Consider the following 57,671-nt stretch of genomic DNA (forward strand, 5'->3'; position numbering starts at 1 on the left):
CACCGGGGCCTCCCGGCTGCTCGACATGGTGGCGGGACGTTCCAAGAAGGTGTTCAAGACCTGGCTGGCCGGCCGCGACCAGGCCTGGCGCGACCGCATCCAGATCGTGGCGATGGACGGGTTCACCGGCTTCAAGACCGCAGCCGCCGAAGAACTCCCGGCCGCGGTCGAGGTCGTGGATCCGTTTCACGTCGTGCAGCTCGCCGGCGACCAGCTCGATGTCACCCGCCAACGCGTCCAGCAGGACACCACGGGCCATCGGGGCCGGGCGGGCGACCCCCTGTTCGGGGTCAGGCTGACCCTGCACACGGGCCGGGACCTGCTCACCGACCGGCAGGCCGCCCGCCTGGAACAGGTGTTCGCCGCCGACGCCCACGCCCCGGTCCAGGTCACCTGGGCGGTCTACCAGGAGATCGTGGCCGCCTACCGCGCCGAGAACCGTGCCGAGGGCAGACGCATCATGGCCCACCTCATCGACGCGATCGCCACCAAAGTCCCGAAGGCCCTGCCCGAAGTCACCACTCTGGGCCACACCCTGAAGAAGCGGGCCGACGACATCCTGGCCTACTTCGACCACCCCGGGACCTCGAACGGGCCCAGTGAAGCCATCAACGGCAGACTCGAACACCTCCGCGGCATCGCCCTGGGATTCCGCAACCTCACCCACTACATCACCAGATCACTCCTGGAGACCGGAGGATTCAGACCCCGACTACACCCTGGATCCTGAAGAGCCAGTTTCGCCCTGGCCTGGGCGGCCTGGTCGGTGTTCTGGCGCCACACGTGTCCGCAGCCGGTGCACCGGTACCGGCGCACCCGGATCTGAAGGATCGTGGGCCGGTGGCCCATCGGGGTATGGGCCAGCCGGCGGATCACCGTGTCACGAGGGACCCCCTGGCATCCGCACCAGTGGCACCAGTCGTCGGGGGCGACGACCCGGCAGGCCAGGACCGTCTCCTCGTCACTGATCAGCTGGCCGGTGACCTCCAGACCGAGTTCGTCGAGACGGGCGAATGTGGTCAGGTCGGGGGTGCTGAAGGTAGCGTGGTTCATGGAGGGCCTTGCGATTCACGAGGACGGGACTTAAGACACTCCGATCCTCGCGCAGGGTCCTCCCCTCACGCACTCCGGGCCGCCATCACAGGAACCCCACAACTACACCCTGGATCCTGAAGAGCCCCTGATCCTGGATCACCTACCCGTCTCGCGGATCGCCGCATCCCTGGGAGTCGACTGGACCACCGCCAACGATGCGGTCCTGGCCGAGGGCACCCGCCTCCTCATATCGGATCCGCACCGCTTCGACGGCGTGAAGATCATCGGCGTCGACGAGCACGTGTGGCGCCACACCAGACGCGGCGACAAGTACGTCACCGTGATCATCGACCTCACACCGGTCCGCCAGGGGACGGGTCCGGCGCGCCTGCTCGACATGGTTCCCGGACGATCCAAGGCAGTGTTCAAGACCTGGCTCCAGTCCCGTCACAAGGTCTGGCGCGACCGCATCGGCATCGTGGCGATGGACGGGTTCACCGGCTTCAGGACCGCGGCCGCCGAGGAACTGCCGACCGCGGTCGAGGTGATGGATCCCTTCCACGTGGTCCAGCTCGCCGGCGATCAGCTCGACTGCACCCGCACTCGGGTCCAGCAGGACACCTGCGGTCACCGAGGCCGGGCGGGTGATCCGCTGTTCGGGGTCAGACTGACCCTGCACACGGGCCGGGACCTGCTCACTGATCGTCAGGCCGCTCGACTGGAGAGCGTGTTCTCCGCCGACGCCCACGCCCCGGTCCAGGTGACCTGGGCGGTCTACCAGGAGGTCGTGGCCGCCTACCGCGCCGAGAACAAGACCGAGGGCCGACGCATCATGACTCATCTGATCGACGCGATCGCCACCAAGGTGCCGAAGGCGCTGCCCGAGGTCGCCACCCTGGGCCACACGGTCAAGAAGCGTGCCGCCGACATCCTGGCCTATTTCGACCACCCCGCCTCCTCCAACGGGCCCACCGAGGCCATCAACGGCAGACTCGAGCACCTTCGCGGCATCGCCCTGGGGTTCCGCAACCAGGCCCACTACCGGCTCCGCAGCCTCCTGGAGACCGGAGGATTCAGACCCCGACTACACCCTGGATCCTGAAGAGCCGGATCACCCTGCATCGACACGGCTCCGACAAGCGGGGATGCATGGTGGTGTGAGCGGCGTCACAGAGCGGGGCTGCGCTCTTTCGCCCTTTCGGGGCCTGCTCGGCAGCCGGTTCCCTCAGGACCATCTGGCCGTGGTCGACGCGAGCCGACTCGCCAGATTCCGTGCGGCCTGCTCCATCGAGGCCAGTTCGTCGCGCAGATCCTCGTCGGGGCGCGGGGCGGGGTCCGCCGTGGCGGCGAATCCCTCGAGCACCGACGACACCACGGCGTCATGACGCGGCACGAACCGCTTGCGGAAGTACGGGTCGACGGCGGCGGTCTCGACCGTGAGTAGCTTGCGGTACTCCGTCGGCGACTTGCCGAAGGTTCGCCGGAACGCCAGGTTGAAGGCCTTGACGTCGGGGAAGCCGTTGGCGACGGCGACGTCGGCCACCCGTCGGCCGGGATCGCCGAGATCGCGGGTGGCCTCGCGCAGTCTCACCCGGGTGAGGTAGGCCGACGGGCTCATGCCGAGACGACTCGAGAAGAGCTGGGACAGGTAGGTCGGGTTGTAGCCTGCCGCCTGTCCGAGCTGTGCCAGGGTGACCCGGTCGCGGAAGTGTCTCTCGACGTGGTCGATGGTGCGTGAGAGGGCCTCGTTCGGGGCGTCACCGAGGGGTGTCTCCCCGGTGCCCTCGGACATCCGGCAGGACGTCGACAGGGTCGCGACGAGGTCGAAGAGGTCGCGCAGGTAGGCCGCTCGGGCCTCGACAGAATCGACCCCGGTGAGCATCATCCGTGCCAGCAGCAGGCGCAGCCGGGCGGTGGTCTCCCGGCTCGCGAGGTCGACGTCCCAGGGTCCGATCCGTCCGGACCCGAGCGCCGCGGAGAGGAAGGACGGTTCGACGTGGAGCAGCACCATGGTGCTGTCGGGCTGGATGGCCAGGGTCGCATGGCCGACATTGCTGTTGACCAGGCACAGGTCGCCGGGCCGCAGGCGTCGGGTCGCCCCGTCGGCGCAGAACTCGACCTCCCCGGTGAGCAGCACCGACACCTCGATCGCCGGGTGCCAATTGTAGTGGTACGTCCCGATCGCGTAGACGTACTGGACCAGCCGTTGCTCGGCGTCGAAGGCACAGTGGTACTCGCTCGGGTGCCCCCCGGCGTCGTGTCGTCGCCCCGCCATGGCGCCACGGTAGTCCACCGCCGCGGCCACCGAGCCGAAGCGGGTCGGACGAGGGTGGATTCTCGACGTGGAAGGCCGTTCTCGGACCGTTTCGCGTCCAGGATGCCCGCCCCACGTTGAAAATCCACCCTCACCCGTCCCACACCACCCCCCGAGGGCGCCGGGAACCATCCGCCGCCCCGGCGCGTCCCACCCGAGATGCCCCGCCCTCACGGGCCCGACACCGGAAGACCCCCATGTGGATCTGGATCCTCACCATCGCCGCCCTCACGGCCCTGCTCGCCGTCGACTTCGTCCTCCACGTCCGCACACCCCATGAGCCGACCCTGCGCGAGTCGGCCCTGTGGTCCGGCGTCTTCGTGGCCCTCGCCGTGCTCTTCGGTGTCGGGGTCTGGTGGTTGAGGGGCGCCGAACTCGGCCAAGAGTACTTCGCCGGATACGTCACCGAGAAGGCCCTCTCGGTCGACAATCTCTTCCTCTTCCTCGTCATCATGACGAGCTTCAAGGTCCCCCGGGAGAACCAGCAGAAGGTCCTCATGGTCGGGGTGGCGTTCTCCCTGCTGGCCCGCGGCGGTCTCATCGCCCTGGGCGCCGGACTCGTCGACTCGTTCTCGTGGACCTTCCATCTCTTCGGGGCCATCCTCCTGGTCACCGCCGTCAACATGGTGCGCGGCTCCGAGGCCCAGGACGGCGAGAACGTCATGGTGAGGCTGGCACGCCGACTCGTGCACACGGCTCCCGACTACGACGGGGACCGGCTCACCACCCGGGTCGACGGCCGTCGGGCGATGACCCCGATGGTCCTCGTCATGGTGGCCATCGCCGGCACCGACGTCCTCTTCGCCGTCGACTCGATCCCGGCCATCTTCGGCCTCACCCAGGACCCGTACATCGTTTTCACCGCCACGGCGTTCTCCCTCATGGGCCTGCGCCAGCTCTACTTCCTCCTCGATGGGCTGCTCGACCGGCTCGTCCACCTGTCCCACGGGCTGGCGGTCATCCTGGGGTTCATCGGGGTCAAGCTCATCCTGCACGCGCTGCACGAGAACTCGTTGCCCTTCATCAATGGGGGCCGTCCGGTCGACGTCCCCGAGATCTCGACCCCGGTCTCGCTCGGCTTCATCGTCGTGGTGCTGGCGGTCACCGTCGTCACCTCGCTCCTGGCCACGCGCCGGGAGGAGAGCCGTTCCGAGGAGCCCCTCACCTCGTCCCCCTGCCCCGACTGAGGACCGCATGAGATTCCCAAGAAGTCGCCGAGTATTGCCGCAGCCCCCGGTGTCGCGCTACCGATCCGGCCGTCCCCGACCTAGCCTGAGACCCGTGACACAGCGCCATCGCCTCTCCGCCCTCGCACTGGGGATCGTCCTCCTCAGCCCACTGACCGCCTGCAGCGGGAGCGGATCCAGCGATGGACAGCCCAGCCGGGGCAGCTCCGTCGCACCGAGCTCGACGGTCGTCAACGCGTCCTTCGTCCAGGGTGTCACGCAGACCTCGTTGCAGGCGGCGACCCCCCGTACGGTGTCGGCCAAGGTGCCGCAGATCGCCACGGCACGCAACCTCAGCCAGGCCATCGAGGTGGTCCGGGAGCGCGCCCTGCGCGGCGCGTCGTGGAGTTCCGCCTCGAAGATCACCATGACCTCGTCCTTCATCGCCGCGTCCGAGGACGTCGTCGGCGTCCAGATCGACACGACGACGACCACGAAGAGCGCCCAATCGGCGCGCACGACCCTGTGGTACGACGCCACCCTCGGCCAGACGTTCTCCTCGAACGTCCTCATCTCCTGGCCCGGCTGGAAGTCGTTCCGAAGCCTCGTCGGCAAGGCTGCCGCCGACGCCGGCCTCGATCGGACGAAGGCCCTGGCATCCCTCCAGCAGGCCCAGGCCCCGTACGGGTCGGGCCCGGCCCTGTCCTTCACGTCGAACGGCGGCATGGCGGTCGTCTTCCCCGCCGGGGCCGTCGGCACCACCCAGGCCTCCGTCACCCTCGACCGCAAGGCGGTCGAGCCGCTGCTGTCCGACTTCGGCGCGAAGGCCCAGGGCGCGTCCCTGCACCCGTCGACGTTCTCGGGTCACCCCTCGACGACTCGCACCTGGTGGACCCCGGCCAAGGACCGCCCGGCCCCGACGTCCTCACCCAACCTCCACCCGCTGCCGGGGGACTCGACGGCGGGCAAGGACGCGCAGACGACGGCGTCGGCCAGCCCCTCGGCGACCGCCTCCGAACCCGGATCGTCCGGCAACGGCGCCAGCTCGACCGCCACGACCCCGTCCACCACCAACACCGCCGTCAAGGCGCCGACCCTCGCCCCCGACGCCCACCCCTCGACGGCCGTCGGAATCGACTGCGTGGCCAACCAGTGCATCGCCCTCACCTACGACGACGGCCCGGGCCAGCGCACCCCCGAACTGCTCAAGACCTTCGAGGCCAGCAAGGCCGCGGCGACGTTCTTCGAGCTGGGCACCTCCATCGACGAGCGCGCCGAGACGACGAAGCTCGTCGCGGCCTCGGGATTCGAGATCGGCAATCACTCCTCGACCCATCCCGACCTGGCCACGGTGAGCACCGCGACCGTCAAGACCGAGGTCGGCGGCAACTCCGCGCGGCTGGCCAAGATCACCGGACGCCGCCCGATGCTCATGAGGCCGCCCTACGGCGATCACAACTCCAGCGTCGACGCCGTCATCGCCGCCAACGGCATGGCGGTCGTCAACTGGATCGTCGACACCCAGGACTGGCAGACGAAGTCGGCGTCGAAGACCCTGTCGAAGATCCTCGTCGACGCCGGCATCTACACCGGTCCGATCATGCTCATGCACGACATCCACGACGCCGCCATCGACGCCTCGGCCAAAGCCGTGCCGCAGCTCACCGCGGAGGGCTACCAGCTCGTCACGGTCTCCGAACTCACCGTCAACACCGGAGGCCTCCAGACGGGTCACGGCTACTGCCGGGGGACGGCGCTGGTGCAGGACGGCTACCTCTGCAAGGGCTGAGGGCCGAGCGCACCGAGCCGCCCGGTCCGCCACGGCCGGAACTCGTTGACCCGCCAACGGCCCGGGCCCTAGCATTATCCCTGCCGCGGGTCCACCCACCTCTGGCCCCGCGAAGGGCCCCTGACGCGTCCCCCGTCGACGCCGGGGGCCGAGAGGCCTCGCCGTGCCCCCCATGGAGCGAGGCCTCTCCCCTTGTCCGGGGCCGGTCCCGGCACCAGTGGCCAGGTCTCCCGGGGGTCGGCCCAGGCCCGCCGACCCACGCCGTCCGGGATGCCGGACATCGCGTCCGACAGGACGGCGTCAGTCCCTCACCGCGCCAGATGCACCCGTCGCAGCACCGGGGCGACGATCTCGTCGACCTCGTCGATGTGCAGCAGCCTGGCGCACCCGACGAAGATCGCGACGTACAGCACCCCGCACACCCCGGTCGTCAGCGCGTGGACGATCCACCGCGAACCGAGCATCGACATGCCCTGGACCGCGAACCAGGTCGGGACGGCGGCAGCGACCGAGGCCGCCAGCAGGCGTCCCCACAGGCCCGCGACCGACCGCATGCCCAGCCCGTCCATCTGCCGTGAGGCGATGCGTGCCCAGACCACCGAGACGACGGTGTTGGCCACGGTCTGGGCCGCCGCGACGACGAGCAGGGCCGAGCTGGGTGGGGCCACGAGTACGAGCAGGACGATCGCCAGCTGGGTGCCCGACAGGACGAGCTGGAGGTTGAAGTTCTGCCGGCCGTCCTCGCGGGCGAAGCAGTAGCGCTGCTGCAGGGTCGAGACGCCGAAGGGCAACAGTCCCAGACCCATGATGGCCACCGCCCACGCCAGGACGTCGACCTGCCCGGACTGGAGTCGGAAGATCGTCTGCACCCCGGGCTTCGCCAGGACGACCATCGCCAGACTGCACGGGATGATGGCGACGGCCGGGGCCGTCATGCCCTTGCGGACGAGGACCCGCAGGGCGCCGGCGTCGGCGTCGGCGTGGGCCCGACTCATCCTCGGGAACAGTGCGGTGAGGATCGACGTCGTGATGAAGCTGTGCGGCAGCATGAAGACGAGGAAGGCGTTGTCGTAGGCGGCCACCGAGCCGGACACCTCGGGATGGGCCAGTCGCACCCAGGAGAGGATCTTCTTGGTGAGGATGCCGGCGATCTGGGACACGACGAGCGCACTGAAGGTCCACACGGTGATGCGGGCCGCCGCCCCCAGCCCGTAACCGCGCACCCCCCACCGCGGTCGCCAGCGGAATCCGCCGCGGCGCAGCGGGATGATGAGGAAGACCCCCTGGAGGACGATGCCGAGGGTCGTCGTGCCGGCCAGCACCCACACCATCTGCGAGGTCCACGTCGCCGGGTCCGGGTGGGCTCCGAACTGGACGAGGAACCACACCAGGCCGGTGATCTGGACGATGTTCGCCAGGACCGGGCTCCACATGAAGGCCGCGAACTGGCCGCGGGCATTGAGCACCTGGCCGAGGATCGCGTAGAGCCCGTAGAAGAAGATCTGCGGCATGCAGATGAAACCGAAGAACACCGTGAGGTGCCGGGTGACCCCCGAGGACGAGAAGTAGGCGTCGAGCAGCCACGGCGAGGTCGCCGTCGCGATGACCGTGACGACGAGCACGGCGGCGAACGACGCCGTGAGGAGGCGGTCGACGAAGTCCTGGCCGCCGTCGGGCCGCTTCATCGCCTTGGTGATCTGCGGGATGAGGATGGCGTTGAGGACGCCGGCCGACAGGAGGATGAAGACGACGTTGGGCAGGGTGTTCGCGGCCTGGAAGGAGTCCAGGGCCAGGGAGGTCCCGCCGGCGATGGCGGTGAGGAGGAAGGTCCGCACGAACCCGAGGACGCGGGACACCATGGTGCCGGCCGCCATGACCATGCTGGCCCGCCGCAGGGAGCTCTCGGGTCGGGCCTGCCCGGGATGTGACGGATCGGGTCGGGCCTGCTCGGGACCGGGCCCACCGGCCGACCCGGACCGGGTCTCGAGGTCCGCCGGGTCCTCGGCCGCCAGGGGGGCCGATGCCTTGCGCCGGGCGACGTGGAGATCGGCCCGGGTGTCGTCGTCCTCGAGCCGGCGGATCTGCGCGACGAGGTCCGACCCGAGCATCGTGGCGTCGACGTCGAGGAAGTCGTAGACGTCCGGCGTGTTGGGCAGGTCGGGGACCCTCAGCAGGTCGTAGACGTCGACGCCGTCCTCCTCGCCCCCGTGGTGGGTCACGTCAGCGGCCCGTCCCGGCGTAGACGATCGCCTCGCCCTCACTGTCCAGGCCGAAGGCGGTGTGGGCGGCACGGACGGCGTCGTCCACCTGGTCGGCCGAGACGACGACCGAGATGCGGATCTCGGAGGTCGAGATCATCTGGAGGTTGATGCCGCGCTCGGCCATGGCCTTGAAGAACGTCGAGGTGACGCCGGGGTGCGATCTCATGCCGACGCCGACGACCGACACCTTGCCGATCTGGTCGTCGTAGAGGAGCTCCTCGAAACCGATCTCGTCCTGGAGCCCGCGGATGGCCTCGATGGCCTTGCGACCCTCACTCATCGGCAGGGTGAACGAGAGGTCGGTCCGCCCGTTCATGACGCGGGAGGCGTTCTGGACGATCATGTCGATGTTGATGTCGGCGCGGGCCACGGCCTCGAAGATCTGGGCGGCGCGGCCGATGGCGTCGGGGATGCCGGCGATGGTGATCTTCGCCTCGGAGCGGTCATGAGCGACCCCGGAGATGATGGCGTCCTCCATGTCTGACATGTGTGTTCCCTTCTCGGTGTCGTCTTTGTCGGTCACCCAGGTGCCGGGCTTGTCGGAGAACGACGACCGCACGTGGACCGGGACGTTCTCGCGGCGGGCGTACTCGACGCACCGCAGGTGGAGGATCTTCGCCCCACACGCGGCCATCTCGAGCATCTCCTCGTAGGAGATCCTCGGGATGCGACGGGCCTCCGGGACGATCCGCGGGTCGGCGGTGAAGACCCCGTCGACGTCGGAGTAGATCTCGCAGTAGTCGGCGTCGAGAGCCGAGGCCAGGGCGACCGCGGTGGTGTCGGAGGCGCCGCGCCCCAGCGTGGTGACGTCCTTGGTGGTCTGCGAGACCCCTTGGAACCCGGCGACGATGACGACGTCGCCGTCGTCGAGGGAGCGCACGATCCGGCCGGGGGTGATGTCGATGATGCGGGCGTTGCCGTGGGCGGCGGTCGTGATGACACCGGCCTGGGAGCCGGTGTAGCTGCGGGCCGGGACCCCGAGGTCGGACAGGGCCATGGCCAGCAGGGCGGCCGACTGACGTTCCCCGGTGGTGAGGAGCATGTCGAGCTCGCGGGGCGCCGGCTGGGGCGAGACCTCGAGGGCCAGGTCCATGAGCTCGTCGGTGGTGTCGCCCATGGCCGAGATGACGACGACGATCTCGTTGCCGGCCTGCTTGGCGGCGGCGATACGACGCGCCACGCGCTTGATCGAGGCGGCGTCGGCCACCGAGGAACCGCCGAATTTCTGGACGACTCGCGTCATCAACCCTCCCGAGGATACGGACACTGAAGTCTAACCAGCCTCCCCGAGGGGTCCGTGGAGGCGTCCCGTGGGCGGGACCGCCACGATTCCCCGCGCAAGTCCCGTGATCCGGCCCTGGACCCCGATGGACGCACTTGCGCGGGGAATCGTGGCGGCCGACCTGCGAACCCGTCCTCGAGGATGCGCGATCTCGTCCGGCGCGCAGCCCCCTGACCTACCCTTGAACCATGACGACCATTGGATGGGGAATCGTCGGCACCGGCCGCATCGCGCGCACCATCCTCGCCGACTTCGCGCATGTCAAGGACGCGCGCCTGGCTGCGGTGGCATCACGGTCACAGCGCAATGCGGACAGTCTCGCCGACCTGGCCGAGGCCACCCTCGGGGGCGCACGGCCCACCGCCCACCCCGACTACGCCTCGATGATGACCGACCCCGACGTCGACGTCGTCTACATCGCCACTCCGCACCCCCAGCACCGCCCGATCGCCCTGGCCGCCCTGGCTGCCGGGAAGGCGATCCTCGTGGAGAAGTCCTTCGCCGCGACCTACGAGGGCGCCCGCGAGATCGTCGACGAGGCGCGGGCTCGCGGGGTCTTCGCCATGGAGGGCATGTGGAGCCGCTTCCTGCCCGTCATCGTCGAGATGGAGCAGGCCGTCGCCGACGGTGTCATCGGCGAGGTGACGAGCGTCCAGGGCGACCTCTTCGCCCTGCGCGACTACGACCCGCACGACCGTCTCTTCGCCCCGGAGCTCGGTGGCGGGGCGATGCTCGACCTCGGGGTCTACGTGCTCGACGTGGCCCTGCGGCAGTTGGGAAGCCCCGAACACATCGTCGCCTTCGGCAACCTCTTCCCCAACGGCGTCGAGTCCGACGTCGCCATGCTGCTGCGGCACTACGGCGGACGCACCTCGACCCTGGCCGTGTCACTGCGCGCCGACGGCCCCGGCCGCATGGTCATCCACGGCACCGAGGGCTGGATCGAGGTGGAGCCGCGGTTCCATCACCCCGGGCGCACGGTCATCCATCGCCACGGCGTCATCCCCAAGGTCCACGACACGCCTGCGCTGGGCCGGGGCTACGCCCATGAGTTCATCGAGGTCGACCGATGCCTGCGCGAGGGCCTCACCGAGAGCCCGATCATGCCGCTCGACGACACGCTGTCCACCTCGCGGACCATCGCCGAGGTACTGAGACAGGTCGGGGTCACCCCGCACGACGCCATCGAGCTGCCCCATGCCTGAGCTCACCTGGGTCCGGTCGCCCAAGGCCATCAACGGAGACCGCACCGGCATCTACCTGCTCCACGTCGACGGGACGGTGGCCGGTCAGGTCGAGTGCGTCCAGCATCATCCGGCGGTCGTCGACCTCCTCCACGCCTACGTCCACCCGAGTCAGGGTGGGGGAGGCGTCGAGGACCTCCTCGTGCGCTCCGTCCTGGGCCGTCTGCAGGAGGACGGGTACCACATCGTCCCCACCTGTCGGGCGGTCGCGGCGTGGATCAGCGACCACCCCGATTACGCCCCGATGATCGCCCGTGGGGGTCGATGAGGCCGAGGACCGGGGGCAGCAGCAGCGTCGGGATGAAGATGAGCCACCACAGGTGCCAACCGGTGGCGAAGAGGAAGATGAGGACCGCCGGCCAGGTCACCGCCGACAGGACGGCCGCGACGTTCGCCGCGGGGCGCGGAGCCACTGGGGCGGCTCCGGGCCGGGCGAGACCCACCGCCTGCGGGATCGCCATCGCCTGACCGTCCTCGGGGAGGTCGACGAAGAGCCGGTCCAGGTCGGCCCGGGTGCGCGCGGCGAGCGCCGCCCCCATGCGCTCGTCGAACTCGTCAGGGTCGAGACGCCCCTGGGCCAGGTGCTCGCGCAGTCGCCTCACGGCGTCGTCACGGTCGGCGTCGCCGACCCGGATGTCCGGTCCCATGGAACGATGCTACCGGGGCGTGGTCCGGGATCGCCGGGCGTCGTCCGCCGGGTCGACGCGCTGGGTCACGTCCGCGTCATGGACGATGAGCGCCACCTGGACCCGATTGGTCGCCCCGAGCTTCTCGAGGATGTGGGTCACCTGCGCCTTGACGGTGGCCACCGACAGGTACTCGCGCCGGGCGATCTCGGCATTGGTGAGCCCCTCCCCCACCGCCAGGGCGACCGCGCGCTCACGGTCGTTGAGCCGTGCCAGGGCCCCGCGCGCCTCCTCCTGCCGGGGGGACGCCGTCGACCTCGTGGCCATGTCGATGACCTGGGAGACGACGCTCGGCGAGAGGATCTGCTCGCCCGCCGCGACCTGGCCGATGGCCTCGATCATCCGCGGCGGTGGGGTGTCCTTGAGCAGGAAGCCGTCGGCCCCGGCCACCAGGGCCCGCAGGACGAGGTCGTCGGAGTCGAAGGTCGTGAGGACGACGATCCGGGGCGGATCGGCCAGGTCCCTCAGCCTCCGGGTGGCCTCCAGCCCGTCCACCCTGGGCATCCGGATGTCCATGAGGACGACGTCGGGCCGGTACCGGGTGACCAGGCCGACCGCCTCGTCCCCGTCGGCTCCCTCCCCGACGACCTCGAGGGTCGGCGCGCCACCGAGGATGAGACGCAGTCCGGCGCGCACGAGGGGGTCGTCGTCGATGAGCAGGACCGTCGTCACCACGGGAACCACACCTCCAGGTCGAAACGTCCATCGTCGGTCGGGCCGCAGCTCACCCGTCCACCGGTCATCCGCGCCCTTTCCCGCAATCCTTCCAGACCGACCCCGGAGCCGGGGACCGGACGGGCCGGGGCCGCCACGGGCAGCGGGTTCGAGACCTTGATGTCCAGACCCTCGCCCGCGCGGCCGGCCAGGAGGACGTCGACGGCACATCCGGGGGCGTGCTTGCGGGCATTGGTGAGCCCCTCCTGGACGACGCGGAAGGCATGTCTGCCGGTGGCGGTCGGCAGCTGGCCGAGGTCCTCCGCCGTGATCTCCAGACGGACCCGCTGTCCCCCGGCCCGGGCCTGCTCGACGAGTGCGGGCAGCTCGGCGACGGTGGGTTGGGGTTTGTCGGGGCGGGCGTCGGTGTCGGTGCTGCGCAGTGACCCGAGGACGGCACGCAGTTCCTCGAGTCCGTCGTGGGCGTTCTCCTGGATGGTCGCGGCGATCTGGCGGGTCTCCTCGGGACGCAGGTCATCGCGCCAGGCCAGGGCCCCGGCGTGCATGGAGATGAGGCTGAGGCGGTGGGCCAGGACGTCGTGCATCTCCCGGGCGATCCGGTTGCGTTCGGTCTGCTGGCCGGCCAGGACACGCAGTTCCTGTTCCCGCTCGGCCGTCTCGGCGCGGTCTCGCAGGCCAGCGATGAGATCGCGCCGGGCGCCGATCGACACGCCGATGGCGGTGAGCAGCCCCACCCACAGGGCCATCGTGAGGACGACGGCCAGCATCTCGGGCCAGGAGGTCACCGTGGCCCGGCCGTTGAAGGTGACGTTGACCCCGCCCGAGGCGTCATTGAGGACGGCGGCGATGGGCATGGCGACGAGCTGGGCGAGGAAGAAGACGAGGATCTGACGCCACCGACGGCGCGTCGCCAGACTGATCGACGCCCAGGCCAGGGCGACGACGAGGGAGGAACAGACGATCGAGGCCAGGAGCACCGACCAGCACACGAGGAGGGGATGACGGCGTCGCCACCTCATGGCGACGATGAGACCCGCCCCGACGACCAGGTCGACCGGGGCCCACCATCCGGGAAGCCCGGTGCGACCATGGCCCGTGGCCTGCGCGATCCACGTGATGGCGGCCAGGATCCATCCCACGACGGCCGCACCGTACCGACCGACGCACCCGAGGGTCGACACCGGTCCCCAGCCGGACGACAGGTCGGCGCCGGCCGGGTCGACTCGGGCCGGTCCGCGACCGGCTGGCTGGGTGGGGGACGACGTCGTGGCGGGCACGATCTCAGGCTACGGTCCGACGCCGTCCGACGGGAGCTCCGGCGCCGTCCAGTCGACCTTCGGACCTGTCGGATCGACCTTGGTCGACAGGGATGACGCCGAAGGAGAGCACCGTCCGAGACCTTCACCACTGGCGCCACCCCGGGTGGCCGGAGTGTCGTGAGGGACATGATCACAGTCACCCACCTCACGAAGACGTACGGACATCTCACCGCCGTCGACGACGTCTCCTTCACCGTCGAGCCCGGGTCGGTCACCGGCTTCCTGGGGCCCAATGGTGCGGGCAAGTCGACGACCTTGCGCTGCATCGTCGGACTGGCACGGCCCACCTCCGGGACGATCACGGTTCTGGGGCAGCCGTTCCGGTCGTTGCCGAACCCGGCCGCCCAGGTCGGCGTCCTCCTCGACGCCTCCGCGATGCACCCGGGGCGCACCGGCCGGGAGACCCTCACCGTCGCGGCGACGACCATCGGCGCACCACGGGCACGGGTCGACGAGGTCCTCGAGCTGGCCGGGCTCACCGCCAAGGAGGGACGCCGCCGGGTCGGCGCGTACTCGCTGGGGATGAGGCAGCGTCTCGGGGTGGCCGCCGCGCTCCTCGGCCGCCCACAGGTCCTCATCCTCGACGAGCCGGTCAACGGCCTGGATCCCCAGGGCATCCGGTGGATGCGCACCCTGCTGCGCGACTTCGCCGACCGGGGCGGGGCCGTGCTGCTGAGCTCGCACCTCTTGCACGAGGTGCAGCTCATCGCTGACCGCATCGTCATGATCGGCTCGGGCCGGATCGTCGCCGACGACACCCTGGCTGCCCTCACCGCCCGTCACGAGGATCTCGAGGACACGTTCTTCGACCTCACGGCCGTCTCCTCCCGCGAACCGCGGGATCTGGACACCACGGAAGGAACCGCAGCATGAGCACCCTGGACAGCATCCCCACCGCCCGGTTCGGCAACCTGGTGGTTGCCGAGACCCGCAAGTTCATCGACACCCGGGCGAGCATGTGGCTGCTCACGGCCATCGGCTCCCTCACCGTGGTCCTCGCCGGCGTCTGGACCGCGCTGGCCGATCGTTCCGCCCGGGACGGGACGGTGGCGTGGTACGGCGGGCTCGGGGTCACCTCGACGGCCGCGGCCATGCTGCTGCCGATCATGGCCATCCTCATGGCGACCTCCGAGTGGAGCCGCCGGACCGCCATGACGACCTTCGTCATGACCCCGCGGCGTCCCCTCGTCACCGTCGCCAAGGGCCTGGTCGTCACTGGCGCAGCGTTCGTCGGAGCCCTCGTACCCACTCTCGTCACCGCCGCAGCGGGGCTGGCGGTACGAGTGGCTCACCCCGACCTCCAGGTGACCTGGTCGATGGGGTGGACGGTCATCCTGGGCAGCGCTCTGGCGGTCGTCCTCCAGGTGCTCATCGGCTTCGCGCTGGGCATGGCGTTCCTCAGCGCCCCGGCCGCGATCGTCACCCTCCTGGCGGTGCCACCGCTCATGCCGCTCATGGCCATGGTCCCGGTCCTCGACCGGATCGAGCCGTGGGTGAACTTCCCGCACGCCCTGGACCCGCTGCTCGGCGGGACGATCTCCGGGATGGGCTGGGCCCATCTGGCCAGCGCACTCGGGTTGTGGATGGTCGCGCCGCTGGTCGTCGGACTGTGGCGTCAGCAGGTGCGCGAGCCCTGAGTGGACGCCAGGACCTGACGCGGGTCGGCCCGCCGCGGTGTCCTCCGCGGCGGGCCGGGTCGCGTTCAGGCCTTGACGACCCGCACCGCCAGGCCGAGGTCCGGCTCGACGGCCCAGTCCTCCCCCCGGGGCTGCCGGGACATCTCGACGGCCAGCACCTCCTCGGCGATCTGGGCCGCGTGAGCGGCGACGGCGTCGGCCAGGTCGCCGTCGGCGTCCCAGGCCAGGGTGATCCGGTCGGAGACGTCGAGCCCGGTCTGCTTGCGGGTGTCCTGGATGAATCGGACGGCCTCGCGGGCCAGGCCGGCGCGGGCCAGCTCAGGGGTGATCTCGAGGTCGAGGGCGACGGTCTCCCCCTGCTCATTGAGGACGCTCCAGCCCTCCCGCGGGCGCTCCGAGACGATGACGTCGTCGGCCTCGATGACCGCCTGGCCGCCCGGCACCTCGGGCACGTCGAGGGTCACCGGGCCGGCGGCAAGGTCGGCGGCGAGCCGTGCGGCGACGGCGGCTGCGATGGCTGCGGCGACCTTTGGCGTGGCCTTGGCGAACTTCTTGCCCAGGGCCCGGAAGTTGCCCTTGGCCGAGTAGTCGACGAGGTCGCCGGCCGTCCCGAAGGACTCCAGGGTGAGGACGTTGAGCTCCGAGGTGATCTCGGCGCGCAGGTCCTCACCGAGCCGACTCAGCGCGGGCCCCGAGATGAGGGCACGGGCCAGCGGCTGACGGGTCTTGACCTTGGCCTCGGCCCGCGCCCCACGGCCCAGCTCGACGATCCGTCGGGTGAGGTCCATGGCATCGTCGAGGGACTCGTCGATGAGGGACTCGTCGGCCACCGGCCAGTGCGACAGGTGCACCGACTCGGGAGCCTGCGGATCGGTCGTCACGACGAGGTCCTGCCACACCCGCTCGGTGATGAACGGCACCATCGGTGCCATGAGCTGGGTGAGGGTGACGAGGGTCTCGTGGAGGGTCCACAGGGCGCTGGGATCGCCGTCCCAGAAACGCCGCCGCGACCGCCGCACGTACCAGTTGGACATCTCGTCGATGAACTCGGCGAGCAGCTGACCGGTGCGCTGGGTGTCGAAGTTCTCCAGGGCGGCGGTGACCTCACGGACCAGGACGTTCGTCGCCGAGACGAGCCACCGGTCGAGGACGTGGCGCGTGTTGACAGCGGGGGGGACGACCCCCCCGGGCCCCCTCGAGTCGACAGCGGGGGGGACGACCCCCACCCCGGACGGCGTCCACCCGTTCGCGCGGGCGTACAGGGCGTGGAACGAGACCGTGTTCCAGTAGGTGAGCAGGACCTTGCGGACCGTCTCCTGGATCGTCTCGTCCCCCACCCGTCGGGCGCTCCACGGCGACCCGTCGGCGGCCATGAACCAGCGGACGGCGTCAGCCCCGTGCTTGTCCATGAGCGGGATGGGCAGGAGGATGTTGCCCAGGTGCTTGGACATCTTGCGGCCGTCGGCGGCGAGGATGTGTCCCAGGCACAGGACGTTGCGGTACGAGGACTGGTCGAAGACGAGCGTGCCCACCGCCATGAGCGTGTAGAACCAGCCGCGGGTCTGGTCGATCGCCTCGCAGATGAAGTCGGCCGGGTAGTGCTCGAGGAACTTCTCCTTCGACCCCGGCACGTGCGGGTATCCCCACTGGGCGAAGGGCATCGAGCCGGAGTCGAGCCAGGCGTCGGCCACCTCGGGGACGCGGTGGTACGTGTGCCCGTCGCGCTCGAAGGTCACCTCGTCGATGAACGGACGGTGCGGGTCCATCCCGGTGAGGTCGCGTCCGGCGTACTCCGAGAGCTCCTTGAGGCTGCCGACGCACACGACGTCGCTCGGGTCGTCGTCATTGCGCCACAGGGGCAATGGAGTGCCCCAGTAGCGGGTCCTCGAGACGGCCCAGTCGATGTTGTTCTCGAGCCAGTCGCCGTAGCGTCCGTGCTTGATCGTCTCGGGGTACCAGGTCGTCGCCTCGTTCTGGGCGACGAGCTGCTCCTTGATCCGCGTCGTACGGATGTACCAGGAGGGCTGGGCGTAGTAGATGAGCGGGGTGTCGCAGCGCCAGCAGTGCGGGTAGGAGTGCCAGTGCATCTCGAGGCGGAAGAGGATGCCGCGCCGTTCGAGGTCCTCGCAGATCGGCTTGTCGGCCGACTTGAAGAACATCCCGCCGACCAGCGGCAGGTCGTCGGCAAAGGTGCCGTCGGGGCGGATCGGGTTGACCATGGGCAGCCCGTACGATCGACAGGTCGCCAGGTCATCGGCGCCGAAGGCCGGGGCCTGGTGCACCAGACCCGTGCCGTCCTCGGTGGTGACGTAGTCGGCCATGATGACGAAGTTGGCGTCCGCAGGGGTGGGACGGCCGTCGGCGGTGAGGTGCTCGTGGGCCGGCCAGGACAGCAGTTCGTAGGGGCGCTGGTAGGTCCAGAACTCCATCTCGGATCCGAGGAAGGACTCCCCGGTGAGGCTCCAGCCCTCCCCCAGCACCGACTCGAAGAGGGGCTCGGCGATGACGAGGTCCTCGCTGGCCGGGTCATCGGTGCGCTCGGCAGGATCGGCCGGGTCGGGGTCGCGATGGGCGACGACGTATCGGACGTCCGGTCGCACCGCCACGGCGGTGTTCGAGACGAGGGTCCAGGGAGTCGTCGTCCAGACGAGCAGTCGGGCGCGCCCGGCCAGCGGACCGGAGGTCAGCGGGAAGCGGACGTAGATCGAGGGGTCGCGATCGTCCTGGTAGCCCTGGGCGAGCTCGTGGTCGGACAGGGTCGTGCCGCAGCGGGGGCAGTAGGGGGCGACGCGGTGGTCCTCACCGAGCAGTCCCTTGTCGAAGATCTGCTTGAGACCCCACCACACGGACTCCACGTAGGACGGCTTCATCGTCCAGTAGGCGTCGTCCATGTTGACCCAGTAGCCCATGCGCTGGGTGAGCTCGGTGAAGGCGTCGACATGCCGGGTGACCGACTCACGGCACTTCTTGTTGAAGGGCTCGACGCCGTACTTCTCGATGTCGGGCTTGCCGGAGAATCCGAGCTCCTTCTCGACGGCCAGCTCCACCGGCAGGCCGTGGCAGTCCCAGCCGGCCTTGCGGTCGACGTGGTAGCCGAGCATGGTGCGGAAACGCGGGAAGACGTCCTTGAAGACGCGCGCCTCGACGTGGTGGGTGCCGGGCTGGCCGTTGGCGGTGGGCGGGCCCTCGAAGAAGGTCCAGGGCTGGCCGTCCTTGGTGGCCTCCAGGGTCTTCTCGAAGGTGTGTTCCCGCTGCCATAGGTCGATGATCTCGTGCTCCATCGCGGGCAGGTCGACCTGCGGCGGCACGACGGCGTAGTGGCCGGTGAACTGGTTCTTCTCGCTCATGGCGGCGGGGAATCCTTCGTCTCGTCCTGACGAGGGACGAGGACCCGACTCACCCGGGGCACCCGCGGTACCACCCTCATTGCGTCACCGAGGTGACGCCGCTCATTGGCCTGCCGCTGCCGGTTCTAGTGAGGCTCGCGCCCGTTCTTCCGGCGGCTCCGGGGTGATGGCCCCATCAACGCCTTGCGGTCGGGGTCATCATATCGCCCGGAGGGAGGCGGTTGGTGCCGGCAGTTCCTCGAGGACCTGCTCGACGCCGCCCGACGGTCTGCTGCGGCCACCGTTGCCGGGACGACGTTGCGGCGCAGGACGTCATTGCCCAGGCGTGGGACGAGCCCACCCAGCGGAGCATCTCGACATCGTTGCCCGTCCCTCTCGCCCGGACGGCTCCAGACCCGGCACCCCGCTCCAGACCCGGCACCTCGCTCCGGAACTCGCACCTCGCTCCGGAAACCGCCAGCCCCCGTCCCCGACCAAGCTCCAGCCCGACCAAGCTCCAGAAACTCCACCTCGCGCCAGAAATCACCGACCCCGGACCGCCGACCGCCACCAAGCTCCAGAAACTCCACCCCGCGCCAGAAATCACCGACCCCGGACCGCCGACCGCCACCAAGCTCCAGAAACTCCACCCCGCGCCAGAAATACCAGGAGCAACGTCCATCTTCAGGAGCACAGTGCCAGATGGCGTCGACCCCACGACCGTTTCCGGAGCAAAGTCGCGAACGAACCATGGGAGAACCACCGGGCGACGACATCCGACGCGAGGAACGGCCGGCGACCCCCGAGCTCACTGCTCCCGCGGCACTCACTGCTCCCGCGGCGCCCCGGGGGGATCTCCCCCGCAATCCGCCACGCACCGGGCCCACCGGCTGTGAAGTCGGCGTCATACCCCGTGTCACGAAGGTTGGACGAGGTGACCCGGACATCTCACATGCGCTCCAGGAGCTGCTCGAGCACCTGCGCGACGCCGTCCTCGGCGTTCGACGCCGCCCGACGGTCGGCGGCGGCCACCGCTGCCGGGACGGCGTTGCCCATGGCATAGGACGTCCCGGCCCAGCGGAGCATCTCGACGTCGTTGGCCCCGTCCCCGAAGGCGACGACATCCTGCCGGCGTACCCCCACGCGGTCGCACAGCAGGGCCAGGCCGGTGTCCTTGGACGCCCCGGCGGCGCTCACCTCGAGCATCGGCATGCCGGACGTCGTGAGGTGCACCTCGTCCATCCCGAGGCCGCGGGCCCGCGCCTCGAGGTCGGCCAAGGGCAGGTTCGGGTGTCTGGCGACGAGCTTGAGGCAGTCGCCCCCGAGCACCTCGTCGAGGCTGAGCACAGGCATGGTGGCGGGGTCCCGGTTGTGGTCGGCGACGGTGACGAGGTCGGCGTACCCGGCCTGGGAGGCGAACCGGTCGCCGTCGTCCTGGATGGTGAGGAACACCGTGCCGGGAGCGACGTCGAGCAGGGCCAACGCGAACGCCCGGGCCACCTGCGCCGGGAGGACCTGCCGGAAGAGCACCGTGCCCCGGTGCAGGTCCCAACAGATCGCACCATTGGAACACAGCGCCCACCGGCCGAGGGCGTCGCGCCAGGCGTCGAGGCCGTAGAGCTGGCGGGCGGTGACCGGGACGACCGGCACCCCGCCCTCCTCGGCCGCCCGGATCGCCGCCCGGGTGCGCGCGCTGATCTGCTTGTCGGGCCCCAGAAGAGTGCCGTCGAGGTCGGTCGCGATGAGGCCCGGGCGTCTCACATCCGCTCCAGGAGCTGCTCGACCACCTGCGCGAACCCGTCCTCGGTGTTCGCCGGAGCCCGCAGCCCGGCCGCGGCGACGGCCTGCGGGGCGGCATTGCCCATGGCATAGGAGGTCCCGGCCCACCGGAGCATCTCGACGTCGTTGGCCCCGTCCCCGAGCGCGACGACATCCTCACGACGCTGGCCCAGCTCGCGACACAACACGTCCAGGCCGGTGTCCTTGGCGACCCCGTCGCGACACACCTCGATCATCGTGAACCCCGAATAGGTCGCGTGGACGCCGGGCAGGGCCAGGTCGAGGGCGATGCGGTAGAGCCGCTCGGCGGGCACCTGCGGGTGACGGACCATGATCTTGACGACGTCGGTGCCGATGAGCTGTTCGCGTGGCACCTCGACGAACCGGGCCGGATCCTTCTCGAGCTCCTCGTCCGGGGTGAGATCGACGTACCCGGGCTCGACGAGGAAGGTCGAGGAGTCGTCGACGACCCCGCAGAAGATCGCCCCGGGGACGGCGCCCGACAGCCCCGACACGACCTGCTCGACGACCGAGGCCGGCGTCGTCTGGCTGAAGAGGGTGCGACCGTCACGCAGGTCGACGCCGATGGCCCCGTTGACGACGATGGCGTAGTGCTGGAAGGCCGACGCCGCGAGCCGGAACCCCATGATCGCCCGGCCGGTGACCGGGACCACCGGGACGCCGGCCCGTTCGGCTGCCTCCACGGCCGCGACGGCCCGCGGCGAGGGGGTTCCGTCAGGTTGGAGGAAGGTCCCGTCCAGATCGGTGGCGATGAGCACGGATCCACCCTATCGACGGGCGGGCGGATGCCGGGTTGGGAGGTCCCGGCCCGACCGGCGAGAATGGTCCCGACCCAGGGCCCGGGCAGTGGTCCGGGCCGAGCGAGGAGGGATGCGATGACGTCGGGCAGGAGCCGCAGCGGCGGTGGCACCCCCATCGACGAGGCCATCTTCCGCCCCGGACAACCTGCCTCGCCCCGCGACGACACCCCCGACAGCGACACCGAGACGACCCTGCGTCCCGAGGAGCTCACCGCCATCGAGGCGTCGACCACCTGGACGGTGCCGCCGGTGTCGACGACCTCGCCCATGGCCCAGCTGCCCGACGACACCTCGACCATCGCGGCGCACGACCGTCGTATCTTCGGACTTCCCCTGGCGCGGTTCCTCCGGTCGGAGCAGCCCCTGCCGATGAGCGCCGACCTCGTCCCACCCCATGACGACGTCGAGCTCAAGAAGGCCCGACAGGTCGTCGACCTCATCCAGCGGGTCGCCGTCATGGCGATCTCCGTCGGGGCGTCCGTCTCCGACGCCGTCGCCATGGGTCTGCGCATCGCCGACACCTTCGGGACGACGGTGCACATCGACGTCAACAACACGGCGGTCATCGTCACCCAGCAACGCAGTCTCGACGACGACCCCATCACCTCCCTGCGGGTGGTGCGCGGGCGCACCTCCGACTACCACCGGCTCGGGAAGCTGCAGCACCTCGTCGACGACATCTGCTCGGGCCGGGTCGACCTGGCCCACGCCCGCGGGCGCCTCGACGCCCTCGTCACCGCTCCACGACTGTACCGACCCTGGTTCGTCACGACGAACATGGGACTCATGGGCGGGGCCATCGCGGCCCTCTTCGGTGGCAGCGGCTGGGACATGCTCATCTCCTGCCTGGCCACGTGCCTGGTCGACATCACCGTCCAGGCGATGTCGCGCAAGCGCATCACGAGCTTCTTCACCCAGGCCGTCGGCGGGGCGATACCGACCCTCGTCGCCCTCGTCATCATGGTCCTGCGGTGGCGGGCCGGGGTCGACATCTCCCTGTCCCCGTCGCTCGTCGTCGCCTCGGGGATGATCTCGCTGTTGGCGGGGTCCTCGATGGTTGCGGCGGCCCAGGACGCCCTCGACGGCTACGTCGTCACGAGTTCCGGCCGCATCCTCGAGGTCTTCGTCCAGACCGGCGGCATCATCCTCGGCGTCATGTCGGTGCTGTGGATCGGGCTCAAGTTCGGGGTGCCCGGGTACATCAACCCCACCCTGGGGTTCTCCCGGTCGGTGCTCGTGCAGATCATCGCCTGCGCCGCGATCTCGTGGACCTTCGGGGCCACCTCCCACGCCCGGGCACGGACCCTGCTCACCTGCGCCGCCCTGGGGGCTCTGTCATGGATCGGGTACCTGGCCGGGATGGCGGTGACGTCGTCCATGCCGGCTGCCTCGGGGGTCGGGGCGTTCCTCGTCGGCGTCGTCGCCGCCCTCGGGTCGCGCAGTTGGAACATGCCCCAGGTCGGCCTGGTGACAACCGGCGTCGTCCCCCTCATGCCGGGCATGATGATCTACCGCGGCCTGTACATGGTCATGAACCAGCAGTTCGACCCCTCGGCACCGTCCGGGGGCGGCACCGTCCTCATGCAGGCCCTGCTCGTCGGGGTCGCCATCGCGGTCGGGTCGAGCCTGGGAGCGCTCACCGCTCGTCCGCTCATCATTCCGTTGGACCGGGCGACGCGGTCGGCGACCCTCCGGTCGTGGCGGCTGGGCGCCTCGGTGCCGAGGGACTGGGCACCGAGGCATCGGGAGCCCAATGGACAGGAGTCGGCGTCAGCTCGGCGGTCCTGAGCCGATCCTGCGGCCGGACCGGTCGCAGGGCAGGTCTCAGTGCAGACGCCGGACCTCCGGCGCGGTCGCCGGCACGAGGAGCCGGACGATGAGGGAGACGACGACCGGGACAGCAAGGGCGGCCAGGGCCAGCCAGCCCCACGGCACCCCCAGGACCATCGTCGACCCGCTCGCCCAGATGGCCAGCGCGAAGGGCACCGCCCCGACGACGACCCCCGCGAGATGGCCGGAGAGGGTCGTCACGAGCGCCTGCACCGCGGCCATCGACCTGAGGGTCGACGAGGACGCCCCGACCGAGGCCATCGACGCGCGGGCCGACCGCGAGTCCGACAGGGTGAGCGCCATCGTCAGGGCCGCCACCGCGCCGAGCATGACGGCCGCCACGAGGGTCCCCCATCGGACGAGGTCACGCCCGGCGCGCGAGGGACCGGCCTCCCAGGCGAAGTCGTCGGTGCTCCCGGTGATCTCGGCCAGGGCGGCGTTGACCCGCGTCGCCTCCGCCGAACTCGGGGTGTGCGACATCCGGAACCATTGGGTTCCGTCCTGGAGGACGACCTTGTCGGGGGCCACCTTGAGGGCCTTCGCGGCGACCTCGCGGCCGATGAGCACCGGTGCCGACTCCGCCTCGACGGGGGCGGCGTACACCTTGACCGCCGAGGCGTGCTTCCGGGCCTCCTCGGGGTCGTCATACCGTCCCTCGACGATGTTGACGGTCCGCGCCCAGCTGCGTGCCGATTGGAAGACGATCGCCCCGGAGGCCAGCTGGGCACGCACCCTGGCATCGGCCGGCCGTCCGGTGAGCACCTGGTACAGCGTCCCGTCATCGACGGCGACATCGGCGCTGAGCGTCGAGTCGACGACCTGCTGACCGGGTCGGGCCGACGGGATCTCGCCGACGAGGATGTCGCACTGGGAGCGAGTGCAACCCTTGATGCTGGCCTCCCGCTCGGGCGCGCTGCGGACCTCTCCCATGACCGATCGGACCGCGGCGACCTGGCGGTCACGCACCGCGGCGGGAATCGTCCCGTCGGTGTCGATCGAGGTGCGCAGGGCGGCGGTCTGTGCCGGGAAGGCCGGTGCGTAGTCTCGCACGGACTGTCGGTCGGTCGAGTCCGCGACGACGAGGATGGCGCTGAACAGGGCCATGACCGCCATGGACGAGGCGACGCAGGCAGCCGCCCGGGCACGATTGCGTCCCATGTCGCGCAGGGCGAACCGCGTCGCGAGCCCGCCTCGACGGATGCTCGAGATCCGATCGAGCAGCCACGGCAGGGCCACCAGCGAGGCCAGGTACAGCAGGACGACTCCGGTCATGACCGGGATGAAGAGGTACTCACTGCCCGCCGACTGGCCGATGCGCATCTGCCGCCGGTAGAGGATCGGCCCGACCACGGCCGCGCCGATCCCCAGCAGGCCGAGCACCATGGCGAGCCACGGGACCCGCGCCGGCGCAGGTGGCAGGTCGGCCCGACGCACACCGATGAGCGGGTCCTGACCGGCGACCTCCCGCGCGGGGATCCAGCAGGCGACGGCCGAGGCCAGGATGCCGATGACCAGGGCGGTGAGGCAGTACTGCCAGTTGACGTCGTACTGGTTCGGGTAGTCGATGGTGACGTGGTTGCGGATGAGGATGCCGAGGTTCATGGCGCCGACGCCGAGGAGGACTCCGAGGACCGACCCGATCCCGCCGAGCAGCCAGCCCTGGCGTTGGAGGACGCCGACGAGGTCGGCGCGTCCGGCCCCGGTCGTCCCGAGCAGGGCGAGGGTGCGACGTTGCTGTCGGGCACCGATGGCGAAGGCCGCGCCGGCCACCGTCGCGGTGACGAGGGCCGCCAGCACCCCGATGACGAGGCTCAGCGCGTAGACCTGACCCTCGTACTCGTAGTCGTAGCCGCTCATGACGGCGGCCCGGGTGATGACCCCCAGGCCCTGGTCGTTGAGGTCGGCGACCTGACCGTGGGTGGGTTCCGCCCCCCGCACGTAGTAGATCGGTGCCGACGAGGCGACGAGCGGGCTGTTCGGGCCGACCCAGAACCCGGTCTGCCAGGTGTCGACCGTGCGCACCGTGCCGGTCACCGTGTACGTCCGGCCGTTGAGGACGACGGTGCTTCCGGTGGTGAGCGAGAACTGTCGCGCGGTGTGGGCCGTGGGCCACACCTCATCGGCTCCAGGGGTCGGCGTCGACGGCGGCACGACGCGCCCGGGACGCATCCGGTGCAGGTCGATCCCGGTGACGCCGGCGTTGATGTGCACACCACGCCACGACATCGTCACCGTGCCCTGGCGCATGGGGACGAGCTCGTGCCTCGCGAGCGTCAGGTGGGCCAGGGCGGCTTCCTGCTTGGCGGCCAGGGCCGTCGAGGTGGGGGCGAAGTCGTTGCCCGAGCAGGTGGCGTCGCTGAGGTCATCCTGGTGGCAGTGCCCGTTCCAGTTGTCAATCGGCCTGATGATGAAGTCGGCGTCGCCGAGCCGGTCGGTGATCTGGTCACGCTGCGCCGCGCCGTCCATCGTCATGAAGACGCCGAGGGCACTGACCAGGGCCACCGGCAGGGCGACGAGGAGGACAACGAGCACGGCCCGGGCCTTGTGCCGCGAGATGTCCCGCAGCGCGAGGCGGGTGAGCAGACGCCGGTGGGTCGAGCCGCGGGGGACGGCGTCCCCGACGAACCTCACCTGCGCGGAGTGGTCCGCGGTGGGGGAACCCATCACCAGTCCCCTCGTCTGGGGTTGTCGTTGAGCAATTCCATGGGGTCGGTGAGGACGGCGGACTCATCGACGATCCGGCCGTCACGCAGGAAGACGACCCGGTCGGCCCACGCGGCGTGTCGTGCCTCGTGGGTGACGAGGACGACGGCGACGCCCTCGTCGGCGAGTTGTCGCACCAGAGCCATGACCTCATCGCCGGTGGCCGAGTCGAGGGCACCGGTGGGTTCGTCGGCCAGCACGAGACGCCGGTCACCGACGATGGCCCGGGCGATGGCGACCCGCTGTTGCTGGCCACCCGACATCTCGTCGATGAAGCGATCGGCGAGGTCGGCCAACCCGATCCGCTCGAGGGCCTGGCGGGCTGCGGAGCGCGCCTGCGGCGTGGAGACGCCGTCCAGCTCGAGTGGGAGGGCGACGTTCTCCTGGGCCGTGAGCGTCGGCACGAGGTTGAAGTCCTGGAAGACGAAACCGAGCTGACGCCGTCTGATGCGGGCCAGGTCGTCGCGGGTGAGCCCGGCGGTGCACTGCCCCGAGATCGTCACCGTGCCCTTGGTCGGCTGGTCGAGGCCGCCGGCGACCGCCAGCAGGGTCGATTTGCCCGACCCGGAGGGCCCCATGACGGCGACGAACTGGCCGGGGTCGACACCGAGGCTCACGTCGCGCAGGGCGTGGACCTCCGTCTGCCCCGTCCCGAAGGTGCGATGGACGTGGTCGAGGGCGAGCACCGCGCGCGGTGCCAGCCCCGGGACCGCGTCAGCGGCTCGCGATGGCGTCGTCATGACAGGACTCCTGACGTGGTGCCGCCCGTCCCGGGGCCACCGCGGGTGGTCCTGGGGACCATCCGGGTGGGTCGGGACGGGCGAGCGACCGTGGGTGGGATCAGTGGGCGAGCTGGGTCTGTCGGGCCTCGACGTCGGACTCCTCGGAGACCTCCTCGGGGGCGTGTCCGGCGGCGCGCAGGGCAGCCGCCTCGCAGTGGTCGAGCCAGCGGATCTCGGCCTCGGCGTCGAAGACGAGACGCTCGAGGATGAGCTGGCCCGCCAGGTCGGTCTCGGCGACGGTGCGCCGGGCCTGACGGTAGTTCTGCAGGGTGGCCATGGTGGCGCGACGCTGGGTCTGGACGATCGTGGCGACGTCGGCCTTGTCGGTGGTGGCGGCGATGGCGAGCTTGATGGCGATCTCGTTGCGCGGCGGGGTGTCCTGGACGACGGGGCTGTCGAACCACTCCGAGACGGCCTTGCGCCCGGCGTTCGTGATGGTGACGATGACGCGACCGTCCTGGTTCTCCTCCCCACGCACGCACAGGCCGTCACGCTCGAGGCGCTCGAGGGTGGTGTAGACCTGCCCGATGTTGAGCGGCCACGAGTGGTTGGTACGGCGGTCGAACTCCGACTTGATCTGGTAACCGTGGCGCGGCTTCTCTGCCAGCAGGGCCAGGATGGCGTATTTGATGGACATGGATCCTCCGAGGTGAGTCTCGCCGTCGGGACGGCGGGGCTGGTGTGACAATATTATATCGGGTATCGGTTGTGTCAAGAGGGTGGTCGGCACATGTCCGCCCGATGGCGTCAGCCCCATGAGACACCCAACTGGTTCAACGTGCAACCAAGGATAACCTCACGAGGTTCGATTGCCGTCCCAAGGCCACATCTCGTCGCTTCTTCACAGGTGTTCCACAGCATGAGGGGAGGCGCGAGGCCCCGCGGAGCACGCCACCGACACGATATGTGAGACTCATTCTCAAGCACTGCGAGCTCGTGAATACGGTTGCCATCGCCCCGTGGAGCCACCCATATGCACATATCGTGGTGGTCACCCGTCCGGGTGACGACGTTCCTCGGGTCCTGGCGGGCCGTGTCATGGTGGCCCGGCCTGCGGTGGCCGCGGTGGACAGCCGTGGTGGACCGCGCACAGTGGATAGAGTGCGATGCCGTGACCGACGCGGCTCCCACCCCTGCACCTCCACCGGCGCGTGCCCGACGAGCGAGGGTCGGCACGGTTCTCATGTTCGCCGTCAACGGCATCACCTTCGCCTCCCTGGTCCCCCGGTACCCCCAGATCAAGGAGCAGCTCGCGGCGTCCAAGACCCTGTGGGGGCTGGCGATCGGCATCGGGCCGCTCGGCGGGTTGGCCCTGGGGCTGGCGGCGTCGACCCTCATGCGTCGGTTCGGGTCGCGCAACGTCGCCGTGTGGCCGCAGTTGGCGTCGACCGCCTGTCTGCTGCTCATGGCCAATGCCCCGCACATCGCGTGGGTGTTCGTCGCGATGATCACCATGAGCGCCTTCGACGCCATCACCGACACCTCGATGAACTACCAGGGTCTGCGCGTCCAGGAGATGTACGGGCGCTCGATCATCAACACCTTCCACGGATGGTGGTCGGTCGGGGCGGTCGTCGGTGGGCTCATCGGGTCGGCCATGGCCCAGTGGGACGTCGACATCAACGGCCAGACGATCGTCACCCTCGTCATCCTCGCCGGGTTCTGTGCCCTGGCCTGGTCGCTCATGCTGCCGGGGGCCGACGGGGCGGAGTCGTCGGTGGCCGAGGAGGCCGTCGATCGTGATCCGCACGCCAATGCCGTCGTCCCCGTCGGGGTCGGCGGGGAGGGCGGAGTCGACACGGGCGTCGGCACCGGAGCCGACACTGGCGTTCGCACGGGGGGACGGGTACGCGTGCCGGGCTCACTGTGGGTCCGGGCGATCGCCTTGGGGGTCATCGGCTCGCTCGCCGGAGGCATCGAGATCGGTGGGGCGACCTGGGCGCCGCTGTATCTCAGCTCGTCGTTCCGGACGACGCCCTTCGTGGCAGGGCTCGGATTCGTCCTGCTCATGGGGGCCGAGACCCTCGGACGGCTCGTCGGGGACGCCATCGTCAACCGGGTCGGGGTCATGGCGACGGTGGCGCAGGGAGCACTCGTCTGCCTCGTCGGCACCGGTCTGTCAGTGGCCTGGCCGACGACGATCACCGCCCTCATCGGCTTCACGGCCGCCGGTTGGGGGGTCGCGACGATGATCCCGCTGGCCATGCACGCCGCGGACTCCCTGCCCGGCATGAGGGCCGGGGACGGGCTGACGGTGGCCACCTGGGTCATGCGGCTCGGATTCATGCTCTACCCCATGGCCATCGGTGCCCTGGGAGACGCCGTCACCCTCCGGTGGGCCCTGGCCTCCCTGCCGGTCGGCGCGGTGGCGATCCTCCTGCTCATGCCGGCGTTCAGGATGCCGGGGCGTGCCCCCACCTCGTCCCACGCCTCGACGACAGACTGAGGTCCTGTCTCGCCTGGCTCCGGAAATCGCCTCCACTCCACGTGCTTGGCCCACCTTGCTCCGGAAACCGCCACCATCCCGACCTCCGCACCCACCTCGCTTCGCACGTCCCCACCAGGGTGCTCCCGGCGCGCACTCTGCTCCCGAACCCGCCACCATCGCATGCCTCCGGACGCGCACCTCGCTCCGGAAACCGCCACCATCCCGACCTCCGCACCCACCTCGCTCCAGAACCTCCACCCAGCTCCGGGAATACAGGGCGCAAAGTGCAGGTTCCGGCGCGAAGTCAGTGAGACATCCCTCGGCGCGACCGTTTCCGGAGCCAAGTGCCCCCAGCGCCGACGCGATGCAGCACCGTGTGCACCAAAGGCGGCCGGACAACCTCCGGTGCAGGCCCGGGCTCCCGCGCTGTAGCTGCTCCCCCGTCGGGGTCCCGCGTCTGCGACCGACGGCGTCGCGCCCATGCCTCACCGTCCCTCAGGCTGCGCGATGCAGACGTCCACGATGCAGCGCGGCCATGAGGCGGGACGCCGCTTGCTCTGGCCGGGCGAGGTCTCGCGCGTCGAAGCGGATGACGTCCCATCCTTGGGCGCGGATGAGGTTCTCCCTGCGCTTCTCCGCCATGACGACATCCGTCGCGGTGACGCCTGGCTCAGCCAACGGACCATACTTGCCCTTGCCGTCGTACTCCCCGACCACCCGGTGCTGCTCCCATCCGAAGTCAGTCCTGGCAATGAACTCGTCGTGCGCGTCACGGACCTCGAGCTGGAGTGTTGGCGCAGGACACCCGAACTGCACGAGCAGCGCCCGCATCATCGACTCTCCCGGACTCTCGGATCGGGCATCGGCGAAGGCGACGACGCGTCGAGCCGTCGCGTTGCCGGGTCGACGCCGTCCGCGTTCGACCACCCGAGCCATGACCTCGCGCGACCTGCCTTGACGGAGCACCCAATCGGCCGACATGACGCCGACGGAGAACCCATATTCGCGCGCCATGTCGACAGCGGTCCGTTCCGGCGTCGTCACCCTCATGCCACGGACGAGGGTCACCTCGTCGTCAGGAAGCGGGCAGGTCCTCGTCACGAGCCATTTTCGACGATGTCGGGCGCTCGCCTCCGATCGCGTCACCGTGACGGCCTCAGGAACCCTCGACGGCAATGGGAACCCGTGGACGACGGCCGCCGAGATGTGCGACAGGACAGCGGCGTCGTCGAGGAGAGGAAGAGTGGCGGCGATGAGATCAAGGTGCCCTTGATGCGCCGAGACGTCACCGGGAAGGGTGCGCACCGCGCCATGTCGCACCCGGACCACGTCGCCGCTGCGAACGAGACGTCGGACGGTGGACGGACTCACCCCGAGGTCGACGAGGTCGGACACCCGCTCGATGCGTCGGGACTTCGGCAAAGCTCTCATGGGTCCAGCCAGCCACACCAACGGGCCACATCCGAGGGGCAATTGGAAATCTGTGGACAACGATCGCCTTCGTTCGAGTTGTCCACACGCCCCTTGTCACCCGCGCGGCTATCGTCCGTCCCATTCCTGCGCATGTTGATGAGACGCCGCGCTCGTCAAACTCTCCGTCCGGCCCTCTCTCGCCCCCTGACACCCTGCGGCCCCTGCGCCGTCGCACCGTGCCGCGTCGCGCCTCGTCCCCCCGCCTCTTATACACATCTGACGCTGCCGACGATACTCCTTGTGTAGATCTCGGTGGTCGCCGTATCATTAAAAAAAAAAATCATAGCCCCATTGTTTCTCCGTCACCNCACTTCCTGCGGGTCCCTCGTCGGCGTTGACGTAGAGGGGTCATCGTGGGAGGACCTGTTGTTTCCGGCAAGAAGCAAAGAAGTGATCTCACGATGACCCACAACCAGTCTGCCCTGTCCGCGCTGATTCAGGAAGTCCTGGCCGATCCCGACCTCGCTCATTCGGACGTGTTCCGACGGATGCTGCAGGCGGGGCTGCAGGACCTGATCAACGCCGAGGCGACCGCGAGGATCGGCGCGGCCCCGCACGAGCGCACCCCGGAGCGCACGACCCGCCGCAACGGGACGCGCTCCAAGACGCTGGCCACTCCAGCCGGCGAGGTGGACCTTGCGATCCCCAAGCTGAGGGAGGGGTCGTTCTTCCCGTCCCTACTGTCCCCACGCAGGAGGGTCGACAAGGCCCTGTACGCCGTGATCGCCACTGCCTGGATCGACGGCGTGTCCACCCGCAAGGTCGACCAGCTGGTGCGCGCCCTGGGCAACGACACCGGCATCTCCCGCTCCACGGTCTCGCGGATCTGCACCGAGATCGACGAGACCGTCGCGCAGTTCCTGACCCGACCCCTGGACCACACCTGGTTCCCCTACCTGTTCCTGGACGCCACCTACCTCGACGTCAGGGTGCGGGGCCGCGTCGTCTCCCAGGCCCTGGTGGTCGCCACCGGCGTCTCCGGTCAGGGGCGCCGCGAGATCCTCGGGATCAGCCTGGGGGACGCCGAGACCACCGACTTCTGGACAAGCTTCCTGCGCTCCCTGCGCGAGCGGGGCCTGAAGGTCGCCTCTCCGGCGGACCCCGCTGGGGTCGCGATGGTCACCAGCGACTCCCACGCCGGCCTGAAGGCCGCGGTCAAGGCGATCCTGCCGGGAGCGGCCTGGCAGCGGTGCCGTGTGCACTTCTCGCGCAACGTCACCCAGCGCCTGGGGTCGGCGCGCTCCAAGCCCGTGAACGCGCTGATCTCCACAATCTTCGCCCAGACCACGCCCGAGGCCGTCACCGCCCAGTACCAAGCGGTCACCGACTCCCTGACCGGCTCCTTCCCCGAGATCGCCCACATGCTCGCCGACGCCGAGGCCGACCTGACGGCCTTCGCGGCCCTGCCCAGGGAGCACTGGCAGAAGATCTGGTCCAACAACCCCATCGAGCGGCTCAACCGCGAGATCAAGCGCCGCGCAGACGTCGTCCAGATCTTCCCCGACCGCCAGTCCGTCACCCGCCTCATCGGAGCCGTCCTGATCGAACAGCACGAGGAATGGCAGTACGGCGAACGCCGCTACTTCTCCGACACCTCCATGCGCAAACTCATCCACACCCTCACCGACCACCACGACGCCACCAGACCCCAACTTCACCTCACCGCCTGACCCCCACCCAGCAGACGAAGTGACACCACTCAAAGGGACTTGACTGCAGGCTCTGGAGCGACGCCCGAATAAGGGGGTGATTCGGGAGCGACGCCGAAAGAAGGGGTGATCCGGAGCGCAGAGGTTCTGGAGCGACGTCGAGGTGGAGGGACAGAGTCCGGAGCAGCGTGGACCTATCGGAGCAACGTCAGGGCCAAGGGGGGGCGAATCCCGGAGCTGCGTGGTGATTTCGGAGCCAAGTCACAGCGGGGGCGACCCACAAGTCACAGCGGGGGCGACCCACGAGTCACCGCGGGGTGACCCACGAAGGGAACGCGCTTTCGACGTCCCAGCCCCGGGAGCACGTCGACCGACGGTCTCAGCCGTCGACCACGGACCTCAGGCGTCGGCCGAGACGAACCGGCGACCCTCGAAGGCCCTGCTCAAGGTGACCTCGTCGGCGTACTCGAGGTCGCTGCCGACCGGCAGGCCGGACGCCAGCCGCGAGACCCGCACGCCCATCGGTCCCATGAGGCGCGAGAGGTACGTGGCGGTGGCCTCGCCCTCGAGGTTTGGGTTCGTCGCGAGGATCACCTCGGTGACGGTGCCGTCCGCCAACCGCTGCATGAGCTCGCGAATGTGCAGGTCCGCGGGACCCTTTCCGTCCAGGGGCGAGATCGCGCCGCCGAGAACGTGGTAGAGCCCACGGTACTCGCGGGTCCGCTCGATGGCGACGACGTCCTTGGACTCCTCGACGACGCAGATGATGGTCTGGTCCCGTCGCGGATCCCGGCAGAATCGGCAGGTCTCGTCCGAGGACACGTTGAAGCAGACGTCGCAGAACCGTGCCTTCTCCTTGACCTCGCGGAGGGCGTCGGCAAGGGCCGTGACCTCCTCCTCGGAGGCGTCGAGGATGTGGAAGGCGATGCGCTGGGCTCCCTTCGGCCCGATCCCGGGGAGCCGGGAGAGGGCGTCGATGAGATCCTGCAGCGGACCGTCGTACATCTGGTCTCCTCGTCGTCACGGGTGCCCAAGCCGGGAGGACGCCCGGAAGCACCTCGACATGCTACGACGCCGGACCCATGGCTCGTGCGCGCCGCGCGGGTGGCCCGAACTCGCCGTGGGGAAGCTCAGAAGCCGAGGTTGGGCAGCTGAGGGGCCAGTGACTGCTGCATCGCCGAGGCCTTCGCCGCTGCGTCATGGACGGCCGCGACGACGAGATCGGCCAGGGTCTCGGTGTCCTCGGGATCGACCGCCTCCGGGGCGATGACGAGCCCCTGCAGCTCACCGGTGCCGTTGAGGGTCGCGGTGACGAGGCCACCACCGGCGCTGCCCTCGAAGGTCGTCGACTCAAGGGTCTGCTGGGCCTGGGCGATCTGCTCCTGCATCGCCTGGGCCTGGGCCAAGAGGCCGGACATGTCGAACCCGCTCATGTCGAATCCGCCGGTGGGCGTGGTCATGGTCTTCCCCTGTCATCCGCGTGGTCGGTCGGCCACCAATCTACCGGCCCTCGGCCCGCTCCCCGGGGCCAAGAACCACCCCGCCCAGCTCACTCATGATGAGCTCGACCGCCGATTCCCGGGGGGCGTCGACGACGACCTCATCGAGGTCCTCGTCCGGCGGCACCTCCTCCGGCTCCGGAGGCGGCTCGGGAGCCTGCCGGAGGGCGTCGGGCCGCCCAGGTCCCCCAGCCGGAACAGTTCCCCCAGTCAGTCCCGTGCCACGAGTCGGTCCGGTCCCGCGAATCGGTCCCGTGCTTCGAGCAGGGCCCGTGCTTCGAGGCTGGGCCGGAGCCAGGGAATCGGCTCGACGCGATGGCACACGCGGCACGACCGCTGCCCCCGATCCGTCCAGCGAAGCATCGCCACGGCCCGAGCCGGCTGTGGCCCGCCTGGCCGGAGTCTCGGCCTGGCGACGTGCCGCCGCCAGGAAGTGCGAGCGCGCCGAGGCCGGGTAACTCCCGCCCTCGGGGGAGGCCGAAGGTCCCTTCTCGGACGCTGGCCCCCCGACGGCACCGGACGCCTCCTCCGGGCGAGAGTCGTTCCCGGAGGCCGAGTCGGGGCTGGAATCGGGGCCCTCATCGCGAACGGAGCCCACACCCTGACCCGATGATGACCCCGGCCCCCCGGACGTCCCACTCACGCTTCGAGGTTCCGACTGTCCGTGTCCCGAGGAGGATGACCCGTGACCCGGCGCCGCCTCACTCCCGGCGCCGGGACCGCGAGGGTCCGGGGCATCGCCTCGTCCCGACCGCTCCGCAGCCCGCCCGGACGGTGCTGTCGCGCCGGGTCCACCTCCGGGTCCGCCGGGCCCCCCGTCAGCCAGCACCGGGACGAAGGTGAGATCAGCACCGAGCACCTCGACGACGGCGTCGTGCAGCACCGTGGCGTGGTCGGCCTGGTTGAGGGAGTCACGGGCTCCCGGATTGGCGAACCCCAGCGTCACCCGATTGCCGTGCACCTCGACGACGTGTGAGTACTGGCCCAGGACGAGGGCGAGGAACCGCCCCTTGCCACGGACGACGTCGAGGATTCGGGGCCATTCCCGCCGCAGGGTCGTGATGTCGACCCCACCTGGAGCCCCGCCCCCCTGCTGGGACTGGGGCTCCAGGGCCGGGGACTCCTGGGGCTGCGGCGCGGGAGCCTGCGACGCCGGTGGTCGTCCCGGCTGGTGCCGCGCGGCCTGTCCCGTGGGCGCTGCCGCCGACGGCGGCCGTTCGGGCGCGGCCGCTGCAGGCCGGGGACGCGGGCGAGGCCGCTGCTGGGGCGCCCGCGGAGCCGGTTCGGGGGCTTGGTCCTGCGTCACGCTCGGCGACGGCGTCCCCTGGGGGACGGCCCCCGGCACTCCCTCCGAAGCTGGAGTCTGCACGGACCCGGCATCATCGACACCGACGATCCCGACTCGCCGCTCGAGCCGGTCGAGGCGGGCATGGACGCCACGGTCGTCGACGTCGGCCCCGGGCAGCAGGATGCGCGAGCACATGAGCTCCAGGTGGAGCCGCGGGGCGGTCGTCCCGCGCATCTGGGTGAGCCCGGTGGCCAGGACCTCGGCGGACCGGGTGAGCTCACCGGCGCCGAGACCGGCGGCCTGGTGCGACAGCCGGGTCGCCTGCTCCGGGGAGACGTCGATGAGCCCGGTGCGCACGGCGTCGGGCACGGCGGCGATGATGACGAGGTCGCGCATCCGTCGCAGCAGGTCCTCGGCGAACCGGCGCGGGTCCTGGCCGACCTCGATGACCTTGTCGATCGCGGCGAAGACCTCGTGGGCGTCCCCGGCGGCGAAGGCGTCGACGATGCGATCGAGCAGGGCGTCGGGCGTGTAGCCCAGCAGCGCCGCGGCCTGGTCGTAGGAGACGCCGTCCTCGTCGGCCCCGCCGAGGAGCTGGTCGAGCACGGACAGGGAGTCACGGACCGATCCACCACCGGCGCGCACGACGAGCGGCAGGACGGCGTGGTCGACGTGGATGCCTTCCTGCTCGCAGAGGGTCTCGAGGTAGGCCACGAGGGTCTTGGGCGGGACCAGCCGGAAGGGATAGTGGTGCGTCCGCGAGCGGATGGTGCCGATGACCTTGTCGGGTTCGGTCGTCGCGAAGATGAACTTGACGTGCGGCGGGGGCTCCTCGACGAGTTTGAGCAGGGCGTTGAAGCCCTGCGTCGTCACCATGTGGGCCTCGTCGATGATGTAGATCTTGTAGCGCGAGTGCACCGGGGCGAAGAAGGCGCGTTCCCGCAGGTCACGGGCGTCGTCGACACCGCCGTGGGAGGCGGCGTCGATCTCGATGACGTCGATCGATCCGGGGCCGCCACGGGCCAGGTCACGGCAGGACTGACACGTCCCGCAGGGCTGCGGGGTCGGACCCTGCTCACAGTTGAGGCAGCGGGCGAGGATCCGCGCGCTCGTCGTCTTGCCGCAGCCGCGCGGGCCGCTGAAGAGGTAGGCGTGGTTGACGCGGTTGTTGACGATCGCGCGCTTGAGCGGCTCGGTGACGTGCTCCTGCCCGATGACCTCGTCGAAGGTCTCGGGTCGGTACCGCCGGTACAGGGCCAGCGGCGCCTCGGGGACGTCGTCGGCGGGCAGGTCGGCAGGTCGGGTGAGTTCCTCGACCCGCTCGGCGAGGCCATCGGTGCCGGGCGCGACGTCGTCCTCCTCGGACTCCAGACCGTCGGGTTCGATCGGGCTCTCCGGCCCGTCCAAGGGCGAGGGCTCCTCGGCGTCGTCGACGACGTCCTCCTCCGGCGTCGCCTCGACGGAGTACGCGGGGTCGCTCACCGGGGACGGCGTCTCCTCCCCGAAGAGATCGGGGCCGTCCTGGTCGTACTCGTCGTCGACGGTGGTGTCGTCGATCGGATCGAAGTCCTCATCCACGCCCAGAACCCTAGTTGACCCCTACGACAGTTTTCTCGGGGACGTCGTCGACGGCTCCGCCAGGGCTTCAGAGCAGGAAGCCGAGGGTGATGACGAGCACCGTGACCACGGCGAAGACGAGCCAGGACCCGATGACCGGCTGACGCGCAGGATGCCCCAGTCGTGCGGCCTTTCGCCCGCATGAGCTGACGATGATCGGGGGGATGAGGAAGGCCAGGATCTCGGCGCCGATGACGACGATCGTCACCCAGTCGGGGACTCCCGGAGAGTGCAGTTGCGGGTAGCCGAGATTGGCCGGCAGGAGGGTCTGGACGAGCATCGCGGCCAGTCCCGAGAAGACGAAGAGGAGGGTGGCGGCCCACGTGATGCCGTGCCAGATGATGCCCGCACGGTCGGTCGTGACGATGCGACGCTGCGCCATGCGACCTCCCGTCGGTACCTCCGGGCCGGGCGACCCGGACAAGAAAAGGGGCTCCCCGCGCACCCGGTAGAGCCAACGTACCCTTGCTGCCTCTCGGCCCTGGGGGGGTTCGGTCGGGTGCCGCCGCACGGGGAACCTTCACCCATGGTACGGGCCGGGCTCGGGTGACACAATCTCAGGACGCCCCGGGTCGCCGAAGCCTGGTGCGGACGCCAACCGAGACACACGCGAGGAGGACGAGATGACGAGGATCGACGTGTGGCTGTGGTCGGTGCGGGCCTTCAAGACGCGCTCCCTGGCGACCGCGGCCATCCGCGGCGGCCACGTGCGCCTCAACGACGAGCCGGTCAAGCCCGCTCACGAGGTCAAGCCCGGCGACGTCGTCACCGTGCGCACACCGGGCTGGGACCGCGTCCTCAAGGTCGTCGACCCCATCCGCAAACGAGTCGGGGCCAAGGACGCCGCCCTGGCCATGGAGGACCTCTCGGCACCACGCCCGGAGTACCTCAACGCCGCCGTGGGGCGCCGGGATCGTGGCACCGGCAGGCCCACGAAGAAGGATCGCCGCGAGATCGACCGGCTCCGGGGCAGGTCGGGGGCCTGACGACCACGCCCCCGGTCCCATCGCGGGAGCCGGGGGCGTCATGGCTTGTCAGGAGCCTGGTGGAGGATACGAGATCCCGTAGGGGATCCCCAATACCCAACGCCACACGAAAAAGATCCCAAAGCCGAAGCCGGGATACACTCCACAGCGCACTTCGAGGGTGCTAGCAAGCCGACCCGACGCGAGCCCAACCAGCGAGCGCCGACAAGAGGCAAGAACTGTCGTCAATCGCAGGGCCCAGCGCTCTACAGAGCTACTCTTCATTCCCAACAGCCTTGTAGGCGGCGAGGAGGACGAGGAAGATATTCACCACCTCATTGCTGGTGCCGACCTGAACCGCCAACCGCGCATCCGGCGACTCCCTCGCGGTGAGGTAGAGCAGCACCGCAAGTAGGTAGACGAGAAGGTAGTCGGCAAGGGTTGAGACGCGGTCCCTTCCTGCGGGAGTCTCAGGGGAGTCCACTTCTTCGAGAGCACCATCGTCCACCGTAGGGGCTCCCTCATCCTGCGCAGACATTGCCCCACCTGCTTCAACCACCATGCGGGCCTGCTCCAGGATGTGGGACCAGTCCACCGACGCGAGCTGCTGGCCCGCAACGGCCTGTAGCGCCTTCTGCCACGCGGTCGTGTCGAGGAGATCGGCGGCCCCAGGGCCCTGAAAGGGCTTCATCCTCGCGGTGAGCTCCGCGACATGGCGCACGTGCATCTTGATCATGGTCTCGTAATCGGCCTGCGCAAAGGGGCTCTTCAGGATCCAGGGTGTAGTCGGGGTCTGAATCCTCCGGTCTCCAGGAGTGATCTGGTGATGTAGTGGGTGAGGTTGCGGAATCCCAGGGCGATGCCGCGGAGGTGTTCGAGTCTGCCGTTGATGGCTTCACTGGGCCCGTTCGAGGTCCCGGGGTGGTCGAAGTAGGCCAGGATGTCGTCGGCCCGCTTCTTCAGGGTGTGGCCCAGAGTGGTGACTTCGGGCAGGGCCTTCGGGACTTTGGTGGCGATCGCGTCGATGAGGTGGGCCATGATGCGTCTGCCCTCGGCACGGTTCTCGGCGCGGTAGGCGGCCACGATCTCCTGGTAGACCGCCCAGGTGACCTGGACCGGGGCGTGGGCGTCGGCGGCGAACACCTGTTCCAGGCGGGCGGCCTGCCGGTCGGTGAGCAGGTCCCGGCCCGTGTGCAGGGTCAGCCTGACCCCGAACAGGGGGTCGCCCGCCCGGCCCCGATGGCCCGTGGTGTCCTGCTGGACGCGTTGGCGGGTGACATCGAGCTGGTCGCCGGCGAGCTGCACGACGTGAAACGGATCCACGACCTCGACCGCGGCCGGGAGTTCTTCGGCGGCTGCGGTCTTGAAGCCGGTGAACCCGTCCATCGCCACGATCTGGATGCGGTCGCGCCAGGCCTGGTCGCGGCCGGCCAGCCAGGTCTTGAACACCTTCTTGGAACGTCCCGCCACCATGTCGAGCAGCCGGGAGGCCCCGGTGCCGTCGCGNCCCGACGGTTCCCGTCGAGGGTGTTGCGCCAAGCTCGACGACCCGGTCGGTGTAGACCATCGACATGTAGTTCGAGCCGTGATCGGCGTGATGGATCAGCCCGTCCAGCGGGCCGTCCGCGCCCCAGGCGGCCATGTCCAGCGCTTGCAGCGGCAGCACCTCCGCGCGCAGCGTCGCCGCGACGTTCCAGCCCACGATCCGACGTGAATAGACGTCGGTGACGAACGCGACGTATGCGAAGCCCGCCCAGGTGGCCACATACGTGATGTCTGCAACCCAGAGTCGGCGCGGCGCGTCCGCACGGAACCGCCGCTGGACGAGGTCCCGCGGTAGGGCCTGCGCCTTGTCCGGCCTGGTCGTGAACACCTTCTTCGACTTGCGAACCCCACGCACTCCCGCGAGGCGCATGAGGCGCTCGGTCTGGTCGCGGCCGATGCCCCACCCCTGCCGTTTCAGGAGAGCATGCATCTTCCGCCGCCCGTAGACGCCGTAGTTCTGCGCATGCAGCCTGGCGACCTCGGGCACCAGCAGCTCGTCGCGCAGCTGCCGGGCGGAGGCTACGCGGGTCTTCGCGGCGCGATACCCGCGGGACGTGATGAATCCCTGCACTGCCGGGCGCAGCGTCCGGCAGATGAGCTCGACCCCGAACCGCTCTCGATACTCGTCGATGAAGCGGATCATCCCGGTCAGGGCCGGTCGAGCTCCTTCGCGACAAACACGCTCGCAGCCTTGAGGATCTCATTCGCCTTCCGCAACTCGGCCACCTCGCGGCGCAGGCGCTTGTTCTCCTCAGCGACATCGCTCGGGACACCGGGCTTCGCGCCGGCGTCGACCTCGCGGCGGCAATGCCACACCCGCAGCGTCTCCGCGCTCATCCCGAGGAGCCCCGCAACATGCCGCACGGCGGACATCAAATTCGAGTGCTCACCAGAGGCCTTGGCCTCATCGAGCATCCGCAGCGCGCGCTCGCGCATCTCGGGAGAGTACTTCTGGTTCATCGTGTTCCATCCTTGCTTCAAGAACGGAACGAAACCCAGGCCGATTCACNTCAGATTCGAGTGCTCACCAGAGGCCTTGGCCTCATCGAGCATCCGCAGCGCGCGCTCGCGCATCTCGGGAGAGTACTTCTGGTTCATCGTGTTCCATCCTTGCTTCAAGAACGGAACGAAACCCAGGCCGATTCACTTCGAGACCGTCGTGGTGGAGAACCTGTCCGTCGCCGGCATGATGACCCGAGGCGGCGCCTACAAGCGAGGACTGAACCACAGCATCGCTCGTGCCGCTCTCGCCCGCACCCGTTCCGACGCCGAGTACAAGACCGCCCGCGAGGGCGGCACCCTGATCATGGTCGACCGGTTCTACCCGTCGTCCAAAACCTGCTCGACCTGTGGCCACGTGAAAACCAAGCTGACCCTCGCCGAACGGACCTACCACTGCGACAACCCCTCCTGCAGGACGTCGCTCGATCGCGACCTGAACGCCGCGATCAACCTGGCCCGACAAGGCCTGGCCGGGAGTACCCCGGCGACTGGACGTGGAGCCACGCAGAAGACCGCCAGCCTTCGGGCCCCGGCGGCAGCAGGCGACGAAGCGTCAACCGCCCCGAGCGGAGTCCCCGCCGGCAACGACGGGGTGCGAACAGAGTGACCACCAAAGATCACTCACTCGCAACGGGACGGCAATGAATCCATCAGCCATGAGAGCCCCGACCAGGCGCTTCCGGCGCCGTCCCAGGGCCGGGCGGCTCTGCCGCACGACCCGGTCGTGGACGTCCACAGTCTGCGAGCCGAACTCTCTGACGTGCGGACCGCCGCCACCCAGGCCCAGCAGACCCTTGACCCTCAGGCCCGCCAGCGTGCGGCCGTCGAGGCCGCCATCGCTCAAGGCCGGGCCGTCCGCCAGCGTGCGGCCGCCCGCCGCACGCCCATCGCAGGACCCGCCGGTGAACCCGTGCGCCGACCGGACGTCCGCCAGTCCGCCGCCACCCAGGCCCAGCAGACCCTTGACCGTCAGGCCCGCCAGCGTGCGGCCGCCGCGGCCGCCATCGCTCAAGGCCGGGCCGTCCGCCAGTCCGCGGCCGCCCGACGGACGCCCATCGCAGGACCCGGCGGTGAACCCGTGCGCCGGCCGGACGTCCGGCGGCAGCAGGACCCGTCGCGCCGGAACGGACGGGGCCTGTGATGGTGAGTGCTCGTCGCGGCAGCAGTGCCCGGAGCCTAGACATAAGGATCCCCCGGCCTCGGTCCGCGATACGCTGGACAATCCACCGGGGGCCGTGTGGGCTATCCGCAGACTCCCACTCCGTTTTTCCTGACCTTCAGTATAGGGCATCGGCTGCCTTGAGCGCAAGAGGACGACGAGACTCACGTAAAAGGTCCGGATGCGGCAGCACGTGCCTCAGATGAGGATGTCCGCGTACTGACGGTGTAGGCCCGGGCCATGGATCGGGAGCTGTCGATGGCCGCACGCCGTGAGATCACCAAGAAGTACGCCCACCAGTACCGGGCCGCATCGAAGAAGGACAAGTCGGTGCTGCTGGACTCCCTGACCGCCACCACAGGCTGGACCCGTGACCACGCCCGCCGCGCGATCCGGGCAGCCCTGACGCGGAAAGGCGCCGCGTCCCAGCAGAAGCGCCGGCCCCGGCCCCGCAAGTACTCCTACGACGCCGTGAAGGTCCTCCAGCACGTGTGGAGCGTGACGGGTCAGCCCTCCGGGAAGTACCTGGCCCCCGTGATGGACGACACCCTGAACAGGCTGGAACGCTTCAAGGAGTTCGGGAAAGTCACCCGCCGGGCCACCCCCGCGGTGCTGACCGAACTGCGCTCCATGTCGGCGGCCACCATCGACAGGTACCTGAAACCCTTCAAGGACGCCGCCTACCCGGCCGCCGGCCTGTCAGCCACCCGACCCGCCCCTCACATCCTGCGTGCCGCGGTGCCCCTGCGCACCAGCCTGGACGGGCCGATCACCGATCCCGGGCTGGTAGAGGTCGACACCGTGGCCCACTGCGGCCACACCCTGGTCGGGGAATTCCTGTGGACCTTGTCGGCCACCCTGCCCGTCTCCGGCTACACGGTCCTGACCACGGTCAAGAACAAGGCATTCGTCCACATCGGGGCCGGCATGGACCGGATCGTCGACCAGATGCCCGTGCCCGTGGCGGAGGTCCACGTCGACAACGGGTCGGAGTTCATCAACTGGGGCCTCATCGACTGGGCGAAGGGCCACGACATCGCGATGTCCCGCTCGCGGCCCTACAAGAAGAACGACAACGCCCACGTCGAGCAGCGCAACGGCGACTGGGTCCGCCGCCACGCCTTCAGATACCGCTACGAGACCGCAACCGAGCTTCAGCTGCTCAACCAATTGTGGCCCCCGGTGATGGCCCGCAAGAACCACCTACTACCCTGCGTCAAGGCCATCGGCTGGACCACCACCTCCGCGGGGCGCAAGAAGCGGGTCTACGACAAGCCCAAGACCCCTTACCAGCGGCTGGTCGACTCCCGTGTCCTGGACCCCGCCACACGGGCCCGCCTGGCAGCCGAGCACGACAGGCTCAACCCCGCCGATCTGGCCCGGCGGATCACCGACATCCAGAACCAGCTCATCCGCCTAGCCGAACGTCGCACCCAGACCGACCAACCCGCCGCCTGACTCATCTCCATCCGGACATTTCAGCTGAGGCAAGCGCTGCGCTCATCCGGACATCTTGACATGAGGCAAGACGACTCGTCTTCACCAGCCGTTCACCTCGGCTCCGCCGTGTGCGAGTCGTCGCGGTGGATGCGACCGCGCGCGAAGAACCAGCCGACCCCCAGCAGGAGGAACCACACCGGGGTGACGAGCAGCGCCTGGCGGGTGTCGGCGTCGCGGGTGAGGACGTAGAGGACGAAGACGAAGAAGACGAGCACGACCTGGGGCATGAATCGGGCTCCGGGCATCTTGAACGAGCTGGCCGCGTGGCCCTGGGGGTGCTTCCAGAGGAACATCATGTAGCTCACGAGAATGAGCGACCACACGGCGATGAAGAGCACGGCGGAGATCGTCGTCACCACCGTGAACGCCCCCATGATGGAGTCGTTGAGCATGAGGACGAGGGCCCCGATGATGAGCCCGACCGACAGGACGAGACCGGCAACGGGCACGCCCTGACGTGACAGCCTGCCGAAGATCCTGGGGCTCATGCCCTTGTGGGCGAGCCCGTAGAGCATCCTGCTCGTCGAATAGATGCCCGAGTTGCAGCTGGAGCTGGCGGAGGTGAGGACGACGAAGTTCATGAGGGACGCCGCGAACGCCAGGCCGAGCAGCCCGAAGAGGTTGACGAAGGGACTGACGTCGGGGTTGACCTCGTCCCAAGGGGTGACGCACATGATGGCCAGCAGGGCCCCGACGTAGAACAGCACGACGCGCAGCGGAATGGAGTTGATGGCCTTGGGCAGGGTCGTCATGGGATCGGCGGTCTCGGCCGACGTCGTCCCCACGAGTTCGATGCCGACGAAGGCGAAGACGGCGATCTGGAAGGAGGACAGGAATCCGCTCAGTCCGCGCGGGAAGAACCCATGATGCGTCCACAGGTTGCTCAGTGCCGCATGGCGCCCGTTCGGCGCCTTGAAGGCCACGACGACCATGACCGCAGCGGTGACGATGAGGGCGAGGATGGCGACGATCTTGATCATCGCGAACCAGAACTCCAACTCCCCGAAGAGCCGCACGGTGAGCAGGTTGAGGCCGAGCAGGGCCAGCATCGTCAGCGCCGCCAGCATCGCGGAGACCCGCTCGTCGCCCACCCAGTAGCTCCAGTACCCGCTGATGGCGATGACGTCGGCCATGCCGGTGACGACCCAGCACAGCCAGTAGGTCCAGCCCGAGAAGAACCCGGCCCAGGGCCCGAGCAGATCCGCACTGAAATCCTGGAAGCTCTTGTAGTCCAGGTTGAACAGGAGGAGCTCCCCCATCGCCCGCATGACGAAGAAGAGCATGAGCCCGATGATGATGTAGACGAGCACGAGTGAGGGTCCGGCGGCGTGCACGGTCTTCCCCGATCCCATGAACAGGCCGGTCCCGATGGCCCCGCCGATGGCGATGAGTTGGATGTGGCGGTTGCCCAGGCTGCGGTGCAGTTCCTGCGAGGACGCGCGCTGCGACGGCGCGGGTTCGGGGCTCAGAGGTGAGGGGTGGGCAGTGCTCATGGGAGTCCTCGGGAATGACGGCCCGCGGACCATCCGCGAGGTCAGAACCCGACCATGGACCCGTCACCGTGGCGCCGACGCCGAGGACACCACGTGAACGCGGCGCTCACAGGTCCGCGAGAGTGGTACAAGGGCACGGCTCTGACGCAGCCCTCAGCCGTTCTGCTCGTAGGCGATCTCGACGAGGCCTCGCAGCCGCTCGACCGACGCCGGCTCGGCGTCCCCGGCAACCTGGACCCAGTGCGTCGCCTGAGCGAATCCCTTCGCCGGGGCCAACCTGTCGTCGTCGGGCACGTCCCGGAAGCGCAGCCCGAGACGCACCGTCATACGAGGACCGGGCCCCACCGCGGCGAACTGCCGCGCGGATGATCGGGGTGTACGTCGCCCTGGCCTCGACGGTGGCCTCGGGGCCGATACCGGCGCACAGGGCGACGAGGGCGTCGTGGAGCGGCCGCAGCGGGGCCTTCCTCCCGGCATACATCTGGTCGGCGAACTCCTCGGGGGTCGGCATCGTCCAACCATGACGCCGCGCCACCTCGAACCCGAGGGCCCACTGCGTGTTCTGGGCGACGCCGTGCTCCTGGCGCAGCCAGCGCCGGACGGCGGCCTGATCGAGAGGGTCGACGCCGGACGCCTCGACGATCGCGGCCCACTCATCCACGTCGCGACCCGTGCGTTCACGCATCGAGGCCAGCAGCGCCGCGGTCATGTCCTCGGGAGATGCCATGGACGACATTGTCACCCACTCCGCCCGGCTCCGAAACAGGTCAGGGCCCGGGCACGAGCCGCCGCCCTGACCACTCCCATTCGCTGAGGCCCCCGTCGAGCAGGCGAGCATCGAAGCCCAGCGCCTCGAGCCGCCCCGCAGCGACCGACGACCTGTTCCCGTGATTGCAGACGACGAGGATCACCCGGTCGCGAGGCAGTTCCTCCATGCGCTCGGGCAGCTGGGAGATCGGGATGTTGAGGGCTCCCCTGATGTGACCGCCCTCGAACTCGTAGCCCATCCGAACGTCCAGGACGAGGGCTCCGCGCAGGATCTCGGCATCGGCCTGACCCGGCGTGCATCGCTTCATGGTGATCCTCCACGGTCGGACTGACACCCATGCCGACAGACGACAGTGTCACCTATGCTGGGGACATCGGGAGGGTGCGAGCGGGGAACCGATGAGCGACACTGGAGCGACGATTCCACTGCACGGTACACCACCACGGCGTCACCTCAAGTGGAAAAGACCGATGTTCACAGGGTATTTTTGAGCCACCAGGCGGGGGATCCGGTCGCGGACCTGCCGGTCCAGCACGGAGGAAGGACGGAGGTCCACCGGTGATGAGCTTGTGAGCGGGACGCTTCGCGCCTCCGGGCTCCGCGTGGTCCCGGATGGTGTCCCCGACCTCATCGAGCCCCCGGCGTTCTCCGGTCAGACCACGCGACCGGCCGGCCTCATCAGCACGCCAGAGACGTCGATCGATCCCCGTCCACAGCCGGGACGCGACGCCTCCTACCGGCTCTGGGTTCTCGGTGCCGACGCCCTGGTCATCGCGCTGACGATCATCGTCGCCGTCTTCGCTCGCGCCGCAACGCCGTTCCTGCCCAACGCCGGGGACGTCGAGAGACTCGTCCTGCCCTTGGCGGGAGCCATCTGGATCGGTTGGCTCGCGCTGCTCGGTGCCGCGGGGTCCTACCGCGCCAAGGTGCTCGGTGCCGGCATGGGCGAGTACCGCAACGTCCTGGACGGGTCGCTGTTGGCCGCCGCCGGGCTGGGCATCAGCGCCTATCTCTTCATGTACCCGCTCTCGCGTGGGTTCTTCTTCCTCGCCTTCCTCGTCGGCATCCCGGCCCTGCTCCTCGAGCGGTTCGCCTTGCGACGACTGCTGCACCGGTTACGGCGCGCCGGAAGGTTCCGCCGCCCCGTCATCCTGGCCGGCGACTGCCTCCACGTCGACGATCTGGCGACGATCCTGCGGCGTGAGTCCTGGTTGGGCTACGACGTCGTCGGACTGCTCACCCCCGATCACCGCGGATGTCAAGCCACCGACGCCCCCGTCCTCGGCTCGCCCAGGGACGCCCTGGCCGCGGTCAACCGCACCCACGCCGCAGCCGTCATCTTCGTCGAGGGATCCTTCTCGCGGGCCTACCAGTTCAACCGCCTCGCACGGGAACTCGAGAGCGAGAAGGCCGAGCTCATCATCGTCCCGTCGTTGACCGATGTCTCCGCGCAGCGGATGAACGTCCGCCCGGTCGCGGGCATCCCACTCGTGCACATCGAGAAGCCGCAGGCGGAACGGGCCGGCGGCTGGTTCAAACGGCTCTTCGACGTCGTCGGCTCGGCTCTCCTCCTCATCATCTCCTCACCCGTCATCCTGGCCACCGCGATCGCCATCAAGATCGAGGACGGCGGCCCCGTCCTCTTCCGGCAGCAGCGGGTGGGACGCAAGGGAGAGACCTTCACCTGCTACAAGCTGCGCTCGATGGTGACGAACGCCGAGGAGATCAAGGAGAGGGCCCTCGTCCACCTCAACGAGTCGGACGGCGTCCTGTTCAAGATGAAGGACGATCCGCGCATCACGCGAGTGGGCCGGATCACCCGGAGGTACTCGATCGACGAGCTCCCTCAGTTCTTCAACGTCCTGCGTGGCGACATGAGTCTCGTCGGTCCCCGGCCCGCCTTGGAGAAGGAGGTCGCCGAGTACGAGAGCCACGTGAGACGGCGTCTCGACGTGCGCCCCGGCATCACCGGACTGTGGCAGGTCTCGGGACGGTCCGATCTGTCGTGGCAGGACACCGTTCGCCTCGATCTGTACTACGTCGACAACTGGTCGTTCGTCCAGGACGTGAGCATCCTGCTCAAGACGTTCCGGGCAGTCCTCGGTTCGGATGGGGCATATTGAGCCCATCGTCACTCATCCTGGCGTGCCGAACGCCTCGGGTGCCGGATGCGGCGATCTGGCGCTCAGATCATCATTGCCTCGCCGCAGGAGAGTGTGCATGAAGGTCACCATCACGGGTGGAGCAGGATTCATCGGACAGTACGTCGCGCGGCGTTTCGTGAGCCTCGGCAACACCGTCACGGCCGTCGACATCCTCCATCCGCAAACCCATGCCGATGTCGATGCGGATCGACGCCGGTTCCCCGGCGAGGTACTCGAACTCGACGTCGCCGAGGAATGTTCCTGGACGCAGCTTGATCGGCCAGATCTCCTCATCCACCTCGCCGCCGAGACGGGTACGGCGCAGTCCATGTATGAGACCGAGCGCTATCGCCGGGTCAACGTCGATGGCACTCGGCTCGCTGCCGAGGCCGCAGCACGCTGGCAGATTCCCCTCGTCTACACCAGTTCTCGCGCCGTGTACGGCGGCGGGCGATGGCGTCTGCCCGATGGAAGCGTCGAGTTCGGGACGCCATCAAGCTCCGAAGCTGTTCCCGAGGACTCCCGTGAAGCAGACACTCACTGCCCGGTGAGCGTCTACGGACAGACGAAGTCCGAGGGTGAGTCCATGCTCGCTGACGCTGCGACGACGATTCCCGTGTCCATCTTCCGGCCCCAGAACGTCATCGGCCCGGGGCAAGCTCTTCACAATCCGTACACCGGGGTCCTCGCGGCGTGGCTGGCCATGCTCAAGGAGAACAAGCCCATCACCGTGTACGGGGACGGTTCGCAGACCCGCGATTTCATCCACGTCGATGATCTGGCGCGCATGATCGTCTGGGCCGGCACTCACGACCCACAGGTGGGGCAGGCACGCATCCTCAACGCGGGGTCTGGGGTCCGCACGACGCTCCTGCAACTGGCCCAGTACTGCATTGATGCGGCACCTCAGCCGCGCACCAGCGGCATCACTCACGTCGATGTCGTCCGTGCCGGTGACATCGATCATGCCTGTGCCGACATGTCCCTGGCCAGGTCGCTGGGAGCGCCAGAACCGTCCTGGAGCACACCCGACGCCGTGGCGGATTTCATCCGGTCCGGATGGGACCAGCAGGGTGCCAAGGCATCCGCATGGGACGACGCCCTCGACGAACTCGCCCAGCACGGCATGACGGACTCATTTCACAGAGGTAATGACGCATGACGTCGACCATGGCCATCATCCCCGCCCGGGGCGGGTCCAAGGGCATCCCGCGCAAGAACCTGCGCATGCTCGGCGGCAAGCCCCTCATCGTGTGGACCATCGAACAGGCGCTGGCGACCGAGGGGCTCGACGTCTACGTGTCGACCGAAGACAGCGAGATCGCCGAGGTGTCCCGGCGCGCCGGCGCCCAAGTCATCGACCGGCCGGCCGAGCTCGCCCAGGACGCCACCGCGACCGAGCCGGTCGTCGAGCACGCCATCGCGGTCCTCGACGCCGCAGGACGCCGCCCTGACCAGGTCATGCTTCTGCAGGCAACCTCACCCATCCGATTGCCGGACACCATGGCGCGGGCACTGGCCCAGTTCGAGATCTCCGGGACCGATTCCATGGTCGGCGTCGTCCCGGTGCCGATCTTCATCTGGCAGAAGGAACCGACCGTCGTCGCCCACTACCCGTACGAGAACCGCCCACGGCGCCAGGACATGACACCGGACCAGCTCCGGTACCGTGAGACCGGGTCGCTCTACCTCACCCGGACCGAGGTGTACCAGGCCCAGCACAACCGCCTCGGAGGCGAGATCGACCTCTTCGTCATGGACCCGGTCGAGGGAATCGACATCGACGGGCCGGAGGACTTCGCACTCGCAGAATCCGTGCTTCTCCAGCAACGGGGAGAGTGAGGATGAACGCCGTCGACGTTTCCGTCGTCATCTGCGTACGCAATGGTGCACAGACCATTCTTCGGCAGTGTGACGCCTTGGACCGCCAAGTCAACCACCCGCCATTCGAGATCATCATCTGCGACAACGGCTCAACGGATTCCACCACCCAGGTGGTCAAGCGGTGGATGGACACCAGCCATCATGTCGCCAGCCACATTCGTCTCATCGACGCCAGCGCCAAGGCAGGCATCCCCTACGCCAGGAACTGCGGGATCAAGATGGCGCAGGGTCGACTGGTGACGTTCTGCGACGCCGACGACGAGGTCTTCCCGGACTGGGTCGCGGCCGTGGCCAAGGGCACTCCGGACGGAGGCATTGCGGGCGGTCGCATCCTCGCGAGGCATCAGGACGGCACACCAGCCCCGGACACATTTCCCGATGGGCTCCAGAGGCACCGATTCCTTCCGTTTGCCGCCAACTGCAACCTGGCCGCCACCCGCGAGCTCTTGGTCAGCCTGCACGGATATGACGAATCGCTCCCGAGATATGGATACGAGGATGTCGACCTGTCTTGGCGCGTTCAGCTGTCGGGAAGGCCCATCGCATACATTCCGGACGCGACGATCTGGATGACCTTGTCCCCGCCTCGCACCGCGATGGGCATACGCTTCCAGCTCGGTCAGGGCCGCGTCCTCATGGCGCACCGTTACCCAGACTACGACCCGTACCCGTATTCAGTGGCGACCTGCACCCGCAATCTCGTGCTCGGCACTCTGGTGCTCATCAAGTCGGCCTTGGGCCGGGATCGCTCGGTGCCACCCCGCCGCGCGGCGTCGATCCTCGTGTCGACAGCGGGGACCCTGTGGGGCGTCCTCGCCTACACCGTGTTCGGGACGTATCCCGAACCACACCTGCTGACCACGCCGGCTTGGTCCGCATCCACTCCGGAAGGTTCTCGCTGAATGATCATCAACCGCCACACCACCCCGTTCACCGTCTTCGGCGACGACTCGATCCTCAACGCCCTCCGCAAGATCAGTGAGAACAAGGCGGGCATCGTCTTCTGCGTCGACGAGCACGGACTGCTCACCGGATCCTTCTCCGATGGCGACTTCCGCCGCTGGGTGACGTCGTCCCCCTCCCTCGACATGACGACGCCAGTCACCGACGCCGCCCATCACGCCTGCACGAGCGCCGCCGTCGACGCCTCCCCGGCCACCATCACCGCTCTCTTCCGTCCCGGCATCGAGGTCATCCCGCTGCTCGACGACCGGGGCCACCTGGCCGCCGTCGCCACCGAGGGATCGGCCGAGATGACCATCGGACGGCACACCCTCGGTCACGGCCACCCCGCGCTGCTCATCGCCGAGATCGGCAACAACCACCAGGGCGACGTCTCCCTGGCCAAGCACCTCGTCGACCTGGCCAAGGGGGCCGGCGCGGACGCGGTGAAGTTCCAGCTCCGCGACCTCGACGCCCTCTACCGGCAGTCCGGCGGGGCGAGCGCCGGGGAGGACCTCGGCGCGCAGTACACCCTCAATCTCTTGGCGAAATTCTCGTTGCGCCCGGACGAGATGATCGAGGTCCTCGACCACTGCAAGGACGTCGACATCGACGCCTTCTGCACCCCGTGGGACCTGCCGAGCCTCCGGGTCCTCGCCGACTATGGCGTCCCGGCCCTCAAGATCGCCTCGGCCGACATGACGAACCACACCCTGCTGCGCGCCTGCGCCGCCGAACACCTGCCGATGCTCGTGTCGACCGGCATGTCCACCGAGGACGAGATCCTCGGCTCGGTCGAGGTGCTGCGACGCGCCGGTGCCCAGTTCGCGCTGCTGCAGTGCCAGTCGACCTACCCCGCCCCGTTCAAGGACGTCAACCTGCGCTACATGAACCGGCTGTCCGAGCTGGGGAACTGCCCGGTGGGCTATTCGGGCCACGAGCGCGGGTACCACGTGCCGATCGCAGCGGTGGCCCGCGGCGCCAACATCATCGAGAAGCACTTCACCATCGACAAGACCCTCGAGGGCAATGACCACCAGGTGTCGCTGCTGCCCGAGGAGTTCGCCGAGATGGTGCAGCGGATCCGCGAGGTCGAGGTGGCCCTGGGCACCGACCGGGCCCGTGCCGTGTCCACCGGCGAGATGATGAATCGGGCCAATCTCGCGAAGTCCCTCGTCGCGACGCGAACCCTCGAGGCCGGTGAGGTCGTCACGCGCGACGCCGTCGCCGTGAAGTCCCCCGGGCGCGGCCTCCAGCCCAACCACCTCGACCAGCTCGTGGGGCGCACCATGCGCCGGCAGATCACCGAGGGCGACTTCTTCTACGAGACCGACCTCACCGACGCCGTCGCCCAGGGCCGCCATTACACGTTCCGGCGCCCGTGGGGTCTGCCGGTCCGCTACCACGACGCGCGCAAGCTCCTGACCCACTCCGACACCAACCCCGACTTCCTCGAGTTCCACCTGTCCTACAAGGACGTCGAGATGTCGGCCGAGCAGATCGCCGATGCCTTCGAGCATCGCAGGTTCGATGGCATGGGCTACACGGTGCACTGCCCCGACCTGTACGCCGGCGACTTCATCATCAACCTCGCGTCCACCGACGAGGCCGTGTGGGAGCGGTCGATCGTCGAGGTGCAGAAGGTCATCCAGATCGCCCGGGACCTCGACCGCTGGTTCGACGCCGACCAGCCCCCCGTCGTCATCTGCACCATGGGCGGGTTCACCAAGGACGCCTTCGTCGACCCGTCCGAGCGCCCGGCGATGTACGCCCGCATCGCCCAGGCACTCGAGCGCATCGACGAGGACGGGGTACGGCTCACCTCGCAGACCCTGCCGCCCTACCCGTGGCTCATGGGCGGCCAGCAGCACCACAACCTCTTCATGGGGCTGGGCGACACCGTCGAGTTCTGCCGCCAGTACGGACGCCGCCTCACCTTCGACCTGTCCCACTCCAAGCTCGCCGCGAACTTCACCAAGGTGCCGTTCAGCGAGTACGTCGCCCAGTTGGCCCCGCTCTCGGAGCACCTGCACATCGTCGACGCCGAGGGGGTCGACGGCGAGGGGCCGCAGATCGGTGAGGGCGAGATCGACTGGCCGATGACCGCCCGCCAGCTTGATGAACTGGCCCCCGGGGTGACCTTCATCCCGGAGATCTGGCAGGGGCACGTCAACAACGGCGAGGGCTTCTGGACGGCCCTCGAACGCCTCGAGAACTGGTTCTGACCATGGGTCACGACCCGATCGCCCTGTGGGTCTGCCCCGTGTCGAACCTGGCCGGGGTGGCCCGCCACATCCTCGACGTCGCCTCCGTGGGTGTCCCCGGATGGCGGCTCGTCGTCACGGCGCCCGAGGGGCCGCTGCTGGACAGGCTCCGTGAGCTGGGGACGCCGGTCGTCGTCCTGCCGGTCGAGGAGGGGACGAGGGCCGCCGTGGCATCGCTGCGCCACACCATCCGGGCGCTGCGCCCGAGGATCGTCCACTCGCATCTGGCCAGGGCGGACTTCCTGGCCACCATGGCCAGCGTCGGGACCGGCGTCACCCTGGTCTCGACGGAGCATCACATCCCGCCGGACAGGTTCATGTTCCACGCAACGCTGCCTTCGGCGATGGTCATGGAGACCGCCCACCATGTGCGTCTGCGTCGGTTCAGTCGGGTCATCGCGGTGAGCGCCTCGACCAAACGCGACATGCTCAAGTGGTGGCACACGGCCACTCCCATCACCGTCATCCTCAATGGAGTCGACCGTCCACCGGTGCCGCCCACACGGGAACCCGGTCTGCGCCTCCTCTCGCTCACCCGCCTGTCGCCGGAGAAGAGCGTCCGCACGACAGTCCGGGCATTCGCCCACATCGCCCACGACCATCCCGATGCAACCCTGACCATCGCCGGCACCGGCCCCGAGGACGCTCATCTCAGGCACCTCGTCACGTCACTGGGACTCGATGACCGCGTGGCCTTCCCGGGCTTCGTCGACCCCGTCGAGGCCATGGCCAACCACGACGTCATCCTGCAACCGTCGAAGTCGGACAACTGCTCGTACACGTTGCTCGACGCCGTGGCGGCCGGCATGGGCGTGGCGGCCAGTCCTGTCGGCGGCAACGTCGAAATCCTCCCGTCGCAGTGCATCGCCGACTTCGACGGCGCCGAGGCGCTGGCCCGGGTCGCCGTGAGTCAGGGACTCGACACATCGGTCCGGCCGCACCTCGCCTCAGCCGTCCCGACTGTGCCCCAGATGGCCCACGCCATCGCGAACGAGTACCGCAAGGTGCTCACGTGAGCCGGCCGTTCACCATCGCCTCCAACCAGGGCACGATGGGCGGGGGCGAGGTCATGCTCCTGGCCATCGCCGAAGCCGCCCGCGACCTCGGACGGGACGTCACCATCGTCGCACCACGGACACCGGGGGACGTCGCACAGGAAGCCCGACGCCGCGGGTTCCGTGTCGTCGAGATCCACGGCGACACAACCGCGTCCTATCTGCGCAACCTGCGCCGATGGGACGCCGCCGAGCGACAGGGCCTGCTGTGGTGCAACGGCCTGCGGCCCGCCTTCGCCACGAGCGGCCACCCGAACCGGGTCGTCCACCTGCATCAGGAGCCCGTCGGCAAGCTCAAGGCACTGGCGCGGGTGGCCAGGCGAGGGGCGCGGCGGGTCATCGTGCCATCTCAGTTCATGGCTGCCCGTGTTCCCGGCGCGACGGTCATGTGGAACTGGACCGACGAGGTTCCGCCACGGACGCGGAACCGGGATCTGGCTGCACCGTTGACCATCGGCTATCTCGGTCGTCTCTCCTCGGACAAGGGCGTGCCGGTGCTCTGTCGGGCCGTCTCCGAACTCGAGCGCCGTCACCCGGGGCGGTACCGACTCCTGCTGGCCGGCGAGTCGAGATTCGTCGCGCCGAGCGACGCCGAGCGTGTGGGACGGGCCGTCGCCGCGCTCGGTGTGCTGGTCGACTCTCCAGGGTGGATGAGTCGCGATGACTTCTTCAGCCGGACCGACATCGCCGTGTTTCCGTCCGTCTGGGGTGAGCCGTTCGGCCTTGTCGTCAACGAGGCACAGTCGACGCGCTGCCCCTTCGTCATCAGTGATGCCGGTGCCCTCCCGGAGGTTGCGGGACCTTACCTCTTCGTGGCGCGTCACGGCGACCCGATCGCCCTGGCCGACGCCATCGAGCGAGCCGCCGACGCCGACTGGGACATCCAGCTGGCCGCGTCCCGAGCCCGATGGGAACAGCACTTCTCCCCCGCGGCGGGTCGGGAACGGCTCGGCGAGGTTCTCGAGAGCTTGGAACCACCGCGCCAAGGCCGACCAGGGATTACCGTCGTCCACGACTACCTCACCCAGCGCGGCGGCGCTGAACGCGTCGCGCTGAGCCTGGCTCAGGTGTTTCCCGACGCCCCTGTCGTGACGAGCTTGTACGAACCCGACCTCACCTACCCCGAGTTCGCCGACCACGACATCCGCACGTCGGCGCTCAATCGCGTCGGCGCGCTGAGGCGCCACTTCCGGGCGGCGCTGCCGCTCTTCGGCTGGGCCTTCGACCACACGTCACTGCCTCTCGGAACGGATGTCGCCATCGTCTCGACGACAGGCTTCGCCCATGGCATCCCCACCCCGCCCGGCTGCCGCAAAATCGTCTACTGCCACTCCCCCGCCCGCTTCCTCTACCTCGTCGACGACTACCTCGGCGGCCCGTGGTGGTCGACACCCAAGGGCTGGCTGCTCAAGGGGCTGCTGCCGGCCCTCACCCGCTGGGACCAACGCGCGGCCGCCTCAGCGGACGTCTACCTCTGCAACTCCACGGTCGTCCAGCGACGCATCAAGGACGTCTACGGGATCGACGCGACGGTGGTCCATCCTCCGCACGCGCTCGACCCCGGCGGCGAGCAGGAGCCCGTCGTCGGCCTGACACCGGGGTTCTTCCTCACGGTGAGTCGACTCATGCCGTACAAGAACGTCGACGTCCTCCTCGACACCTTCCGGCGGCTTCCCGGCGAGCACTTGGTCGTCGTCGGCCGCGGCCCGCTCCGGGACACGCTCCATGCGGACGCCCCGACCAACGTCACCTTCCTCGAGGGCATCCCGGATGCTCAACTGCGATGGCTCTACGCCCACGCTGCCGCCGTCATCGCGCCGTCCAAGGAGGACTTCGGCCTCACGCCCGTCGAGGGATTCAGCTTCGGGACGCCGTGTCTGGCCCTGCGCGCGGGCGGATATCTCGACACCGTGGTCGACGGAGTGACGGGCCTGTACTTCGACGCCGCCACAGCGGCTGACGTACTCTCGACGGTGCACGCCTTCCGGACACGTCACTGGGACCGTCAAGCAGTGCTCGAGCACGCCGAGCATTTCTCGCCCCTCGCCTTCGCCCGATCGATCGAGCACTACGTCGAGCTCGTGACGACCCGATCCGAAGCTCAACCACGCAGAGAGGACCTGTGATGCCCACCGCATCCGTCATCATCCCCTCCCGAGGAGGGGCCGGACGCCTGCCGCGACTGCTCACGGCCCTGGCCGCGCAGACGACCGACGACTGGGAGGCCATCGTCGTCCTCGACGGCGACATCGACGACTCGGCCTCCGTCGTGGCCCGGTACGCGCACCTGCCGATACGCCCCATCGTCTTCCCCGAGAACCGCGGACGGGTGGCCGCACTCAATGCCGGCCACGAGGCAGCCACCGGCGACATCCTCATCCGGTGCGACGACGACCTCGAACCAGCTCCGGACTATGTCGCCAAGCACATCGCGAGCCATCGGGACCAGGTACAGGGCACCATCGGCCTGTGCCCCAATGTCTTTCCGAGGACTCGCTATGCCAACGTGTATGGGAAGGATGCGGACGCCCGCCACCAAGCTGCCGCCTATGCCGCTGACGCCGGCAACTCGTGGCGATACTGGGGCGGAAACGTGTCGGTGACCCGGGACACCTGGAATCGTGTCGGCCCCTACGACACCCGTTATCGTGCCTACGGCTGGGAGGACGTCGACTACGGATACCGCCTGTGCCAGGCAGGTGTTCCAGTCATCATCGACCCAGGCCTCGCTGCGCCCCACCACGGAGCGGCAACGAACACCCGACAACGCGTCACGAGGGCGTTCCTGTCCGGCCGCGCACGGCAGGAGTTCGAGAACATGCACGGACCTGGAAGCTCAGGGTTCCGGGACCCTGACCGAGGCGACCCTTGGAATGCGCTCGTCAGCGCCCTCGCTGAACGGATCACATACCCTCGTGCGATCACCCTCTCCACTCTCACCGACCGCGCGATCCACGGCCTCCCGGCGCCGATGGCACGCAAGACTGTGGCAGCTCTTGTCGAGGCCTCATCCGTCGCGGGTTTCCACAGCTCGGACGAGCCGTCCCGCGACGTCTGATCCATCCACTGAGGGAATTTCCACACATGAAGAGAAGCACCCCGGCAGCGACCGGTAACACGGTGAGACCCCGGTCGTATTCCGACATGCTTCATCGCCTCATGAGCCTCGTCCCATGGCGGATGAGGTATCGGCTCATCGCCATGACTGTCGCGTCGCTGGCCGCCGCTTTCCTCGACATGGCGGGCGTGCTCGCAATGATGCCCTTGATGCAGCTGCTCACGATCTCAACGGGTCTCCCGAGGACGGTAACCACCTACATCGTGCCTGTCGTCCACAGTACGGACCGAAAGCACCTTCTGCTCGTCATGACCTTGGCCATCTGCGGCCTCTTCATCCTCAAGGACATCGTCCTCGTCGCCATTCGATGGTGGAGCATCGGCCAAATGAGCCGAGCCGCTGCGGCAGCCCAGTCCGAGGTGCTGGCCAGGTACACTCACGCCTCATACGCCAGCCATCGGAAGAGATCACGAGCGACGATCACCCAAGTCGTCGCGAACACGACGCTTATCGCCGTGTCGACGCCACTGCTGTCCATCATCAACATCATCACTGACCTCAGTTCGTCGGTTCTCCTGCTCGCGACCCTCATCGCCGTCTCGCCCGTGGCGTCACTCATCGCCGTCGTCGTTTTCGGCGGGGCAGCCTTCCTCATGACCAAGCTCATCAAACCCCATGCGCTCAGGGCTGGCCTCAAGACGCTCGACAACAACACTGAGTCCTGGGCATATCTCAACCCTGCCATTGAGGGTTTCCGGGAGTCTCGGATCTTCGGCCGGGAGGATTCGTTCGTCGAAAGCTACCGGCGCAACAGAATGGCCAATACCTATCCCGAGAGGATTCAACAGGTTCTTGGTGAGCTACCGAGGTATCTCATGGAGATCGTCATGGTCGTCGGCATCCTTGTCATCTCGCTCATTCTCTTCAGCACCCAGGATGAATCGGTAGCCTTCGGGACCCTCGGCGTCTTCGCTGCGGCAGCCGCCCGGATCGGGCCGTCACTGAACCGTGTCGTCGCCGCCGTCAATGGCCTCCGGGTCAGCAGATCCGCAGTCGTGCAGCTCAATGAGGCTATGGATGACCTCGCTTCCGCCGAGTCCGCGACTCCAGACGAGTCAGATCCCATCGCTGTTGATCTCGACGGCGACATCCATGTCAACGACGTCGGATTCCATTATCCCGACAGCGTCGAGCCTGTTCTGTCGAAGGTGTCCGTCACCATCAAGCGGGGCACGACCATCGCCCTCGTCGGCTCATCGGGAGCTGGAAAGTCCACGTTCGCCGATCT

Annotated in this window: 45 protein-coding genes, 1 other RNA gene and 6 pseudogenes (1 of these 52 cut by a window edge); 25 read left to right on the plus strand and 27 right to left on the minus strand. The window is 68.9% G+C overall.

Features of this window, described 5'->3' with window-relative positions:
* On the plus strand, positions 1 to 730 hold a 730-nt coding region (locus E0E30_RS11370; RefSeq protein WP_130866730.1), incomplete at its 5' end, for an ISL3 family transposase.
* A gap of 2 nt (positions 731 to 732) precedes the next feature.
* Here E0E30_RS11370 and E0E30_RS11375 read toward each other — a convergent pair.
* Positions 733 to 1,053 (minus strand): annotated as a pseudogene (locus E0E30_RS11375) (ISL3 family transposase); the annotation flags it as partial.
* Positions 1,054 to 1,180: 127 nt separating this feature from the next.
* On the opposite strand from E0E30_RS11375, the pseudogene E0E30_RS11380 reads away from it, so the two are divergent.
* Positions 1,181 to 2,137, plus strand: a pseudogene (locus E0E30_RS11380) (ISL3 family transposase); the annotation flags it as partial.
* 123 nt (positions 2,138 to 2,260) lie between these two features.
* Here the strand turns inward: E0E30_RS11380 and E0E30_RS11385 are convergent.
* The gene (locus E0E30_RS11385) at positions 2,261 to 3,310 is read right to left on the minus strand and encodes an AraC family transcriptional regulator (protein WP_167853940.1); all 1,050 of its coding nucleotides are present in this window, start codon (positions 3,308 to 3,310) and stop codon (positions 2,261 to 2,263) included.
* Between the two features lie 236 nt (positions 3,311 to 3,546).
* On the opposite strand from E0E30_RS11385, the gene E0E30_RS11390 reads away from it, so the two are divergent.
* Positions 3,547 to 4,536 (plus strand): TerC family protein, encoded by a 990-nt coding sequence (locus E0E30_RS11390; RefSeq protein WP_130866373.1) that lies wholly within the window; start codon positions 3,547 to 3,549, stop codon positions 4,534 to 4,536.
* A 94-nt stretch (positions 4,537 to 4,630) separates the two neighbouring features.
* Positions 4,631 to 6,304, plus strand: a complete 1,674-nt coding sequence (locus E0E30_RS11395; RefSeq protein ID WP_245306589.1) for a polysaccharide deacetylase family protein — start codon at positions 4,631 to 4,633, stop codon at positions 6,302 to 6,304.
* 308 nt (positions 6,305 to 6,612) lie between these two features.
* Here the strand turns inward: E0E30_RS11395 and murJ are convergent, their stop codons facing one another.
* Complete coding sequence (murJ, locus tag E0E30_RS11400) at positions 6,613 to 8,523, minus strand: murein biosynthesis integral membrane protein MurJ (RefSeq protein ID WP_245306590.1); 1,911 nt, start codon at positions 8,521 to 8,523, stop codon at positions 6,613 to 6,615.
* Position 8,524: 1 nt separating this feature from the next.
* Positions 8,525 to 9,808: an aspartate kinase gene (locus E0E30_RS11405; RefSeq protein WP_130866375.1), complete on the minus strand. Its 1,284-nt coding sequence runs from the start codon at positions 9,806 to 9,808 to the stop codon at positions 8,525 to 8,527.
* Between the two features lie 227 nt (positions 9,809 to 10,035).
* Here E0E30_RS11405 and E0E30_RS11410 point away from each other — a divergent pair, with 227 nt between their 5' ends.
* Positions 10,036 to 11,052: a Gfo/Idh/MocA family protein gene (locus E0E30_RS11410; RefSeq protein WP_130866376.1), complete on the plus strand. Its 1,017-nt coding sequence runs from the start codon at positions 10,036 to 10,038 to the stop codon at positions 11,050 to 11,052.
* Positions 11,045 to 11,359 (plus strand): GNAT family N-acetyltransferase, encoded by a 315-nt coding sequence (locus E0E30_RS11415; protein ID WP_130866377.1) that lies wholly within the window; start codon positions 11,045 to 11,047, stop codon positions 11,357 to 11,359. Before E0E30_RS11410 ends, E0E30_RS11415 begins: the two co-directional genes overlap by 8 nt.
* On the opposite strand, the gene E0E30_RS11420 is transcribed toward E0E30_RS11415, so the two are convergent.
* Genes E0E30_RS11420 through E0E30_RS13515 form a run of 3 tightly spaced genes read right to left on the minus strand, consistent with a single transcriptional unit; the run spans position 11,310 to position 13,729 of the window.
* Positions 11,310 to 11,738, minus strand: a complete 429-nt coding sequence (locus tag E0E30_RS11420; protein WP_130866378.1) for a DUF1707 SHOCT-like domain-containing protein — start codon at positions 11,736 to 11,738, stop codon at positions 11,310 to 11,312. The genes E0E30_RS11415 and E0E30_RS11420 overlap by 50 nt on opposite strands.
* A 9-nt stretch (positions 11,739 to 11,747) precedes the next feature.
* A complete protein-coding gene (locus E0E30_RS11425) occupies positions 11,748 to 12,449 on the minus strand; it encodes a response regulator (protein WP_210115891.1) in 702 nt (233 codons plus the stop codon).
* Positions 12,446 to 13,729 (minus strand): sensor histidine kinase, encoded by a 1,284-nt coding sequence (locus tag E0E30_RS13515; RefSeq protein WP_130866380.1) that lies wholly within the window; start codon positions 13,727 to 13,729, stop codon positions 12,446 to 12,448. The genes E0E30_RS11425 and E0E30_RS13515 overlap by 4 nt, the downstream gene beginning before the upstream one ends.
* A 168-nt stretch (positions 13,730 to 13,897) precedes the next feature.
* Between E0E30_RS13515 and E0E30_RS11435 the strand changes: the two genes are divergently transcribed.
* Together E0E30_RS11435 and E0E30_RS11440 are read left to right on the plus strand one after the other, a co-directional pair.
* The gene (locus E0E30_RS11435) at positions 13,898 to 14,644 is read left to right on the plus strand and encodes an ABC transporter ATP-binding protein (RefSeq protein ID WP_130866381.1); all 747 of its coding nucleotides are present in this window, start codon (positions 13,898 to 13,900) and stop codon (positions 14,642 to 14,644) included.
* On the plus strand, positions 14,641 to 15,408 hold the full coding sequence (locus tag E0E30_RS11440; RefSeq protein ID WP_130866382.1) for a hypothetical protein: 768 nt from the start codon (positions 14,641 to 14,643) through the stop codon (positions 15,406 to 15,408). The genes E0E30_RS11435 and E0E30_RS11440 overlap by 4 nt, the downstream gene beginning before the upstream one ends.
* 65 nt (positions 15,409 to 15,473) lie before the next feature.
* On the opposite strand, the gene ileS is transcribed toward E0E30_RS11440, so the two are convergent.
* The 3 genes from ileS to E0E30_RS11455 form a co-directional block, all read right to left on the minus strand.
* Complete coding sequence (ileS, locus tag E0E30_RS11445; protein WP_130866383.1) at positions 15,474 to 18,755, minus strand: isoleucine--tRNA ligase; 3,282 nt, start codon at positions 18,753 to 18,755, stop codon at positions 15,474 to 15,476.
* A gap of 927 nt (positions 18,756 to 19,682) precedes the next feature.
* A complete protein-coding gene (locus tag E0E30_RS11450; RefSeq protein ID WP_130866384.1) occupies positions 19,683 to 20,495 on the minus strand; it encodes an HAD family hydrolase in 813 nt (270 codons plus the stop codon).
* Complete coding sequence (locus E0E30_RS11455; RefSeq protein ID WP_130866385.1) at positions 20,492 to 21,292, minus strand: HAD hydrolase family protein; 801 nt, start codon at positions 21,290 to 21,292, stop codon at positions 20,492 to 20,494. The genes E0E30_RS11450 and E0E30_RS11455 overlap by 4 nt, the downstream gene beginning before the upstream one ends.
* 117 nt (positions 21,293 to 21,409) lie before the next feature.
* On the opposite strand from E0E30_RS11455, the gene E0E30_RS11460 reads away from it, so the two are divergent.
* Positions 21,410 to 23,122: a threonine/serine exporter family protein gene (locus E0E30_RS11460; RefSeq protein ID WP_245306591.1), complete on the plus strand. Its 1,713-nt coding sequence runs from the start codon at positions 21,410 to 21,412 to the stop codon at positions 23,120 to 23,122.
* 36 nt (positions 23,123 to 23,158) lie between these two features.
* Here the strand turns inward: E0E30_RS11460 and E0E30_RS11465 are convergent, their stop codons facing one another.
* The 3 genes from E0E30_RS11465 to E0E30_RS11475 form a co-directional block, all read right to left on the minus strand.
* Complete coding sequence (locus tag E0E30_RS11465) at positions 23,159 to 25,828, minus strand: FtsX-like permease family protein (RefSeq protein WP_130866386.1); 2,670 nt, start codon at positions 25,826 to 25,828, stop codon at positions 23,159 to 23,161.
* Positions 25,828 to 26,607: an ABC transporter ATP-binding protein gene (locus E0E30_RS11470; RefSeq protein ID WP_130866387.1), complete on the minus strand. Its 780-nt coding sequence runs from the start codon at positions 26,605 to 26,607 to the stop codon at positions 25,828 to 25,830. The genes E0E30_RS11465 and E0E30_RS11470 overlap by 1 nt, the downstream gene beginning before the upstream one ends.
* Positions 26,608 to 26,707: 100 nt before the next feature.
* A complete protein-coding gene (locus E0E30_RS11475) occupies positions 26,708 to 27,286 on the minus strand; it encodes a helix-turn-helix transcriptional regulator (protein WP_130866388.1) in 579 nt (192 codons plus the stop codon).
* 474 nt (positions 27,287 to 27,760) lie between these two features.
* Between E0E30_RS11475 and E0E30_RS11480 the strand changes: the two genes are divergently transcribed.
* On the plus strand, positions 27,761 to 29,095 hold the full coding sequence (locus E0E30_RS11480; RefSeq protein ID WP_245306592.1) for an MFS transporter: 1,335 nt from the start codon (positions 27,761 to 27,763) through the stop codon (positions 29,093 to 29,095).
* Positions 29,096 to 29,572: 477 nt separating this feature from the next.
* Here E0E30_RS11480 and E0E30_RS11485 read toward each other — a convergent pair whose 3' ends face one another.
* Complete coding sequence (locus E0E30_RS11485; RefSeq protein ID WP_130866390.1) at positions 29,573 to 30,508, minus strand: type IV toxin-antitoxin system AbiEi family antitoxin domain-containing protein; 936 nt, start codon at positions 30,506 to 30,508, stop codon at positions 29,573 to 29,575.
* A 443-nt stretch (positions 30,509 to 30,951) separates the two neighbouring features.
* Between E0E30_RS11485 and E0E30_RS11490 the strand changes: the two genes are divergently transcribed.
* A complete protein-coding gene (locus tag E0E30_RS11490) occupies positions 30,952 to 32,220 on the plus strand; it encodes an IS256 family transposase (protein ID WP_130866391.1) in 1,269 nt (422 codons plus the stop codon).
* Between the two features lie 378 nt (positions 32,221 to 32,598).
* Here the strand turns inward: E0E30_RS11490 and recR are convergent, their stop codons facing one another.
* The 5 genes and pseudogenes from recR to ffs form a co-directional block, all read right to left on the minus strand.
* Complete coding sequence (gene recR / locus E0E30_RS11495) at positions 32,599 to 33,204, minus strand: recombination mediator RecR (protein WP_130866392.1); 606 nt, start codon at positions 33,202 to 33,204, stop codon at positions 32,599 to 32,601.
* A 125-nt stretch (positions 33,205 to 33,329) separates the two neighbouring features.
* The gene (locus E0E30_RS11500) at positions 33,330 to 33,659 is read right to left on the minus strand and encodes a YbaB/EbfC family nucleoid-associated protein (protein ID WP_130866393.1); all 330 of its coding nucleotides are present in this window, start codon (positions 33,657 to 33,659) and stop codon (positions 33,330 to 33,332) included.
* A 946-nt stretch (positions 33,660 to 34,605) separates the two neighbouring features.
* Positions 34,606 to 36,543, minus strand: a pseudogene (locus tag E0E30_RS11505) (DNA polymerase III subunit gamma and tau); the annotation flags it as partial.
* Between the two features lie 88 nt (positions 36,544 to 36,631).
* A complete protein-coding gene (locus tag E0E30_RS11510; protein WP_130866394.1) occupies positions 36,632 to 36,985 on the minus strand; it encodes a hypothetical protein in 354 nt (117 codons plus the stop codon).
* 43 nt (positions 36,986 to 37,028) lie between these two features.
* An RNA gene (gene ffs / locus E0E30_RS11515) (signal recognition particle sRNA small type) lies at positions 37,029 to 37,125 on the minus strand.
* A gap of 101 nt (positions 37,126 to 37,226) precedes the next feature.
* Here ffs and E0E30_RS11520 point away from each other — a divergent pair.
* Positions 37,227 to 37,589, plus strand: coding sequence for an RNA-binding S4 domain-containing protein (locus E0E30_RS11520; protein ID WP_130866395.1), 363 nt, complete (start codon positions 37,227 to 37,229; stop codon positions 37,587 to 37,589).
* Positions 37,590 to 37,842: 253 nt separating this feature from the next.
* Here the strand turns inward: E0E30_RS11520 and E0E30_RS11525 are convergent, their stop codons facing one another.
* The 4 genes and pseudogenes from E0E30_RS11525 to E0E30_RS11540 all read right to left on the minus strand — a co-directional run bounded on the left by E0E30_RS11525 (position 37,843) and on the right by E0E30_RS11540 (position 40,073).
* Positions 37,843 to 38,304 carry a hypothetical protein gene (locus E0E30_RS11525; protein WP_130866396.1) on the minus strand — a complete coding sequence of 154 codons (462 nt, stop codon included), beginning with the start codon at positions 38,302 to 38,304 and terminating at the stop codon, positions 37,843 to 37,845.
* 32 nt (positions 38,305 to 38,336) lie between these two features.
* Positions 38,337 to 39,074 (minus strand): annotated as a pseudogene (locus E0E30_RS11530) (ISL3 family transposase); the annotation flags it as partial.
* 13 nt (positions 39,075 to 39,087) lie between these two features.
* A pseudogene (locus E0E30_RS13950) lies at positions 39,088 to 39,756 on the minus strand (IS3 family transposase); the annotation flags it as partial.
* Positions 39,757 to 39,761: 5 nt separating this feature from the next.
* Positions 39,762 to 40,073, minus strand: coding sequence for a transposase (locus tag E0E30_RS11540; protein ID WP_130866397.1), 312 nt, complete (start codon positions 40,071 to 40,073; stop codon positions 39,762 to 39,764).
* A gap of 76 nt (positions 40,074 to 40,149) precedes the next feature.
* On the opposite strand from E0E30_RS11540, the gene E0E30_RS11545 reads away from it, so the two are divergent.
* From E0E30_RS11545 to E0E30_RS11555, 3 genes are all read left to right on the plus strand, one after another.
* On the plus strand, positions 40,150 to 40,722 hold the full coding sequence (locus E0E30_RS11545; RefSeq protein WP_130866398.1) for an RNA-guided endonuclease InsQ/TnpB family protein: 573 nt from the start codon (positions 40,150 to 40,152) through the stop codon (positions 40,720 to 40,722).
* 117 nt (positions 40,723 to 40,839) lie between these two features.
* On the plus strand, positions 40,840 to 41,256 hold the full coding sequence (locus E0E30_RS11550; protein WP_130865702.1) for a hypothetical protein: 417 nt from the start codon (positions 40,840 to 40,842) through the stop codon (positions 41,254 to 41,256).
* A 258-nt stretch (positions 41,257 to 41,514) separates the two neighbouring features.
* On the plus strand, positions 41,515 to 42,732 hold the full coding sequence (locus tag E0E30_RS11555; RefSeq protein WP_130866274.1) for an integrase catalytic domain-containing protein: 1,218 nt from the start codon (positions 41,515 to 41,517) through the stop codon (positions 42,730 to 42,732).
* A 92-nt stretch (positions 42,733 to 42,824) separates the two neighbouring features.
* Here the strand turns inward: E0E30_RS11555 and E0E30_RS11560 are convergent, their stop codons facing one another.
* A complete protein-coding gene (locus E0E30_RS11560) occupies positions 42,825 to 44,267 on the minus strand; it encodes an amino acid permease (RefSeq protein ID WP_245306593.1) in 1,443 nt (480 codons plus the stop codon).
* Positions 44,268 to 44,420: 153 nt separating this feature from the next.
* Positions 44,421 to 44,594, minus strand: a complete 174-nt coding sequence (locus E0E30_RS13695; protein WP_245306594.1) for a hypothetical protein — start codon at positions 44,592 to 44,594, stop codon at positions 44,421 to 44,423.
* A 38-nt stretch (positions 44,595 to 44,632) separates the two neighbouring features.
* Between E0E30_RS13695 and E0E30_RS13700 the strand changes: the two genes are divergently transcribed.
* A complete protein-coding gene (locus tag E0E30_RS13700; protein ID WP_245306595.1) occupies positions 44,633 to 44,791 on the plus strand; it encodes a hypothetical protein in 159 nt (52 codons plus the stop codon).
* Between the two features lie 50 nt (positions 44,792 to 44,841).
* Here the strand turns inward: E0E30_RS13700 and E0E30_RS13955 are convergent.
* Together E0E30_RS13955 and E0E30_RS11570 are read right to left on the minus strand one after the other, a co-directional pair.
* Positions 44,842 to 45,105, minus strand: a pseudogene (locus E0E30_RS13955) (DUF4287 domain-containing protein); the annotation flags it as partial.
* Positions 45,035 to 45,343 (minus strand): rhodanese-like domain-containing protein, encoded by a 309-nt coding sequence (locus tag E0E30_RS11570; protein ID WP_130866400.1) that lies wholly within the window; start codon positions 45,341 to 45,343, stop codon positions 45,035 to 45,037. The gene E0E30_RS11570 and the pseudogene E0E30_RS13955, both read right to left, overlap by 71 nt.
* Positions 45,344 to 45,605: 262 nt before the next feature.
* On the opposite strand from E0E30_RS11570, the gene E0E30_RS11575 reads away from it, so the two are divergent.
* The 9 genes from E0E30_RS11575 to E0E30_RS11615 form a co-directional block, all read left to right on the plus strand.
* Positions 45,606 to 47,159, plus strand: a complete 1,554-nt coding sequence (locus tag E0E30_RS11575) for a sugar transferase (protein ID WP_245306596.1) — start codon at positions 45,606 to 45,608, stop codon at positions 47,157 to 47,159.
* 97 nt (positions 47,160 to 47,256) lie between these two features.
* Positions 47,257 to 48,342: an NAD-dependent epimerase/dehydratase family protein gene (locus tag E0E30_RS11580; protein WP_130866401.1), complete on the plus strand. Its 1,086-nt coding sequence runs from the start codon at positions 47,257 to 47,259 to the stop codon at positions 48,340 to 48,342.
* Positions 48,339 to 49,022, plus strand: coding sequence for an acylneuraminate cytidylyltransferase family protein (locus tag E0E30_RS11585; protein WP_130866402.1), 684 nt, complete (start codon positions 48,339 to 48,341; stop codon positions 49,020 to 49,022). The genes E0E30_RS11580 and E0E30_RS11585 overlap by 4 nt, the downstream gene beginning before the upstream one ends.
* 2 nt (positions 49,023 to 49,024) lie before the next feature.
* On the plus strand, positions 49,025 to 49,966 hold the full coding sequence (locus E0E30_RS11590) for a glycosyltransferase family 2 protein (protein ID WP_130866403.1): 942 nt from the start codon (positions 49,025 to 49,027) through the stop codon (positions 49,964 to 49,966).
* Positions 49,967 to 52,231, plus strand: coding sequence for an N-acetylneuraminate synthase family protein (locus tag E0E30_RS11595; protein WP_130866404.1), 2,265 nt, complete (start codon positions 49,967 to 49,969; stop codon positions 52,229 to 52,231). It abuts the gene before it with no gap.
* A 2-nt stretch (positions 52,232 to 52,233) separates the two neighbouring features.
* Positions 52,234 to 53,286: a glycosyltransferase gene (locus tag E0E30_RS11600; RefSeq protein ID WP_130866405.1), complete on the plus strand. Its 1,053-nt coding sequence runs from the start codon at positions 52,234 to 52,236 to the stop codon at positions 53,284 to 53,286.
* On the plus strand, positions 53,283 to 55,451 hold the full coding sequence (locus E0E30_RS11605; RefSeq protein WP_245306597.1) for a glycosyltransferase family 4 protein: 2,169 nt from the start codon (positions 53,283 to 53,285) through the stop codon (positions 55,449 to 55,451). Before E0E30_RS11600 ends, E0E30_RS11605 begins: the two co-directional genes overlap by 4 nt.
* Positions 55,451 to 56,383 carry a glycosyltransferase family 2 protein gene (locus E0E30_RS11610; protein WP_130866406.1) on the plus strand — a complete coding sequence of 311 codons (933 nt, stop codon included), beginning with the start codon at positions 55,451 to 55,453 and terminating at the stop codon, positions 56,381 to 56,383. Before E0E30_RS11605 ends, E0E30_RS11610 begins: the two co-directional genes overlap by 1 nt.
* Before the next feature lie 101 nt (positions 56,384 to 56,484).
* Positions 56,485 to 57,671, plus strand: partial view of an ABC transporter ATP-binding protein gene (locus E0E30_RS11615; RefSeq protein ID WP_210115824.1) — the 5' portion only. Its footprint extends 610 nt past the window's final position; 1,187 of the gene's 1,797 nt are visible here — the first part of the coding sequence; it begins with the start codon at positions 56,485 to 56,487; its stop codon lies beyond the right edge, outside the window.

It is taken from the genome of Acidipropionibacterium timonense (assembly GCF_900605005.1).
Taxonomy (GTDB): Bacteria; Actinomycetota; Actinomycetes; order Propionibacteriales; family Propionibacteriaceae; genus Cutibacterium; species Cutibacterium timonense.

Bases quoted from the DNA above. Each gene is read 5' to 3' on its own strand.
- recR (WP_130866392.1), bottom strand. From the start codon at position 33,204: ATGTACGACGGTCCGCTGCAGGATCTCATCGACGCCCTCTCCCGGCTC.
- E0E30_RS11390 (WP_130866373.1), top strand. From the start codon at position 3,547: ATGTGGATCTGGATCCTCACCATCGCCGCCCTCACGGCCCTGCTCGCC.
- E0E30_RS13700 (WP_245306595.1), top strand. From the start codon at position 44,633: ATGATCGGGGTGTACGTCGCCCTGGCCTCGACGGTGGCCTCGGGGCCG.
- E0E30_RS11405 (WP_130866375.1), bottom strand. From the start codon at position 9,808: ATGACGCGAGTCGTCCAGAAATTCGGCGGTTCCTCGGTGGCCGACGCC.
- E0E30_RS11465 (WP_130866386.1), bottom strand. From the start codon at position 25,828: ATGGGTTCCCCCACCGCGGACCACTCCGCGCAGGTGAGGTTCGTCGGG.
- E0E30_RS11435 (WP_130866381.1), top strand. From the start codon at position 13,898: ATGATCACAGTCACCCACCTCACGAAGACGTACGGACATCTCACCGCC.
- E0E30_RS11595 (WP_130866404.1), top strand. From the start codon at position 49,967: ATGATCATCAACCGCCACACCACCCCGTTCACCGTCTTCGGCGACGAC.
- E0E30_RS11555 (WP_130866274.1), top strand. From the start codon at position 41,515: ATGGATCGGGAGCTGTCGATGGCCGCACGCCGTGAGATCACCAAGAAG.
- E0E30_RS11570 (WP_130866400.1), bottom strand. From the start codon at position 45,343: ATGAAGCGATGCACGCCGGGTCAGGCCGATGCCGAGATCCTGCGCGGA.
- E0E30_RS11385 (WP_167853940.1), bottom strand. From the start codon at position 3,310: ATGGCGGGGCGACGACACGACGCCGGGGGGCACCCGAGCGAGTACCAC.
- E0E30_RS11590 (WP_130866403.1), top strand. From the start codon at position 49,025: ATGAACGCCGTCGACGTTTCCGTCGTCATCTGCGTACGCAATGGTGCA.
- E0E30_RS11440 (WP_130866382.1), top strand. From the start codon at position 14,641: ATGAGCACCCTGGACAGCATCCCCACCGCCCGGTTCGGCAACCTGGTG.
- E0E30_RS11600 (WP_130866405.1), top strand. From the start codon at position 52,234: ATGGGTCACGACCCGATCGCCCTGTGGGTCTGCCCCGTGTCGAACCTG.
- E0E30_RS11520 (WP_130866395.1), top strand. From the start codon at position 37,227: ATGACGAGGATCGACGTGTGGCTGTGGTCGGTGCGGGCCTTCAAGACG.
- E0E30_RS11420 (WP_130866378.1), bottom strand. From the start codon at position 11,738: ATGGGACCGGACATCCGGGTCGGCGACGCCGACCGTGACGACGCCGTG.
- E0E30_RS11540 (WP_130866397.1), bottom strand. From the start codon at position 40,073: ATGAACCAGAAGTACTCTCCCGAGATGCGCGAGCGCGCGCTGCGGATG.
- E0E30_RS11580 (WP_130866401.1), top strand. From the start codon at position 47,257: ATGAAGGTCACCATCACGGGTGGAGCAGGATTCATCGGACAGTACGTC.
- E0E30_RS11560 (WP_245306593.1), bottom strand. From the start codon at position 44,267: ATGAGCACTGCCCACCCCTCACCTCTGAGCCCCGAACCCGCGCCGTCG.
- E0E30_RS11460 (WP_245306591.1), top strand. From the start codon at position 21,410: ATGACGTCGGGCAGGAGCCGCAGCGGCGGTGGCACCCCCATCGACGAG.
- E0E30_RS11485 (WP_130866390.1), bottom strand. From the start codon at position 30,508: ATGAGAGCTTTGCCGAAGTCCCGACGCATCGAGCGGGTGTCCGACCTC.
- ileS (WP_130866383.1), bottom strand. From the start codon at position 18,755: ATGAGCGAGAAGAACCAGTTCACCGGCCACTACGCCGTCGTGCCGCCG.
- E0E30_RS13695 (WP_245306594.1), bottom strand. From the start codon at position 44,594: ATGACGGTGCGTCTCGGGCTGCGCTTCCGGGACGTGCCCGACGACGAC.
- E0E30_RS11500 (WP_130866393.1), bottom strand. From the start codon at position 33,659: ATGACCACGCCCACCGGCGGATTCGACATGAGCGGGTTCGACATGTCC.
- E0E30_RS11490 (WP_130866391.1), top strand. From the start codon at position 30,952: ATGACCCACAACCAGTCTGCCCTGTCCGCGCTGATTCAGGAAGTCCTG.
- E0E30_RS11415 (WP_130866377.1), top strand. From the start codon at position 11,045: ATGCCTGAGCTCACCTGGGTCCGGTCGCCCAAGGCCATCAACGGAGAC.
- E0E30_RS11470 (WP_130866387.1), bottom strand. From the start codon at position 26,607: ATGACGACGCCATCGCGAGCCGCTGACGCGGTCCCGGGGCTGGCACCG.
- E0E30_RS11510 (WP_130866394.1), bottom strand. From the start codon at position 36,985: ATGGCGCAGCGTCGCATCGTCACGACCGACCGTGCGGGCATCATCTGG.
- E0E30_RS11410 (WP_130866376.1), top strand. From the start codon at position 10,036: ATGACGACCATTGGATGGGGAATCGTCGGCACCGGCCGCATCGCGCGC.
- E0E30_RS11475 (WP_130866388.1), bottom strand. From the start codon at position 27,286: ATGTCCATCAAATACGCCATCCTGGCCCTGCTGGCAGAGAAGCCGCGC.
- E0E30_RS11610 (WP_130866406.1), top strand. From the start codon at position 55,451: ATGCCCACCGCATCCGTCATCATCCCCTCCCGAGGAGGGGCCGGACGC.
- E0E30_RS11585 (WP_130866402.1), top strand. From the start codon at position 48,339: ATGACGTCGACCATGGCCATCATCCCCGCCCGGGGCGGGTCCAAGGGC.
- E0E30_RS11525 (WP_130866396.1), bottom strand. From the start codon at position 38,304: ATGATCAAGATGCACGTGCGCCATGTCGCGGAGCTCACCGCGAGGATG.